We start from the raw sequence: 57,671 nt of genomic DNA on the forward strand, positions 1-57,671 counted from the left end.
GCACTTTGTGCGTCAATATAAGACGGCGAAGCCGTGATATTTCTCCCTAGACCCTGGATCCTAGATCCTAGCCCCTAACCACTAACCACTAACCACTGTCTACTGTCTACTTCCTACTTCTTCTTCACTGCATTCCACACCATGTACCCGATGAAGAGCGCTCCTGCGGCGAGCAGTGCAATGGCGAGTTCGGAGTTGTACTTTTCGATGAGGTCCTTCTGCCCGTGGGCGAGGTAGCCGAGGAACGCGAGAACGCAGTTCCAGATGGTGGCACCGAGGAATGTGTACAAAGTAAACGGGAAAAGTTTCATCTTGGCAAGGCCTGCCGGGATAGATATCAACTGGCGTATGACCGTGATGAGTCTGCCTATGAAGGTGGAAATGGAACCGTGCTTGCGAAAGTAGTCTTCGGCCTTCTGGACCTTTGTCGCATCAATGAGCAAGAAGTGCCCTAGGCGGCTGTCGGCGAATTTGTACACAATCGGACGCCCGAAAATCTTAGCAAGGAAATAGTTGATGTAGGCTCCGATGAGCGCCCCGATGCTGCCTGCAAGGACGATGAACGCGATGTTCAGGTTTGAACCGGGCTGCATGGCCTGGTATGCTGCAGGAGGGATGACCAGCTCGGACGGAAACGGGATGAACGAACTTTCGATGGCCATCAAAAGCGCGATGGTCCAGTAGTTCAGGTTGCTGTTGTACCAGTCGATAATCTGCGTGTAAATGTTGGTTTTTTCCGGTTCTCCAGCGAAAGCGATGCTGGCAAGGATCAATACAGGGACGATGATTTTAAATGTTTTCATGGCGTTGTATGGTTTGGGTATAAAGAACGCCGTCAGACTGGCGGCGTTATAAATGAGTTATAAAGGTTTATCTCTTCTTGCCTTTTTTCTTCGGCTTGGGCTTGGACTTTTTAGCCTTTTTGTGCGAAGCCGGCTTTTCATGTTCTTCTTCGGCCGGAGTTTCTTCGATGTACTGCTGCTCTGTCTGCACTTCGATCATCGAAGGACTTTCGGAATTGGCATTCTGAATCGCCTGCTTGGCTTCTTCGACATACCTGCCGTTGGGGAAGCGCTTCAGGTAGATTTCGTAGTCCTTGAGACGGTTGCCTTCCTTGACCAATTCAAAGATGCCAGCTTCTGCTTCTTCGCGGAAGGCACCATCAGGATTGTCGTTCAGGTAACCGAGGTATGCCTTGAAGGTGTTCTGTGCCTGGATTTCGCGGAACTTGTGGTACTCGGAGAGAACCATGAGCTTGTGTTCGATTTCGGCACGGCGCGGGGAATCCGGATAGTACTCGAGGAACATCTGGAGCATTTCAGGATCGTTGGAGGCCATGACCTGATCGAAACGAGAATCTTCTTGCTTCACCTGGTAGTGCTTCAGTTCGACCTTACCCGTATCCAAGGCTGCGTAGAGTTTTTCCTTGGTGGCGAGGTCTGCCGGGTGGCAGAAGGCGAGGAAGCTTTCGAGAACGTCCGAGAACTGAGTCCTGGTGTAGGCTTCGCTCATGTCGGGCAGTTCGCCGTCTTCGTCGAGGAAGAAGCGGTAGTCGCGTTCGATGGCCATGCAGTCCCAATCGCTGAGCGTGTCCTTGACTTCGCTGTTCTTGCGGAGGATGTCGTCACGATCGTGCAATGCGTAGCGCATGCGGCGGTCGCGCCTGCTCTCGCGGCCGAAGTCCAGGGAGAATTCCAGGCCAACGCGTACGGGCCACTTGTAAGAAATCTTGTCCATCGTGATGCCCGAATAGCCAGACGGAATGCTCACGTCGTCGTTGGACCGGGATGTCTTGTCCGTTGCCTTGATGTCCTCGTAGGGGAGGAATTCCTTACGAACGTTGATGCCGACCTTCAGGTCCACGTCTTGGAAAATTTCAGTAATCTTGTATTCGAGAGCTCCCGAGACGAATGCTGTAGGAACGTATTCCGTGTTCTGGTTCGTGTTGCCCAGGTAGTCGTCGTAGAAGGAGAAAAAGTGGAGACCATAGCCGCCGAGAACGCGGATGTCAAAGTCGCCGGCGAGGTTGAAGCTGAAACCGGCAAGAACGGACGGTGCGTAGGTGAGGAAGGAAAGTTCGCGGTCTTGCTTGGGGCCCTTCTTCTTGTCGCCGTTGTCAGTGTAAGTGTAGGCGGGTTCTTTACCGATGGTGCCGAACTGGATGCTGTTGACCTCCAGACCGAGCCAAATGGTGAAGGGAATGTCTGCTTTGGCAAACGGGGTAATTAGGGGGCTCCACAAGTAACCCACAGACAGGGGGAATGTAAAGACTTCTTTGTCAATGGGTTGGTTGAGCAGCTCGGGATCCTTGTCTTCAAATACGAGGAAGGCGGGCTCGGCTTGCAGGTAGAACTGCTGGCGCCAGTTGGAACGCTCAAAGTCGGCAGCGAAGGTCGCGGTCGAGTAAATCAACAATAGGAATACAATTAATCTACGCATTGCTCTAAATCTAGCTTTTCCAAAGGGATAGGGGGATGGTGTTTCTAAAAAAATTGTCCTTTTTGTGGGCAAAATCGCGTTTTTGCTAGAATGTGAGGTATAATCCTATTCCAAATAGGATGATTCCGGCTCCTATGAACGATGCTCCGGCAATGGTCTTGCGGTCTCCGGACTTCGCCAAATCGTGATTTCTGTCCATTTTCTCCTGGAATTTGGATCCGTTCGGGGTCGTGGGCATCTTCAGTTCGTTCTTCAGGTCTTCTGCCTCGCTATAGTCTTTTTGGCCGAGGTAGAGGAACAAAGCTCCGATGATGGCGGGGGCTATGGAACTGCCCATGAGTGTCTGCCCGAGGTGGTAGATTTTGCGGCTGTGGAGCCAATCTTTCTGGGCCTGTAGCTCGTTGAAATCCGTAATCTCCTGAAGTTCAATATTGACGGTTGTTTCGGGGACCGGTGCTAGGTAGAAATTTACGAGGGTGTCTCGATAACCTTCCCTGCGGATGCGGAGGTTGACCAAGCCCGGATCGGTGTAGGTGAACTTGTTCGGGGTGTGAGCGATGGGCTTGCTGTGTTTTGTAATCTCTTCGCTGCTTGTGTAGATTTCGGCTCCGGAAGGCTGCGTCATGATGCGAATTTCCGGAGATATCTTTTTCAATTTCAGCGAGACTTTAACGGTGTCGCCCGGGATGGGGCGTACGACAGCCTGGGCGCCCCACAGGTGTTCGACCTTCCAGTAGGCATTCAAGACAATTTTTCCGGTGTCGAGAGTCACGAAAGTACATGGCGTCTTGCACAAGGCGTTCTTTTCGGATCTCGAGAGCATTGCTCCTTCGGGATCGGTTTCCACGTGGATATAGCTTTTGGTGCTTGTCTGCTGGATCTTGATGCCACGCGCTTCCTGGACGAGGTTGCGGATCTTGTTGGATACGACGGCGTCGGAGAATGCGTGAGTCCCGGAAATGTTTGTCTTGGCGATGCTGATAGTCGGCAGGGAATCTTCAAAGAGAACGCGTTTCAGTTGTACTTCTAGCGAGTCCGGGGACTTTCCTTTGGATATCTTGCCGAAGAGGATTTCCTTTATGCCTTGCTTGGAATAGTTGTCCTGGAGGCATGCGTTGTCGTTGCACCCCTCAAAAGGATTTTCCTTGTTGTAGGTGTAGGTGCTGTCGGCTTCGCTCAACAACGTTGCTGTGAGGTTGGAAAACAGTTCGACCTTTTGTGGCTCGAAGCCTTCGGCCTCAAAGCCGACGAATATTTTCGTGTTCGAAACGGCAGGAGCAACGGTGGAAGAATCGGCCGGTGTCGCAGTGGAATCGGCGGAATCTGCGACGGCAACTGTGCTTGCACTGTCCGGAGAGGCTACAGTTGAATCACTTGCTGCTGTTGCTGGCGCACTGGCTTGGCTTTGTTCTGAGGAATCGGCTTTTGCGGTGTTGCTTGTCGGATTCAAGAGATCGTTGCCTTGCTTGTCTACGATGCTTTTGAAGTGGCTCTTGGGTATGCGCACGATGGTGAACTGGTCTTTGATGTAGCCGCCAAGATTGACGGTATCTCTTTCGATGCCTAGAAATTGCGCTTTTTGCGTTGTTCCAGAAATGAGTTCCACCTGTGCCTCAATCCCCTTGGATTCGGCTGCATGGAGTAGAGCTGTTAAAAGTAGGAGCGGAATGTAGAAACCCTTTTTCATATTTCTCCTAGAATGAAAGAATTAATCCTGCGGAAAAGACGACGACTCCCACGCCTAGAGTGGTGCCGCCGATGGTCTTTGCCGTTTTGGCCTTGCTTTGGTTGTCTTTGAAACTATCTTGTTTCTTTTGATAGTTGTCGCCATTGTGGATAACACTGTTCTGGATGGCGTCGCGGTCGTCCCTTGCGTCTTGAATGTATTTTTGCGTGACGATGGCTGCGACTGCGCTGGTGACCAGTGGTACGAACGAGGCCCAGATGAGTTTACGTCCCAAAGCTTTTCTGTTCCTGTGAGCGACCACCTTATGCTGCATGTCGGCAAGTTCTTCGTCGTAGCTCTGACGCAACGACACGATGAGATAAGACGTGTCTTTTTCAGGGAGAGAAACGTTGATGGTTGTGTCGGCGTAGCCAATTTGGAATAAGGTGACCTTTACGCTTGTGTCTTTGGACGACAATTTTATGAAACTCGGACTGATATAGTCTGGCGTCGCAGAAAAGTCAATATTAGACCGATTGACGAAAATGTCTGTCGTTGTGGGGTTTGTTGAAATTTGCAGGTAACGATCCTGAGCCTTGGGCGGGGTTGTCGATGCAGCGCTTTGTGGTGCGTTGTCGGCAAATGAGTTCCCACAGAGAACAATGACGAGGAAAATCAAGAATTTAATCATCATTCCAGTTCCTCCGCATTCATGTAAGGGCCATCGAGATACAGCATGTCATTTTTCGGAGTGACATTCCAGAATACAGGCGGGCTTTGGTTCCCGGCGTTGTCGCTAACTCTAATGTAGACGCGCATCTGTTTGTAACTGGGGACGGATACGCTGAGAATCGGTTCCACATAATCGTATGTTGTCTCAAAGATGTCGTCGAAATGGACGTTAATCCTTGAACGGGAAATTCCGCTCCCTTTGTCTAAGAGAGAGAATGTGATGTCTGTTCCCTCTACGAATTCTGTCTTGGTTGGCCATACTGTTGGAGGAATGTTGTCGTCGAAAAATACGGAATCCATAGTGATGACGCTATATTCGGGAATGTCTACAGTGAACGCGTCTGCCTTGTATTCGCTGAAATAAGCTTCTTCCATGTACACGGTGAGGCCTGTCTGAGCGGGGAGCTTTATGGATTCGGTCGATACAATGCTGGAACGATTGATTTGCTTCAACGTATCTCCCTTGCTATTGACGATGGTTATCCTTGTGTCGGGAGGCAACTGGTTGCGGAAATGCTTGTAGGCGATAGGAATGTTGAGTATAGAGGAATCGGTATTGATGAGCTTCGTGGAGAACTTGAAAATATCAGAAGTGTCCATTTCTTGAACTCCACTGAAATTCATCACGGTCATGATGACTCCCCAGTAGAACGTTATGGATGTGTCTGTCGGGTTGATGCCGTATTCTGCCAACACGTCTTCGTCGGGGAGAAGATGACCCGTGATGGAAATCTTTTCGTCGCAAGGAACGGTCTTTAGGGATTTTTTCCAAAGTTCGCCCAACTTGTTAGAACCGTAGACGTCGCATATTGTGGTTTCCCACGGGTCAATTCCCGTTATATCCCACCGGAGGCGGATGTCCTCTTCGGAGAACGGCTCTGCCTGGTTGTACCCGTTGCGAGGGCTAGTCAGTGCAATGCTTGATGGCGTGTCCACAAAAATATGGGTTGTGTCTATCAAGGTGTCGCCGAAACGGGTTATCGTTTGCAGAATGCAATCGTATTGGCCTGATTTTTGGAACGTGTGACGGAAATTGGGAATGTTAATCTTTTTCCCGTCCAATATCCAGAGAACGCTCTGGTAATACGATGCGGCAATGTCTGCGTCCAGGACATCTTTATTCAAGCGGAATATGGCCTGGATCTTGATCGGCTCGTTGACGCCGATGTAAACCTCTTTGCGCGTGGTGTAAAATGAGTGGACGGTTACCTCTGGGACGATATAGATGTTCTGCTCAAAGACGTTTTCGTCTGCTTGTTCAAAACGGACGTCGTTCCCGCATGAAGTCAGGGCTAATGCGCACAGTGCCAGGGCGACGGCGAGGGCTTGGTAGAATAACCTATTCATCTTCGCCTCCTGCTGTGCTGGTCGTGTCGGTGCTGTTGTTCGATTTTTCAAGTGAATCAATGTTGTCTTGCGGCAGGACTATGGCATAGGCTTTTGTTTCCCAAACAGGAGACACCCCGCCATAAGAGTCTGTTGCCTCGACCCACCAGTAAAGGGGGCCTTCCGGGAGGTCTCTTAAAAGGGTCTGGGTCCCTTGGATGTAATCGGATCTGTAGTAGAACTGCGTTGTGTCTGTGATGGTGTCGGACCCGACGAGGACGTTGAGCCTGTACCAGATATGGTCATTTTCTGGGTCTTCGGCTTCATGCCATTTAAATATAGCGGAGTTGGTTATATACGATTCGCAGGGAGTTATGCAGTGGGATTCGTAACTCATGAAGGGAGGCTCGTTTATTGTAATCTTCCACGTTCTGGTCTGGCTTATCCCGTTGGTGTAGACGATGCTCATGGATACGTTTTGCTCATTTCGGGCGAACGATTCTCCGCTCGCTTCAATTTCAAGGGATGTCCTGCCCTCTGCCCTTATGCTTATGGTCCCCTTCACGTCCCCATTGGGGTTGATTTTGTATAGGGTGGGAATGAAACTGTTTGGGTTGTGGTCTTTAAAGAAAAGGGTGATCGGAGCTTGCCTTGATATGATTGTGTCGTGATTGGTCTCGAACCAGAAAACGCTTGGCCGCAGGACGAATGATTTCGAGGTGGTGTTGCCGCTGCCGTCTTTCGCTAAGACGGTGACGAATTGCGGTATCCACGAACGGTCGCTTTCGATGGTGTGGACAGTCAAGGTGTTACCTGCTTGAAAATATTGGGTAATCTTACGACTGCCGATATAGACTACAGCATCGGAGAGAACGTTTTCGGAGCTCCCATCCGTAATGATGAAACTGAGTGAATCCGCAAAATCAAGGGTGTCTTTTCCACTGGTGGACTGGATTGTCGGGGGGGTCAGGTCTTGCATGAACAAATGGCCGTCGATGGAGGAAATTTGCCCTGCTAGGACCGTGGTACTCACGGTGTCGGAGACAAAATCAACGGCCTTTTCACTCCTGGCAAAAATATTGTATTTCCCAGGTTGTAGCGGCTTGATTTCGAAAAATCCTGTTGATGGAGTCTTTTCAAAAGATTGCTTGATCTTGGTTTCCTTGTTGTGTGCGTCAAGGATGATGAACTCAATGTCTGTGTACAGGTTCTCGTTGGACATTTTCAACGTTCCCGATATTGCGCCTTCGTCTCCGATTCCGCTTGTGGCGAAGGTGCTGCTGATAGTGGTTGCAGACGGAACATTGTATTCATTATAGGCTTGGACTGTCCAACGGTATTGCGACAACGGTTTGAGTTCCCGGTTCATGTTGAAATACGGAGTGTTGATAATCGTGTCGATGAGGTCGGGCTCGCCTTTTTCTTCGTCAATAAGGTTGGTGAGTCTGAAGTGGTAATATAGGGAGCAGATAGAATCTATGTCGTAGGCATTCCAGGCAAACTGGATTTCGTCCCGTGGTGGAATGCTTTGCGATTGGTCGGCGGGGATGAATTTGTTGTTGTCTAGAATTGGCGGTGAGGAAATCCACAAGTGCAGGGTGTCGCTCAGCGTATCCCCGAAATAGGTGATGAGGATAAATACGATTTCGTGAGGGCCGGGGAAGGGGATGGCGTCGTGAATGTTGAATTCGGAGGCGTAATACTTGTTGTCCAGAAGCCAGTAGCTGTCGCGAATCCGGATGGATTTTGATGGTAGCACGTTTGCAATGAACAACATGGAGTCGCCATGGATAATTGTATCTGATTTGACCCTTGCTGCCGTAGAATCAAAGGACTTGGCCATGTAGACGTTGACTGCAATTGAATTTGTGTTGTTTGCGTCAAAGACGAGGTTGTCCGAATCGGTACATGCGTCAAAGAAGATTGATGCGATGGCAAGGGTGAAGGCAAGTGAGAATATTTTCAAACGGTTAGTCATTCTTCCTCACTCTACTTGGATTTCACGTAGAATTTGATGACAGCCGATGAATCGGTGTCACCATATTTGTCCGTTACTATGACTTGGAACGTGTGTTTGCCTTCCTCAAATCCGGATTGTCGGATGCTGTTGAATTCACCTACGACGTAGGGAACTTTGTCTATTAGGATAGTGTGCGAGAATTCCTCGTTGTCGTTGTCATGGGAATTCCACTCAAACAGGAAGGATGTCTTTTGGTTGCCGTAAAGCGTGTCTGATTGCTGGGGCCTGGTAATCTGGTCGATTTCTGGTGGCGTGTTGGTGATGATGTTGAAATGCGTAACGAGCGTATTCCCTTCGGTGTCTATTGCAATCAGTTTGTTGGGGATTATGCCAATGGTTGCGTTTTTTCGAATTTTAAAGGTATCGCCGGTCCCAAGGAGGATGTCGTCGTTTTCTTCGTTGACCCTGATCCACTTAAAATGCAGTTTTGGGGCGAGCGCAGCCGGGAGAATGTTGACGAGAATTTCGGCGGAATCTTGTGGATGAATCTTTAGCAAGGTAGAGTCAATTTTGCCATCTTGCTTTACGTAGATGGAAATGACGTTTACGCTCGAGCCCTCGTTGGGTTTGCTTGGAATTTCGAAACACGCGGAAAGCGCAATGCCAGCAGATAGCACCGCCAAAGATGAAAGAATGCTTGATATACGAATTCTGTTAAATAACATCGTATATAAATGTAACTATATTCTTAAACATGAGTACCGAAAATTTTGAATATAAAAACGCAATGGCACGTCTAGAGGAGATTTTATCAAAAATCGACAATTCCGAAATGGAAATAGACGAATTGGCCGGGCAGGTGCAAGAGGCTACGGAACTGCTGCGCAAGTGTCGCCAGATCCTGCTTGCGACCGAGAAAAACGTGCAGGAGGCATTGGCGAGCCTGGACGGTGAAGCGGATGAATAGTACAGAAAAACTGCCGCAGGGGCAGGATGTTCCCGCCATCGAGGTGAACGGACTTACGGTCCGGTTTCCGGTCCGTGGGGGTGTGTTGGGCAAGGTCAGAGATTACTTTACTGCAGTAGACAACGTTTCTTTTGTTCTGCCACAAGGTAAAATCCTGAGTATTGTGGGTGAATCCGGCTGTGGAAAGTCTACGCTTGTGAAATCGCTTGTCGGACTGGTCCCGGCGGTGTTTGTTGACTATAAATTGTTCGGTGCTCCGGTTGTCGACGGAAAATTTTCTGGGGTGAAAAGAATTTGCGACCTGGTCCAGATGGTGTTCCAGGACCCCTTCAGCAGTTTGAACCCGAGACAGACTGTGGTTGAAATCTTGACGGCCCCGCTTGTGGCGAGAGGCGTGTCGTTTGACGAGGCTCAAGGCCGTGCGAGGCGCCTCCTGGACCGCGTGTCTATCCCGAATGGGGCGCTTGACAAGTTCCCGCACGAGTTTTCTGGTGGGCAACGCCAGAGGCTTTGCATTGCCCGTAGCTTGATGGTCGAACCGAAGGTGTTGCTTTGCGACGAGGTCACGAGCGCACTGGACGTGTCGGTGCAGGCGCAGATATTGCATTTGCTTGACGATTTGCGCAACGACCTCGGCTTGAGCATCTTGTTCATCAGTCATGACATGCAGGTGGTGCGCGCACTGAGCGACGAAGTCCTGGTCATGTATTTCGGGAAGGTCGTGGAACGCGGGGACGCCGATATTGTCCTCACAAATCCGCAGCACGAGTACACCAAGAAACTGCTTGCGAGCGTGCCCACCATCAGAAGGGGCTGATTGTAGCGACTGTTCAATAGCGGCTATGACTAGCCGCAGTTTGCACTTACACCTTCACGTGGAAGTAGTCGATTTCGGGGTGGCTGATGTAGAGGCCGCTCACGGAGGCCTGCGGGTACATGGCGCCGTTCTCGGTGAGGCTGATGCCTACGCTGCCGAAGTCGATGAGACGCGCAACGTTGAAGATTTCCTTGATGTTCGGGAGCACGGGGTAGCCGACGGCCGGGCGGATGCCTTTCCAGCCGTTGTTGTGGGCGAGTTCCTGGCTCAGGTATTCGGCGCCGGCTTCGGCGAGGCGATCGGCGACGGTCTGCATCAGGAGCACGTCGTAGTCGCTGCCACCTTGTTCGGCTTTCAGCTTTTCAAGGCGCTTGACGAAGGCGTCGCTCACGGTGACGGCGAAGGCACCCACGATGTCGCGGAATACGTCCTTACCGGCGGGAGCGGCGAAGACGCTTGCGGTGTTCGCATTTGCTGGCGCAACGTAGTCGCAAAGCGCGAGACATGTGCCTTCGGGATTTTGCTGGCGTGCCGTGGCGACTTCGACAAGGTCCACGTCGGTGCCGGTACGGCCCGTGTTGAAAATTACCGACTTTTCCGTACCGGCTGCAGGGTAGAACGCCTGCACGGCACGCAGTGCATATTCGGGCTTTGTGAGCGACTTGATGAGCGCTTCGGCGTCGGCCTTGAGCTTCTTGGCTTCTTCCTCTTCGGGCTTGATTTTCCAAGTGAAGAAGAAGTATTCCCAGCTGATAAGCGGGATGACTTTTTCGAGCGGAATCGGCGGGAGCTTGCTTTCGCCCATGAACGGAGGCTCGACAGGCTGGTACTTGGTCCAGTCGCAAAGGTAGCGGCGTTCTTCAGGCGTCTTTTCGGCTGCGGCCATGGCGCTTGCGGCTTCAGTCTGGATGCCGTTCTGCTTGTCGCGAATGCGCTGCTGCTCTTCGCGGTTTTCCTGGATGGTCTGTTCGCTTGTCGCGGGGTCCAAGAGCTTTTGCACAAGGCCTGGGTTGCTCGCGGCATCGCGCACGTGAAATACGGGGCCGTCGTAGCACGGGGCAATCTTTACGGCGGTGTGCGTGGGCGAGGTCGTTGCGCCGCCGACAATAATCGGAATGCGCTGGCCTGCGTCTTGCATGGCCTTTGCCACGGTACACATTTCTTCGAGCGAGGGCGTAATCAGTCCGGAGAGGCTCAAGATGTCGGCCTTGTTCTCGATGACAGCCTTCACGATGACGTCTTCGGGAACCATCACGCCGAGGTCCACCATTTCATAGCCGTTACAGGCCATAATCACGGAGACGATGTTCTTGCCGATGTCGTGCACGTCGCCTTTCACGGTCGCAATCACGATCTTGCCGCGGCTCGATGCGTTGGCATCCTTGCCCGCTTCGATGTAAGGCTGCAAAATTTCCACGGCCTTCTTCATGGTGCGTGCAGTCTTCACCACCTGCGGCAAGAACATCTTGCCTTCGCCGAAGCGGCGGCCGACTTCGTTCATGCCGTCCATGAGCGGGCCTGAAATAATTCCCACCGGGCTATCGCCGCGGTTGATGAGTTCCATCAGGTCGGGCTGAAGCGTTGTGGAAGTTCCCTTGAGGAGCGCTTCTTGCAAACGTTCTTCGGGTGTCGTGGGCTTGGCGTCAGCGGCGGCGTTCGTGTTGTCGTCAGAAGAGCTGCTGGCACCTGTGCTCATGGCGAAAATCGCCTTCGGGTCGTACTTGGTGCCCGCTTCCTTGGCGGCAGCGGCGGCTGCGGTCATGCGGCTTGCAATTTCGATGAGCGCTTCGCTCGCATCCGGTTCCGTATTGTAGATGACTTCGGTAATGGCCATGCGGAGTTCCAGCGGAATCGTCTTGTATTCGATAATCGCGCTGGGGTTCATGATGGCCATGCCCATGCCGTTCGGAATTGCGTAATGCAGGAACGTGGTGTGCATCGCTTCGCGCAGGTAGTTGTTGCCGCGGAAAGCGAAGGAAAGGTTCGAGAGACCGCCCGAAATGCGCACGCCGGGCAGGTTGTCCATAATCCAGCGGACGGCGCGGATAAAGTCGATGGCGTAGGCGTTGTGTTCGGCCATGCCCGTAGCGACTGTCAAAACGTTCGGATCGTAAATGATGTCGGAGGGGTCGAAGCCGAGCTTTTTGACCATGATGTCGTAAGCGCGGGCGGCAATCTCCACACGGCGCTCGTAGTTGGTGGCCTGGCCTTCTTCGTCAAAGAGCATCACGATGACGGCACCGCCGAGGCGCTTGATGGTGAGCGCATGTTCGATAAATGCTTGTTCGCCCATCTTCAAGGAGATGGAATTCACAATGCACTTGCCCTGGGCGCACTTGAGGCCTGCTTCAATCACTTCGAAGCGGGAAGAGTCCACCATGATGGGCACGCGACTGATGGCCGGGTCCGATGCGAGCAAGTTCAGGAAGGTCTGCATTTCGGTGGTAGCGTCGAGCAAGCCATCGTCCATGTTCACGTCGATCACGTCGGCGCCGTCTTCCACTTGCTTGCGGGCGATATCGAGTGCTTCTTCGTAATTTTTTTCGTTGATAAGGCGGAGGAACTTCTTGGAACCTGCCACGTTGCAGCGTTCGCCCACCTTTACAAAATCTTCGGCGTTGCAGCTGTCGGCACCGTTGCTCGGGCGCACCTGTTCCTTGAACAGCGGTTCCAAACCGGCGAGGCGGAGCAGCGGGCTCGTGGCGTACTTGGGCGCGGGCTTGCGGCGTTCGTAATCGGCGGGCAGGGCATCGAGCATCTTGCGCATGGCGGCGATGTGTTCCGGAGTCGTACCGCAGCAACCGCCAATCATGTTCACGAGCTTGTCGTCCAGGTACACGCCCATGAGGCGCACCATGTCTTCGGGCGTGTCGTCGTAACCGCCGAACTGGTTCGGGAGGCCCGCATTCGGGTGACAAGAAATGTAGCAGGGAGCGACCTTGCCCATGCGGCGCAAGTACGGCACCATGCCGTCGGCACCGAGACCGCAGTTCAAACCGATAGAAAGCGGATGCATGTGCATCACGCTCACGGCGAATGCTTCGACTGTCTGGCCCGAAAGCGTACGGCCCGAGGCGTCGCTCACCGTCATCGAGAACATGACTTCTATGGGCTTTAAGTCAGCAGCCGCGGGCCCTTCGGCAAGCTCAGGGACCTTGGCTGCGGCCTTGCGAGCTTCCATCACCTTGGTGAATGCGCTTGCGGCGGCCTTTGCATTCAAGGTGTCAAAAATCGTTTCAATCAGAATCGCATCAACGCCTTCTTCCACCAGCACTTGGATCTGTTCCAGGTAGGCATCTTCCAGCTCGTCAAATGTAATGCTACGGCTCGCGGGGTCGTTCACGTCTTCGCTCATCGAGAGCATCTTGCTCGTGGGACCTACGTCGCCCAGAATGTACACCTGGCGTCCGTACTTCTTGAACCCTTCTTCGGCGGCCTGCTTCGCGATTTTCACGGCGGCGCGGTTCATTTCGGCAATGCGGTGTTCTTGGTGGTATTCGTGCTGGCTTACGCGCTGGCTCGAGAAAGTATTTGTGGTGAGGCAATCCACGCCTGCATCCACGTAACGGCGCTGGATATCGAGGATGATTTCCGGCTTCTCGATGGAGAGCATGTCGTTGTTCGCGCCCTTGATGCCGTAAGTCTGGATAACAGAACCCATACCTCCGTCCAGCAGCATCATTTTACTTTCGAAAGCTTCGCGTAGCGTCATCTTGTTTGCCTAGTGGGATTAGTCCCGGATTCTTTCTGTTTGAGCGTTATGCGGAAAAATTCTTTCCGAGAATGGCGGAAACATTCCGGAGAATGCCTTCGGCCACGTCGGGCTTGTTCATGGAGTACACGTGTACGTTCGTGATGCCGTTGGCGTACAGGTCAATAATCTGGTCGGTTGCGTAGATGATGCCCGCCTGTTTCATTGCGTCGGGGTCGCTGCCGAACTTGTCGACGAGCGACTTGAAGCGCTGCGGCATGAACGAACCGGAAAGCTTGATAGCGCGTTCCACCTGGTTTGCGTTCGTGATGGGCATGATGCCGGGGAGCACGGGGCAAGTGACACCCGCATCGCGCAACTTGTAGAGGAAACTGAAGAAGAGGTTGTTGTCGAACACCATCTGCGTGGTGAGAAAATCTGCGCCAGCGTCAACTTTTTCTTTGAGGTGCTTGATATCTTCGGCCTGGTTTGCGCTTTCGGGGTGCTTCTCGGGGTAGCATGCTGCACCGATACAGAAGTCGGAATCACTTTCCTTGAGTTCGCGGATGAGTTCTACGGCGTAATGGTAGTCGCATTTGTCGCGGCCGTTCGCGATGAGTTCCGGAGTCAAGTCGCCGCGGAGCGCCATCACGTTCTTGATGCCCGCAGTCTTCATGTCTTCGATGCGCTGGTGAATGGTTTCTTTGCTGCTCGAAACGCAGGTGAGGTGGGCCAACATCGGGATGCCGAATTTCGACTTGAGGTTCTTTGCAATTTCGAGCGTGTACTGGCTAACACCGCCGCCTGCACCGTAGGTGACACTCATGAAGGCGGGGCCAAGGGCCGCAATGGATTCGGTGGCGGCTTTCACGCTTTCGAAGCTCGTTTCCTTCTTGGGCGGGAACACTTCGAACGAAAGACTCATCTTGTCTTGCTTCAGGATATCGACAATTTTCATATCACCTCGCGGGTTCTAAACTCTTATGTGAGAGGCCGGACTGCCAGCCTTGGTTTATGCAAATATTCTAATACATGCATAAATATAGTAAATTCCTATTAGAATCGTAGTCCTATTGAGCTCTTTTATTGTGTTTTTTTCTTTTTTTGAGGCGTCTTGTTCTTTTAATATATCATAAAACATCGTGAAATGACAAATTGCTATTATTTTGTCGTATGTCCAGTTTTCCCCCAAAAAAAATGATTTCGCAAAAAAAGAATTTTTCCCGCAAAAAAGGGATGTGCGCTTTGTCGCGCCCCTCTTTGGCTCCAGTGCAGTTGCGTATTATAAAGATGGTGCAGGGGGGTAATGGCATGGCCCATTTGCCGGATGGCCGGGTATGTTTTGTGCAGGGAGCCCTGCCGGGAGAATTGTGCGAAGTTGAACTGACTTTCCAGAAAAAGGACTTTACGCGGGGGCGTGTTGTTAGCGTCGTTGAACCGAGTCCCGATCGCGTGGTGCCCAAGTGCCCGCTTTACGGCAAGTGTGGCGGTTGCAGCCTGCAGCATCTGGAGAGTTCCAAGCAAACTGAATATATGGAACAGGTGGAACGCGAAAATTTCAGGCGACTTGCCCATGCCGAATTGCCGGAGGATTTCGTTATCCATACCGGGAATCCGTGGGGCTACCGCAATCGTGCGCGTGTGGTTCCACAGTTTGTTCGTGATGGTGGTTGCGGCGGTTTTGCCTTCCGCGAGCAAGAAAGCAATGCCTTGATTCCTTTTGAAAATTGCCCTGTGCTGACTCCTGCTTTGAACGAATTTTTGCAGGGACCCGCCCGGAAGCTTTTTGCATCGGGAGTGTTGTCGCACCCTGGGCGCTTTGCTCGGCCCGACGAAGTTTCGCTGAACGTGTTCGACAACGGCAAGGGCGAGGTGAGCTACTTTTATCGAGGCATGTCTCGCGAAGAATTTCAAAAGAATGCCGTGAGTGTCGTTGAAATTGAAGGCCGCAAGATAGAAGCGGACGCTTCGGTGTTTTTCCAGAGTAACTTGGGCCTGTTGCCGGAACTGGTGAAGTCCGTGCGCCATGCCGTTGACGAGGGCTTGTCGAATGGGAATGCCTGTAACGATTGGCTTATAGACTTGTTCAGTGGTGTCGGCTTTTTTGCCGCTCTTTTGCAAGACAAGTTTAAACGCATCACGACCGTGGAACGCGACGAGGGCTGCCTCAAACACGCTGAAAAGAATTTGTCTGTAATTAGCCCGGCAACAACTACTGTCGAGAATGTTTCGGCCCCAGCGGAAGAATGGCTTGCCCGCCATGTCGTGGATATTCCGGCTACGCTCATTGTGGACCCGCCACGTACGGGGTTGCCGGGGGAGGCGCTAGATGCCATCGTGCGGAGTTCTGTCAAGCGGTTGATTTACGTGTCGTGCGATCCGGTGACGCTGGCTCGCGACTATGCGAAATTGGCGACGGCAGGGTTCAAGTTGGACCATGCGGAGGGGTTCGCCTTTTACCCCCAGACACCGCATCTGGAAATGTTATTTATCCTTTCTAGGTAGCGCTCTTTGTCCATCCGTTTTTAAGCAAGAACGCTATAGCATGACTGCATTTAAGAATAAAAAATGTTGAAATAAACGATGAAAAAAATTTTTTAATTCTTTTTTCCTAAAAAAAGGTCTTTTTTCATGGAAAAGCGGGTGTAAACCGCTTTTTTACATGGCTTTTTGCTACTTTACATATAGTTTCATTAGGGATGGTTTGAGGTGACAGGAGCTTCAAAAATGAAAAGAACTTTAGTTGCAATTTTGGTGTCGGCGGTACTGGCCTTGGCGGCCACGGGTGCCGAAGACAAAAACTGGGCTGTTGGCGGATGGCTACAGGCCGGAAACCCGGGTGAACATGCCGGTATTGATGTAGAAAATCGTCTGGGCAAGGACATCACGCTTGACCTTTACCTGCATTTCTGTTTCTATACGGGCGATAATGCTTTGGGTGGCTATGTGGGCTACTACTGGAACTACTACCTGAATGTGCCCAAAGAACTGGGCCGTATGGGCTTCTATGTTGGCCCTACCGGCGGTATTGGCTGGTGGGATGTCGACAAGGGCGGCAACTGGGAAGAAACGGGGCTTGCCATTCGCCTTGGTGTGGTCGGCGGTTACCAGTGGGAATTCCCGGTTGTTCCGTTGCAGCTTTATTTGGAGTTGAGCCCTGTGGGTGAAGTCCACTTTATGTGGTGGGATTATGACGGGAAAGACGATGATGACAGCTATGACGACGACGATACCAAATGGAAATTGCCGGACGTCTACTTCAGAATCGGTCTCCGTTTCTGGTTCTAAAGGACTTAAACTGGAGAAAAAAACATGAACTCTACAAACAAAAAAACAATCGTGATGGGATTGGCCCTGGCCGCAGGTATGCTCTTTACCGGCTGCTCGACGGAGGACCCACATGTTGTATGTGGCCGTGAATGGAATCCCGCTCATCAGGTAGTCGCAGATACAGGAGCCGAGTTTGCCATGAACGACCAGCTGTTTGTACAGTTCCGCTATGGCAAGAACTTTGATTTCCCGAAACTCACGACTACGGTCTATCACGGGACTATCGCCAAGAGGGGCGAAAAAATCTGGGACCACGAGGTGGCTGTGACCGAGAAGATGGGGGCTTATACCCTTGTCGGGCGTGCCCACCGTGGCGGTTACATGGATGCTCGCGAGCTGGCTCGTGTCCACGAACCGGGGCCGGTTGTGTTTGAGTTCAGCGCTAACGGCAAAGTCCTCGCTGCAAAAGAAATCAACCTGACCCACAACAGGTTGCAGAAAGAACAATAAAAATCTATGGGGAATTATCCCCTTTACGTTGCGTTTATGAAAAAAGAACTGTTAATCGGTGCTTGTGCTCTTGTTGTCGCTGCTTGCGGTGACGATATGGTCGAAGTGAATTATAAAATTGATTCGCCTGTTGAAATGGAATTGTTCTGCGAAGGATATTTTTCCACATACGATCTCGAAGGGCAGGAACGTGTCGGGACAATTACAGGCGCGTTCAACAACATCACTTACGAGTCCAAGGGCGATACGGTGCTGGTCAACAGGGATTACGTTATCAATCGTTCTCGTGGTTACCTCAAGAACTTCATGCCGTCGGAATTGGTCTGGCGTATCAAGAACGTGAAGATGTCCGCTGTCGATCGCGATGTGCTTTCGATAGAGGGGCTAGAGGATGGCTACGACACTCTGCTTGCCGAAACGCCGATGCCGTCGCGCTGGCGTACGCAGTTGCTCAATCCCGATTACAAGCCGCACTTGAAACGCCTTGAAAAGCATCGCTGGGAAATGTCCCACTTGCTCAAGGGCCCTGTGCCCACTAAGGGCAACGTGACCGAGCTCCTCAAGGAACGCGGACGCTTGAACTTCGCCCTTATCGGCATTGATTCCGTGGTGATGGACGGGTACCACAAGCTCGACAAGCGCAAGTGCTTGGGCTACAAGATTTACTTGCACGAAACGGAAAGTTTCCCGTATTACATCTGGGAACAGCATGTGGGTAGCAACATCGTGCCCGACAAGTACAAAGCTTACCAGAAGGGGCTCAAGGGTGAATACGATACCGAGTTCTGGGTTACCTTGGACCCCACGAACGGCGTCCCGTGCCAGGAACGCGAGGTGAAAGTCGGCAAACATACGATGGTGAACCCCGCTACAAACGATACTGCGACTTTCAAGAGCCAAGTCACTCTAGAACGCCTTTACAATATCAGGAAACCGGCTGAAGAATGATGAAACGCTTTTTGCTTACAGCCTTTGCGGCCGGGTCTATGTTATTTTCTGCTTGTTCCCTTTCGGGAGGTTCTGCTGCACAGACCATGACCATGGACCGTGCCCGCGCTTATGAGGGCATGTACAAGGCTTACATGGAAGCTGAAGAACGTTATTTGAACCTCCTGTTCAACATCGAGCGCATGCCCGACGAAGAAGAACTTTGGTCGATGAAGCGCGATCAGATGATGGAACTGGTGCAGTTGAGAGAAATGATGCTGAACGCCCGCACAGAACTGGACAACGCTGTTCAGGAGTGGGAAAAGTACCTGATCGAAATGAAGGATGAGGCCAAGCAAGATAAGGCTGGGCGGCCCAATCCGAACTTTACAGGGAAGGATGCTTTAAGAACGAGCCCCGGGCAACTCCTTCCCGGTGAAATCCATTCATCTAAGAGGGATGGATTCCAGTAATTTTATTGCCAAGTGTTCGCGAATCCCATGCCGATGTTCAGCTTGATGCGAGTCGGTGCAACGGATTCAGGAATGATAGGCGTATCTATCGGATTCAGTTTGCGGCTGGTGCTGCGATCCCCGTTCTCGCCTTCTCCGATGCGGCTCAGACCACGTGCCAGCGTCAGCGAAATGTCTAGCGGAACGTTGTAGAAAATCTTGTTGCTCATGCGGAAACTAAATCCGACGGAACGGTCCCAGAAGTCGTGGTCCTTGAACTTGTCCATGTCGAACCACTTGTTGTTCCAAGCAGAACCGATTTGTGCGAACAGGTCGACATAGAAATCACGAGTCTCGAAAATCCAGAAGGACTTGCGCCAGTCGTCGTAGATGGGCTGCAACAGGTGGAGTTCCGCCATGGCGGTTTTTGTACCGGCGAGCGTGTAGCTCTCGGAACTGCGCAGGTACGGGTAACCTTCCAAGAAAATGGGGTTGTAGTAGTAGGAATCCAGCGTGTCTTGCTTGGCGTCGGTGCTCCATTTGGCGATGACGGTTGTTTTACCCCCCGCGGCGACGCGTGTGCCGATAACTGGGAGTTGCAGGCTCCCGTAAAGGTTCAACCCGACTTCGTTTATATTGAAGTTCCTGTATCTGGGTTTGGCAAATCCGCTTTCGGTCACGTAGAAACTTTCGGAGAATGTTCCAGGGCGGTAGAGGTCGCTGTTGGTGTATTGGTAGTAGGCAAACACCCCGTTGCCCTGCCCGCTGATTCCGGTGCCTTCTTCGTCTTCGTGGTCGCCGTACAGGCCGAACCCGAGAATGGCGCTAATTTGTTTTTGGTAGGTCCAGGTGAAACTGTCATCGTATTCATCCAGGTCGTAGAAGTTGAAGTCGGACCAGCCGTAGCTCAGTGCGAATTGCAACGTGTCGATGGACTTGAATATGCTGTAACCGGCAAGCCCCGTGATGCTCTGGAGCGACATGGCGTAGTTGCTGTACGAGAGCGAGTCGCCGTTGTTTGAGCGAACATCATCGTTGCGGACAGTATCTTTGCTTGTGAAGTTTGCGTAGGAGTAGGCGAGGCCGAGGTCAAGCGGTGTGCTGGCGTTCTGCCACGAGGCGAAGAATTCCTTTTCTTGACGCGGGTTGAGCCCATCGCCGTTGATGTAGTCGTAACCATTCCCGAGTTCAAGCAACAAGCCAAGCTGGATGGTGTTTTTCTTGAGCGGGTCGGTAAGGATCATGGCTAGCCCCGCCTTGGTCTTGAGTTCGCCTTCGCCAAATACGGTCAGGTCGGGGGCGTTCTCGCTGAACATGAGCATCGGGACAAACAAGGGCTGGAAGGGAATGGGCTTGTAGTTTTTCTCGGCGCCGGCGAATTCGCGGTTCTCGAGTTCCAGAGGCTTCTGGATGCGCTTGGGCAAACTCCCGTGCAAAACAATGGGAGCGTCCTTCGATGTAGAGTCTTTGACTGCGACTTTCACTGTGTCGCGGACTTCAATCTTTATAGTGCTGTCGCGTGTAGCGACGGTGGCTTGCGGGACGCACTTGGCCGAGTCGGCTTGCGTAGAATCTTTGACTTCGGGGCAGGTGCTCCAGGTGGTGTCGGCCACTTTCACGACGCTGTCGCGGAACGTGACGACGATGCTGTCTTTGGTCGCGGCGGGTGCGCTTGCAGCGCTATTCTTGTAGGCAATCTTGTACAGGGAGAACCCGTCTTTGTCGTACTGTGTGAAGAATATCGTGTCGCCAGAAAGAACCGGAGTGAATGCACCGCCCACGACGTTGGTGAGGGGGCGTTCTGCATTTGTGGAAAGCGATTTTTCGAACAGGTTGAAGATGCCGTTCCTGTTGCTTGCGAAGATGATCTTGTCGTTGTCGAGCCATTCGACGTCACGTTCGTCGTAATCGGCGTTGCTCACAATCTTGTGATTCTTGCCGTCGCTGTCGATGATGGCGATTCCGCGGGTCGTGTCGTCGAAGAAACTGAAGGCGATGCGCTTGCCGTCGGGGCTGAACTTGGGACTGTAGATGTTGTAGTAACGGTATTTTGCATCGGGAACGAATAGGTCGATAGGATCTTCGGCGACGTATTCGTCAAAGTCTTTCGGGAAGGGAGCCTTGCTCAACACGAACCGGGTGCTTGCGTTTTCGCGCCTTGCGAAGGCGACCATAGTCCCCTGCTTGTCAATTGCGGGGTAGACGGCGTCAGTGAGGTAGGTGAGCGAAACTTGGTTCTTGTTCGTGTCGCTGACGACAACATCGAAATGGGCGTGCCCGTTCTTGTCGCGGTTCTGGTAGCTGATGTAGGCGAGGATGGGGCCGCGGAGGCTGTCTTCGTAAACATCTATGCCTTTGTCGAACCAAGCCTTCTTTGCCTTGAAACCAGACTTCGCATATTCCGTGATGTCGATGGTCGTGCTTTCGTTTTCGATGGTGGCTTCCCCGATTTTCACGCCGTCAACGACCTCGGCGGTGTCTCTCGTCTCTCGTCTCTCGTCTCTCGTCTCATCACCAAGCGGCATCTTGAAAATACCGCCGTCGAACCAGTCCCCGCCGAAGTTCGAAATACCGTAAACGTATTTGCCTGCGACAACCGGGAAGTCCTGCCAGAAGGCGTCCTCCGTGAGCTTTGTACCTTCGACGAGCGTGCCAAGGGAATCCTTCTGGGCTTGGTACTGTTCCGTGATTTCCTTTTTCCAGGCATCGTAGAGTTCCTGTTCGCTGATGCCGAGAACCTTTTCGATAGCGGCGTCAAGTGTGACCCTGTGGAAACGCGACAATTCCGACCAGATTTTCGGTACGGCCGATTCTCCATAGTGCTTGCTGATGTAGCGCACCAAGGAGAAACCCTGGTTGTACGGCCCGAGCTCGGCGTAAAATGAATTCGACGAGAAGTCGTGCATGTATTCCAGCGAGAGCAGGTCGTCGTTCAGTGCGGCAACGCGGAGGAGCATGTCGCGGTGCGTGTCCCAAGAGTCAAAGCCCATGCGGCTCGATTCGTATTGCGCAGTACCTTCGGCAAGCCAGAGCGGTTGCAACGTGAACGGGAAAAGCGAGAGGAAATCTGTAGTGGTGCGTTCGTTGTAGTAGTCCGAATATCCGGCTTGGAATCCGTAGATGTTCGGGAGAATCTTGCTACCGCTTTCGATGCTGACCAAGTGGCTGAACTCGTGCGTGACAACGTCGGAAATCCAGCCGTGGCTGCTGCGGACCTTGAAATCCCAGTTGGTGAGCCAAAGGTGGATGCCGTTTTCGCTGGGGACTGCGCTGCCGTTGCTGTAGAGGGCGTTGTTCAAAGTGACGCTTACTCGGCCCGGCAAATCGATACGGTAACGGCTGACGACCGAGTCGTAGACGGCTTCGGCGTATGCCGAAACGGCGGCCGCGTGTTCACTGTATTCTGTCGGATAGATGTACTGGAAGTGTTCCGTGCCGGCTGTTTTCCACTGGACATCACTTTGGTTCCCGTAAAAACCGATAGCCTGAGCCCCGGTTGGAACCAGGGGGATGAAACACATTGTACAAAGGAGGCCAGAGGCTAAAAAGTTCGGGATAGTTCTGTGACGTTCGTTTAAGGGCATCGTAAAGTTCAGTCCTGATTAAAAATACGGCCATAATCTAGAAAAAAGAAGGGGGCTAAAAGTAGAAATTGACGATAATTACTAATTTGGAAGTGAACCCTTATGCGTTTTTATACGGAATCTTACCACGAATCCACCCAATATGCTCCCCGATTGTCGGGGGACCCGCTTTCGCTGCATTGGGAAAACGAGCCGATTCCGGACAAACGCTACCCTGGGTGTGAACGCATCGCCATGCCGAGGCACATGTTGCCACCTTTGCCCGCTGCGACATTTGACGGGCTCGATTCCATAAATATCTATGTGGTTCTCCGGAAGTACGGTGTGCCCGATGGAGTTTTTTACTGCGATGTGGCCCGCCATCAGCTGGTGCGGATTGGGGCGGGTGCCGAAATGGAAACACTTGCGAATAGCTTTACGGATAGCGAGTTTATTCGGAATGTCCCCATGCTCTTTTTGTATGCCGGCTCCGTTAGCCGGACTGTGTGGAGACTCAAGGAGGCCGCTTATCGCGAAATAGAGAAGGATGCGGGGGCCGTTATCGGCAACCAAATGCTGTTCTCGAATGGTCGTGGCTTCAGGACAACGGTTTTAGGTGGCTTTGTTGACGATTCCGTTGCGAACGTACTTAAGTTGGCTTCGACAGAAATTCCCTTGTCTGCGTTGGCCGTGTATCCAGATTCGCTGAACGTGAACGCCCTTTCTTTGGACGAAGGTGCCGGGCGCTTTTCGTATTCGAACCGCAATGAATCTTTGGAAAAAGTTTATGCCGTGGAATCGGCGGGGGCGGGCAACCGGTACGCTTCGCGTTTTATGCTCCAGAACCGCTGCGAGTGCATTGACGATTTGTCGCGCTGCATCCGTGTGTGCCGCTTGCAGGCGCAGTCCTTGCCGGGCGATGAATTCCCGCTGACCCCGGCGAAGTTCACGAACGATTATTACTACAGAGAAGCGGAACTGCTCCCGCAAAAGCCTTTGCGGATAACCCCCTTCAAACCGTATAATCTGGATTTGGATGATTTTTCGAGTATCTTGCGCTGGCTGGAACTCGGGCAAATTGATATGTTCGGTGCAGGCTTGCTCAAGATATGGGTGGTCGTGTTCAACGTCATGTTCGTGTATCCAGGTGTTTATAGGTACGTCCCGATACAAAAGTCCATTTACATGCAGTCATCGCAAGTGTCCGACAAAAAGTTCGCCCGTTGCCACTCCGCCCCGGAGCAGGCCCAGAACGCGACGTTTGCGATAATTCTGACTGCCGACTTGAACGAGTGCTGCAACATTCTCGGGGATCGCGCTTACCGTTACCTGAATATGAATGCGGGTTACATTGCCGAGTCCGTTCACGTTTCTTCACGTATTTTGAACAAAGTCTCCCATGCGGAGCATTTCTATTTCGAAAAAGAACTGAAGACGCTGTGTAATATTCCCGAAAGCGAAAGCATCCTTTCTGAAATCGTTGTCGGAAGGGAAGAGACCTGATAAAAACGTTTCCATGATGCAAAAAGCCCTGTCTTTGGGACAGGGCGGTGAATATGCAAATTACAGATTGCGAATTTTCTTTTCTGAAAGGCCCGTGAACTCGATGATTTTCTCCATCGGCATGTTCGCGTCGCGCATTTTCTTCGCGATTTCCAGCTTTGTTGTATACTCAGCCACGGCTCGGTCAAAGTCGCTCATGTCCACTGTCATAAGATACCTCGAACTGAAATTACATAATTTCACCTCGTTTTGCAATAGCTTGAATACGGGATCGTTTGCAAATTCGCTGAAATCGGCATCACGGTTCAAGGTGTCGATGGCCCGGAGCCACTGGGCTAGGCGACTACTGTTTCGTGTAAGTTAATGCTTTTTTACTTGCGTTGTGAGAGTGCAAGGGCTTATATTTGTATGTAGATTTTAAAATGTTTATTAGGGAAGGAGAAAATGAAAAAAATTTCACTATTGTTTTTGATGGCGCTTTTTGCCATTTCTTGCTCGAAGGACGAATCTCGTTCCGAGAAAAAAGTGGACTTGTCGAATGTGGACGGAATGCAATCCGTTGAAGCGAGTCTCCCTGCGGAAAATGAAAATACTGTGCAAAATCAGGCGGAAGGCAAGGGTGTCCCTCCGAAGCCGGGTAAGCTCTATGCGCCTCCGAAACCAGCAACTAAAGGGCTCTATGACTTTAGCGAATGTAAAGCCAAGTATCCCGAAGGAAGTGAAGCGTACAAGGATTGCGTCAAGGCGAAGTATCCAAATTTGAAATTTGCGGGAGAAGAAAAGGTTGATCCTGATGTTGAAATGAAAATAGAAAAGGAAATGGAAAAAGAAGCGTTTAAAAATTTGAAAAAAGAGCAGAATAGATACAACGATTCATTAGCGCGATTGGGTGAAAGAACTGGCCCAAGGCAACCGGGCCCAGAGGGTGTTTTGAGAAATCTTATGATTAAGTGTAAGGAAAGAGGAGATTGCCCTCATGAATAAGTTGTTTTTGATTCTTATCGCGTTCATGTGGACGCTTCCTAGAGCGATTGTATTTTGTGACGATTTGGATCCCTATATAGAAAGTGGCTACAATAAAAATGAAGTAATATCTGCTATAGCAATAGACCGAGAAAGTCATTATGAAAGTGAATGCCTTGCGGAAGGTGATGCTGGTTCTCATTTTACATATTCATGGGAATTTGCTTCAACTTGTAGTGGGATGAGTGGCTCAAAAAATGGGTATGTTAAATCGACAGCAACATGCAATATTTGTACCGGACAATGGGCTCATGATGAACTTGAAGAAAATGAAAATGCTTGTCGTGAAGATTGTCGTACAAGTAATTATGTCTGTCGACCTCCGTCGTTTCCAGAACAGTGGGGTGGTGACATTGTAAAGAAAAATTCTAACGGAGGTGCTTGCGGTGACCTTCTTCCTAATTGCTCCGAATCCAGTTCATCTGAAAGCGTAGAATCCTCCTCTTCCGAGGAACCGGAATCTTCCTCAAGTGAGGGTGATGATTCGTCCTCTAGTTTTGAGGAACCCTCTTCCAGCGAAGATGTATCGTCTTCTTCTATGTATGGGCGGTATGATTTAGTTTATAGCTATGACGGTCTTTGTAATAGGAATGAACACATGGGTGTATATGGTTTTTATTATATATCGTATGGTACAGGAAAGCATTATATGCGAAAACCGGGCTTCGTTGGTCCCAAAAAGTTTCTATTCACGTGTTCTGGTGGCACAATGGAAATTAGGACGAATATACCCCAGGTATTCTCAAATTTTTTGCATATTGAATGTTATAATCCGAAAACCGAAGAAATGAGATTTTTAAATGTTCCTGACATTCCTGTCATGTATACATGCCCTGATGTGGAAAAATCTAGTATTGAAGGTTGCCCAACAGCAGAATCAGTTTACGGCGACGAACGAGTGATTACTCTGTCAGAGGATTTATACACTATCTATTATAGGACTCTGTCTGCGAACTTATACGATATCTATTATGCCTCTTCTGTATCGGGCGCGAGAATAGAAACTATGGGAGATGCCTACTACTTGCAAGATGATTATGCTAGACCTGGTTTTGATAGTTCTTATTATGATTGGTTTCCGTCAAATTATTCTAGGGTGGACTTATTCAATGAGCCGGAAGTGTTCGTTCTTTCAACGAATGCAAAAGAGCTGTGAAGACGAAGGTTGACTTCTTTTCAATGATAAAGGAAAAAGGTGGTAGTGTGAAGCAAGAAGAAAACCCATGGGATTTATATAGCCCATATGTTTTTTGGAATTTGCAGGTGGATATATCTGGTGAATATTACCGATCTCTAGGAATTTCGTCATATGAAGACTATTGCCGGTTCTATGAGGGTGAAAATGCTGTGTTTTATCAGTCGGATTCTCTGCTTTATGAGAAATATTACGATGAGGAAACTTCTCAAATCAGTAAAAAATATTTAACCCTTTATTATTGCGCTCCTCCGAAATCTTCCAGTTCCTCTGCAGAGGAGTCGTCCAGTTCAGAATCTTCGTCCTCTTTTGAAAAAAGCAGTAGTAGCGAGGAGTCGTCTAGTTCAGAACTGCCTTCTTCGTCTTCATTAAGTTCTAGCAGTGAAGAATCTAGTTCATCGTCCGAAGAGATTATTGTTGAAAGTAGTTCTGTTATGCCAGTTGATGAACCATTTGTTGCCGGAGCCGACCAGGTATATACTCCCGACCAGATTTTCAGTTCGGGACTTCAGAACATGGAACCGGGCGTCTGCTATTCTCTGAATCCTGACCGAGGCACTATTTACGGCTGGAACATCAGCTACAATGCAAGCGATTCATGGTGGTGGCGCAAAGTGGACTGTGAAACAGGCAAAAAGCCGGTCGAGAAAGGGATTGGCTTTTGCGCTGCGTTTCCGGGTTCTAAACCAGACAAAGTTTCTGCCTGTTATGCGCACAATGGGTCTTGTTATGTGTGCGATAACAGCAAGGACTACATAGATTGCAATGCAGATTGGCTATGGAATTACAATTTCCCCACTCACAGTTGGTTTAAACAGGTTGATTGCTACGACCCGTTTGAAGGGGAAAAAACAGAAGTTTGCTATGAAATTATTTTAGATGATGATGGGCTTTCTCTTTTAAAACAGCGGTCAGATGATGTTGAAACTGTTTATGTACCGTTCAATGATAACGATAAGGTGAATTTTATTAATAAAATTTATAATTATGACGCACTAGGCCGCATTGTAGCAAAAAACAAAATGAGCAAATACGGATCTTATTATACAAAGGTAGACATGTTTGTTTCTGAACACAATCAATTTTACCATGCGCTAAAAAAAGATAACGTTTGTAACGGCTATGTCAAAGGCGTTCCCTATATTACCTGGTGTGAAATAAACAAGGATTCGAACGGTGATTTTGAAGTTGTATACATTGAGGTTTCGATGCATATTAAATCTGATTCAATTCATAAAGAATGTGATGATGAACGTTTAATAGCTCATGAGACAGAACACAAAAAAATTTGGGATGATGAGAAAAATAATGTAAGAGATTCACTAGCGGTAACTATTCCTAAAAATTTAAAAACTAAAGATGAGTGTAATTTTAAAGCAGAAAAAGCGTGGCCTTATGTGAGAGATGCTTTATTTAATATGTATACAAGGCATAATAATTGGGACGATAAGGATACTAATAACGTTAGTCATGAACGGATCAATATTAGCGATAAAATGCGAAAACATAAAAATTCTTTCTATAATAGGTGCAAATAATTTTTTGATTTTATGAAAAATTACGATTTTTCCTTTCTGATTGCATGCTCTTTCATTTTTGCATCCGCTTGTCACGGCAATGGGATTGCTGAATTTTGTGCGCAATTTAATAAAGATTCTAATGAATACAGCCTTCATTTGGTAAAGAACTTAAATTTGAAACCGGACTCTAATTGGGTGTTTCCTGATAGTGTTTTATGTGATGTATATAACGGAGAACCAATTTGGGAAATAGAATATAGTCTTAATGTTCCACATGATTCTTCAGAAGTAGAACTTTTCGGTGGTTGTGTGGCTTTAGACGCAACTCCATCAAGCAACACTCTTTGTTTGAAACCTAAAGTAGTCATAATAAATCTTAATCCCGTAGATCGTGATGTACTTCATATTCATAAAAAGAATGCGGAAGAATCACTGTCATTTTATTATGGAAAAAAATTTAAAGGTTATTGGAGTGCAAGACTTTCAGGAACATCCTACGTATATGGAAAACAATTTGAAGCTGTTATAACTGGGCCCTGCAATATGAAGAAAAAAATTATAGCAGATTATTGTGTTGATCAATTTCATAGGCTTGTTTTAGAACAAGAGTATGATTACATCCCTCGCTATATTTTTGCTCCAGCAACCGAATGCCATTTCTGTAACAAAAATTACAGAGAAAAAATTTCCGCAAGCATAGCTTTCAAAAAAAGCAAATTTACTCCTATTGAAGAAATGCTGTATAAAAGTTGTGAGGATTATTCTTTGAAAGAGTCGTTTCCGTTGCCCCAAAGCATAAAAAAAGAAAAATCGCTTTACGGCAAGACATTTCTAATGAGAATAGAAGCCGAAATTCAAAGTGATAATACGCATCGCAAAGATTATTATGATGTAAACGTTCGTGTAAGTGGTCCTTGCAAGGAATAGGCATTTTATGGCGTGCGAAAAATAAGTAATCGTTGTCTTGATAAAAACAGGGAAAGTGAATGCTTGCTTTTAGACAATTGAGCAATAGATGGGTGATTTATAAACTTTGCATCTTTATCGCATGTGCGTTCGCATTTTGCAATGCTGCCGATTATCTAGATGAAAAATCTGATGATGATCCTATCTTTGCCGATTTTTGCTTTTATAAGGATTCAATTTCTTGGATTCATGGAGAGGATAGTGTTTACGTTCTAACTTATTATAAAATGAAGAACGAAATCACAATTTCAATCAATTTTAAGAGTACTACAGATTATTCATTTTTTTGGGTAAGTCTTCCGGATCTTGATAGAAATAAAATTATCATAAATCCTGTTCGAGGTACACAAGGAAGTGGCGCTGGATTTTATCGAGGTCGAAAATATTCAGATAATAGGACCGTATCTCCTTATGACCTAATTGACTTTTATATACTTCCAAAAGACTCCTTGTTCGTAAAATCGCTTCTTGGGACAAAGAACCGGTTGGAATGGGATTACCATCTTGATATGGGCAAACAGAAACAAAAAATATCTGGAGATAACATCATTTACATTTCCGGTTTCTGTACCGAGGAACAGTTGAAAATTATCAGAAAACGGAAAAAAGCTAACGGCAACTAATCTGCGATATTTTTTACTGAGAGCTTAGTTTAAGTGGATGCTAGTTAAACAAATGAAAAGAATAGCATTATTTATTTTTCTCATTTTCTATTGCCCTTTGCTAGCGGAGCCATTAGGTTTTGTTGTAGATTTTTGCTCTTTTCCTAGGGAAGATCGTTGCACGGATCAAAGAGAAATGCGTCAGATTGGATTGAAACTTGCTAATTTTGCGAAAATAGAACCACAAGTTGAACGTTTGTCTGAGTTCACTGTTGACTGTTCTCAACAATTTAGCACTTCTTTCATGTGGTCCGTTAGTCTAGAGTATCCCGATTTTCAGGAAATGGGTTGTCAATCATTCGGTGGAGGCATCTTATCTGATAATTGTCAGTCTACTAAGATTTTGAAATTAGTGAAAACTTCTGCATTAAAAAATTTAATAGTGTATTGTGATGAGAAAAAGATAGAGAACGAACTTGTGAACGCGAAAGATCGATTGTTTAGAATCAAGGCGAACATTTCGACAACTCGGTTTCAGCAGTCGCGAAAACCTTCAGAAAATGTGAGTGATTATCCTAAGGATTTAAACGGCTCTATTGAATTTAAGGGACATTATATAGGTGAATGTGATTCTACGGAATTGGTTGATGAATAAAAGAAGAGCATTAAGGAAGGCGAGATGAAAATATTCACATTCATTTTGATTTTACTTTTACCGGCGAGTATCTGGGCCGTTAGCTGGGCACAAACATTGTCGTCAAAAGAAGATATTGCGGAATTTTGCTTTCAAGTTGCAAAAGATGGTTCCCTTGATTTAAAAATCAAGCGCAATATAGACATTGAGTTGCCATTGCTTGAAGTTGATAAATTTGTAGTATGTGAAGACAAATGGCACCCACAAATGGACTTGGATGAAGTCTATGAAGTCGATTTCCCTGAAGAATGGAATTGCAATACCCTTGTCCCTCTTTGGTATATTAGAACATGCAAAGAACTTCAAGATTATTTTAGCAACAAGAAAATAACTAAACTGTCGCAAAATGTTTCTCATAATTGTGAAATCAGTGAAAAACAGATTGATGGGCGAATGCTTGAAGCGAGGTTTATTCTTGAAATAAAGAAAAATCCGGTGAGGATATTCTCAGAGATTCATTCATATAAATTCGAAAAACTATTTAGGGCGAAAGTAAGTGGTCGTTGTTCTGATGGAAAACAAGGAAAGTGAAAACTTGTTTGTTACGGTCTAGGAGGGTATAGTGATTATTACACATGTCCAACGGATTAGTTTATGGTTTGTTGCTCTTTTGGCTTTTGCCAATGCGCAAGAACCAATGTCTTCTTCATCAGAAGATGTATTTGGTGAATATTGTTTTGCTAAAGAAAAGTCTAAAGAGGGGACTATATGGAAATGGAAAAAATATAAGGGTAATCAGTCTTATCTATTTTCTTATATTCCATGTGTTTATAAGTATAAATATTCTTTTTCCCCTGACGATGGCATTGCAAATGGCGGATTATTTGGGCAAATGAGTAATAATTCAAACTATAATGAGAAAAAAGCATCAGGATGTTTAAAGGAAAATTTTGACAGAGAATATATTTCTTTGGATGAGATACAAAAGTCAACAGAGGCAGAACAATCTAAATTAACCAAAATCAAAAATACTTATTATGATCTAGATTGGGAAATCACCTACGACTCGAATTACGTTCGGCTTCATCATTCCGGTTCCACCAAAGTCTATATTTCCGGCTTCTGCACCGAGGAACAGTTGAAACTGATTAAAGAACGGCAAAAGAAAAATTAAGTTCTTTTTTAATTATTTGCGTTGCAATTTTTTATAGCAATATAGGCGCGACAAATGCCGTGAAGACGCCGGCGACGCCGATGGATAGGCTGCTCATGGCTCCCTGGATTTCGCCCATGGTCATTGCGGTGGATGTGCCAAGTGCGTGACTCGCTGTCCCGATGCCGACACCTTGCGCTACGGGATCTTTTATACGGCAGTACTTGCAGACGATTGGCGCCGTGACGGCTCCGGTGATCCCCGTGACGGTGATGGCGATGATGGTGATGCTCGGAATGCCGCCGATTTGTTCGGAAACGACGGAGCCCATCGGGATGGTGATGGATTTGGGAACGATGGAGAGCATCAGGGTTTCGCTCAAGTGAAAGAGCTTGCTTGTCGCAATGACGCAGAGAATGCTCGTGAGGCTACCGACACAGATTCCGGTGAGGATGGGAAGCCAATGCTTTTTAAGATGTTGAATTTGTTTGTAAAGCGGTACGGCAAGCACGACGGTGACGGGGCCGAGGAAAAACGAGATGTAGTCGCCGCCGACTTTGTACGTGTCGTAGCTGATGCCTGTCGCGCAGAGAAATCCGATGATGAGGACGTTTGCAATCAACAGCGGGTTGACCAGCGTGTGGCTGAATTTCTTATGGATTGCGACTCCACATTCAAATGCGATGAGGGTAAGGAGTATGCCGAAAAGTGGTGTGGACATGGCGGATTCTCCTTACCTTGTTTTCTCTTGCGGTTTACGCTTTCGCGAGAGAATCTGTACAGTCCAGCCGGTGGCGGCCATCGTGACGATGGTGAGCGCAATGCAAAGGATGAGTAGAAGCGGCCACTGGCTTAGGACTTCGTCACCCGCGACCATGATGCCGATACTTGGCGGCAAGAAGAAAAAGGGGAGCCTTTTGAGGAAGAAATCGCTGGTTTCCTTGATGTGGTCGACCTTGATGACTTTGAAGCAGAGCAACAGCAGCAAGATGAGCATCCCGAGGATGTTCCCGGGAATGGGGATTCCTGCATGCCGATGCAGAAGGTCGCCTGCGAGGCAGATTCCCAATATGACAATCAATTGAACGAGAATGGGCATGGCGCAAATTTAGCAATTATCCGTTTGGAGCCGTGCATTTCCTATATTTCGTTTCATGAAGATTGTTTTTATGGGTACGCCGGATTTTGCGGCACATTTCTTGGAGCATCTTGTTGCATCCGATAACGAAGTTCTTGCTGTTGTGACTCAGCCGGATAGGCCGGCCGGTCGTGGGCGCGTGTTGACAGCCCCTCCTGTGAAGGTGGCCGCCCAGAATCACGGGCTGCCGGTGTTGCAGCCGTTGGACTTGCATTCCCCGGAATTCGAGGCGGATCTCCGCAAGTTCGATGCCGACCTTTTTGTCGTTGTCGCTTACTCCATCTTGCCGAAGAACATTCTCGGCGTGGCGCGCTTTGGCGCTGTGAACGTTCACGGCAGTTTGCTCCCGAAGTATCGCGGTGCGGCTCCTGTCCAAAGGGCTATTGCCGATGGGCTTGCCGAAACGGGCGTGACGGTTTTCCGCCTGGACGAGAAAATGGACCATGGCCCAATTCTTGCGCAGCGTATGGTGGTTATCGACCATCAGGATACGACGGCGTCTTTGCTCGAAAAGATGGTTGCTCCCGGCTGCGAAGCTTTGGACGATGCGATTGCCCAATTGAACAATGGCTGCGAAAAGGATTTGACGCAGGACCATGCGCAGGCTTCCGGTGCTCCGAAAATCAAGAAGGAAGAAGGCCTGATCGATTTCTCGTTGCCGGCAAAGGTGATTCACAATCGCATCCGTGCGTTCAATCCGTGGCCGGGCGGTTACGGCAAACTCGGTGGACGCATGGTGTACCTCCGCAAGACCGACACTCCTGAAAACGGCCCGAAACTTGTTCCGGGAGAAGTCGCATTTGACGGTAAACGTTTCTTTGTTGGGACTGGCGACGGTGTGCTTGAAGTGCTTGAAATCCAGGCCGAGGGCAAGAAGCCGATGCCCGTTGCCGACTTCATGCGTGGAATCCAGAAGCGTGAGGAACTTGCATTTTGCTGACGGAACGTGAAGAGGCTTATCGAGTCCTGTTGCTTTGGCAGAAGGACGGCGCGTTTATCAAGGAAAGCGGGCTTTCCCCGTTTGCCATGGAGATTGCGCTCGGCGTGTGCCGTAGGCACTTGTATCTGGAATATTTTATCAAGACGCTGACCAAGAGGATGCCCGCACTCGAGGTGAGGATTGTCCTCGAGATGGGGCTGTTCCAGCTTTTCTTCATGGATGTGCCCGACTATGCGGCCATCAACTCGAGTGTTGAACTTGCCCGTTCCGCTAACCTCGGGAATGGTGCTGCAAGTCTTGTGAATGCTGTGCTCAGGGCTGCCCGCAAAGCGGGTGCTCCTGAACTTCCTCCGCAGCGCGTGCGTCGAGTCTCGATAGAAAATTCGGTGCCCGAATGGATTGTGCGCCGTTGGTTCGATATTTACGGTGGCGACGAAGCCGAAGCGATGGCCCGCGCCACTCTGGAACGCCCGACCGAATGGCTCCGCGTGAATTTGCAGAAGGCGAGCGCTCCCGTGATTGTGCAGCGCTTGGGAATTCCGGGGGCTTCGATCCTTTACGACCGCTTTGTCGAACTGCCGCATGATGCGGGTGTCAAGGCGATTCTTGCCTCTCCCGAATTTGTCGAAGGAAAAATCAGTTTCCAAAACCCGTCTGCTTACGAGGTCGTGAAACTTCTGGATGCAAAGCCGGGAATGAGTGTGTGGGATGCCTGTGCGGCCCCCGGCGGGAAGACTGCACTCCTTGCCGAAATGGATCCTTCGCTCGACATCCTTGCAACGGATTCTTCGGAACACCGCCTCGAAAAGATGAAGGACTTGATGGACCGCCTCGGCCTTACAAACGTCAAAATTGATTGCGCTGACGCCATCTCGCCTTCTTTCGTTCCTCATACCTCAAAGGGAGCCGAAGGCGACCGACCTCACAGCTCATACCTATTTGACCGTATCCTTCTCGACGTTCCGTGCAGCAACATGGGCGTTGTCGCGCGCCGTCCGGAATCGGTGTATCGCCTTACGCAGGAATCGCTCAAGGAATTGGCCGGTTTGCAGCTCCGCATTTTGGAAAGCGCGGCCCGTTTCTTGAAACCTGGTGGCCGTCTCGTGTATGCCACGTGCAGCCCGGATCCTATGGAAACGACTCAAGTCGTCTCGAAATTCCTCAAGGGACATCCTGAATTTGCGAAGGTGGGCGAGCCGGTACTCCCCGGAAAGAAAGATGCCCGTTTCGATGGGTTCTTTGCTCAAGCGCTTGAAAAGGTCGGGGAGGGCTAATGCGTTTAGTGCGGCTCTTGGCGATTCTTCTTGTTTTTGCCGTGTGTAGTTTTGCTGCGGAGACTCCTGCGCAGGATTCCGCTGCCTTGTCTCCATCGGACATTGCTTTCTCCCATGTGTCTATTTCTATTCAAGGTGGTGAAATTTACCCGTGGGGCGATTTGCTTGATGCTGTTGAAAACTCCGCTTATGTGGGCGTGGGGCTCCGCTATTCTTATTGGGAAAATTTTGATGGGATTTTGCATTTCGATTATACGTATTTCAAAAGTCGTATAAAAGAAGTCCCGTATCCCGGTGTCCATCAGGCGATGGGTCGCCTCGGCTTGGATTGGCATGGTCGCTGGATTAGCCCGGTCATGGTTGGTGCAGGATTCACTTGCAACTGGAACCGCTCCGATGGCGGTGACGATAAAGACTATGATTTGCCTGGCGGGACGCTTGTCGATAACGAGACCGAGTTCGGTTATTTTATCCATTTAAATGTGCCGTTCTTGAAATACGAACGTTTGCGAATCGGCTTTGACATGCTTTGGGAAGAACTTTGGACGTTGCCGAAACGTTCGGATATGCTGTCTGCCGGATTTTATGCTGAATGGAGGTTGTGGTAATGTACGTATCGACCTCGCATAAAATCGTTTTTAAATTTTTTGCGCTTGTGCTGTTTGCTGCCTTGCCTGCGTTTGCTTTGATTGAACCTGAAACAGAGGGGATGGATGCCGTTACCCGTGACGACGGTACATTCTTGGTGGGTGCACCGACGTATAGCTTTGATCGCGAAAATGGTGCAGGTGGCATCCATTCCGAAAGCGAACTCTGGACTCCCGAAAAATTGAGAATGCGTCTGCTGTTCAATCGTTTGTCTGGAACGCCGAACTGGACTCCGCGTGAACCGGCTTTGTGGTTACGGACGGGCAATGAACTGGGCGACATGATTTATCAGGATGCCCTTTACAAAAAAGAAGACCGCCCGAGTAACAGAACTCCGATTCTAGAAGGTGGTTTCCGTTCTCCCGCGTTTATGGGTTTGTGGGCTACTGCGCGACTCTTTCAGGTGGATGTTTATTCTGACGAATCCATGAAGGTGCGTAAAAAGCAGGTAAACGATGAATTCTCTTGGTTTGGCGAAAACTGGCCCATGTTCAGTACGGCTTACGGCGGGCTGGGTTATACCGGTCATGGTTTAGATGCTTCTGTAATTGCGGGCGAGGAATATCTGTGGGTGTTCGGGGAAAGTTCTCGCTGGATTCCGGTGCATTATTCTCCGAGGGTCGAAGCGCGTGCCGATTTCATGGACATCTCGCTTACGCTTGCTTACGAAAATGCTGAATATCAGAATCACAAGAAAAAAGAGACGGGAACCCGCACAGAATGGAATGGCTCCGTCTACTACCATTGTGGCAAACTTTGTAAGGATGGAATGTTCTGGTTCGGTACAGGTTTGCAATTCCGTACCGTGGAAGACGATGGCACTGTCTATACCGGGTTAGAAGATGACTTTGTCGTGTGGCCATTTGCCCAGTTGCGCGTGATGCCGCTGAATGCGTTGACTTTGGAAGTGATGTTTGGCGTGAACAATCGCGATTGGCTCTTGCAAGATAGCGTGGAGTACAAGGTTGATCCCCTGCCTCGTCTGGGATTGATTTTTGGCGAAAAGAATATCGCCGGAACGCGTTTAAACCCGATTGCCGATACGGAAGAATATTTTGACGGGGATACGATTAGCCTCGCTGCCGATGGCAGTATGCAGGTGCATGAACTTTATGTGCGTGCCGAAGATTCTCTGTCGGTGTTCCGCCTGGGGGCGCGTGTCGCGGGCTGGATTGAATATGGTGCCGAAACTTTCGATACGACGGGCTTCGTGAAAGCTGAGAACCTCATCTACCGTCATGGCGATGTGGACCGTATTCACGAATGGATTCAGGGCCTCTCAGGTGAAGTCTGGCTTGGCCTAGATTATGGCAAGATGTTCAGTTTTACAGCGCTCGGCGGTTATGAACACATCTGGGGACCGAGCCGTGAATTCGAGGTTTCTCCGGTTGAATATTATGCTGCGTTCGAAGGGGATTGGCTCTTGAACGGGACTTTCCGCATTGCCCATTCCTTGCGCTACCGCAGCGATGCGCGTTGGAACTTGCGCTCCTCCGACCCGATGGTTTTTAAGGGTGACTGGTATTGGGACGCCACATTTGAACAGCGCTTCCCGAAGTACGGAATTTTCTTGACCGGGACTTTGTTGCATGTCCTTACGGACGATGCGATACAGACTCCGAACGGGAGCTACGACCGGTTACGCTTTGTCTGCACGGTCCGCAAGACGTTCTAGTGCCTTCAAACTGAAACTGTTGGCGAACGTTTCTGAGGCTTTTGCTTTGGGAACCCAAGAATACGTGCTGGGAAGTTTTTGAGATTTGCTGGATTTCTTCAGCAAGACATGCAACACGTCGCATTCCATTTTGTGGACGGTGATATTGTGGCGGAAGCTTCCGCAATCGGTAATGCTTTCGACATCGTCTGCGTTGATGTAAGCCTCCGCTTTGGCCGGGAGGCCTGCGGTCGCTGTTTTGGCGCTTTCAAAATGGGGGAGTGATAGCTGCCCTTCGAGGAACGCTTGCCCGCTGCTGACCGCAAGAATTTTCCCGTCGGTGCTTTCGATGACAAGGACTGTGCCGTGCCAGTCTTTCTGGAGGCGCCTCCGGGTCGGCGGAAACTCGGCGACCCGGCCGTTCCTGTAGGAACGGCATGTGCCCGCGAGCGGGCACGAGGCGCATTGCGGATTCCGCGGCTTGCAGGTAGTGCGTCCCAACTCCATGAGGGCTTCGTTGTGCATGTAGCCTTTGGGTGCGTCCGCCCATTTTTTTGCATAGTCCCAGTACGTTTCGCTTTCTTTCTTGCTCGTGGGCAAGAAGGCGAGTTCGTATAGCCTGCTGAAGATCCTGACCAAGTTCCCGTCCAGGATGGCTTCGCGTTTGTGGAATGCAAGGCTTAGGATAGCTCCTGCCGTATATGCGCCGATACCGGGGAGAGCTTCGAGCCCCTTGCGTGTTTCCGGGAATTTGCCCCCCGCGTTGGCGATGAGTTTTGCGGTCTTGAGGATGTTCCTGGCGCGGCTGTAATAGCCAAGCCCTTGCCAGTAGCGGAACGCTTCGGCTTCGTCGGCTTTGGCTAATGCCTCGACCGTCGGGAAACGCTCCATCCAGCGGACAAAATAATCCCGCACGGTGGATACCTGCGTCTGTTGCAGCATGGTCTCGCTGATCCAGACAGCATAAGGGTCGCGTTTAGAATCTAAATCGGCATTGCGCCAAGGAAGCCCTGTCGCATTTTTCCTGAACCAGGTGCGTAGGGCTTCTTCTGGGGCGGCCTTTGAAACCTTAGATGCCGTAGGCTTCCTTCTTGAGCTGGCGGAAGTACTTGAACTGAGCCTTGGCTGCATTTTCGAGAGTGTAGATGCGGCTCTTGTCAAATACGCGCTTGCTCATGGCTTCGTATTCGTCCGGGTGGTTTTTCTTGAGGTCGTAGCACTTCTCGAGGGCTTCGAGCCAAGCTTCCTTGTCGAGCGGACGGATGAACCCGCAGGATTCTTCCTTGACAATGCTCTTGGGCCCGCCGAAATCGCTGACCACAGCGGGAGTGCCGCTGGCCATCGCTTCTACGACCACATTGCCGAAGGTGTCTGTTGTACTCGGGAACACGAGGTAGTCTGCGTCGGCGTACAGGCCGGCGAGCATTTCTCCGCCCTGTTCTCCGGCAAATAGGACTTCCGGATTATCCTTGTAGATGACCTTGAGTTCTTCGAGGTACCAGCCGTAGCCCACGAACATGAGTTGCACGTCGTCGTGGCGTTTTGCGAATTCTTTCCAGACTTCGTTCAAGAAGGGGATGTTCTTTTCTTTGGAAATGCGGCCGCAGAACAGGAAGCGTACGGCTTTTTTCTCGCCGAATTTTTCCCAGGTGCCCTTGTTTGCCCAACTCGGATTGAACTGGTCGAGCGGGAGGCCGCGGGGGAGCATCACGATCTTGTCTGCCGGGACCTTCAGTTGCTTCTTGAGAATTTCCACGTAGTCGTCGCAGGGGCTGATGACCGGGCGGGACATGGCGTAGAAAATGCGCATGAGCCAAAGGACGTACACATGCATCCACTTGGCCTTCACGAGGGTCTTCGTGTAGGTGGGCACGTCGGTGCGGTAGTGACTGAGTACTTTCACTCCAGCAAAGAAGGCGCAGAAGCGAACCAGCCAAGCGCCAGGGCTCGGGGTTTCAAGTTCAATGATGTCGACCGGGTAGCGCTTCAGTAGTCTAAGTACGGGGCCGATGCGCATGATGTCAAGTTCGCTGTTTGCATAGCCGAGCAGCTCCATACTGAATATGCGCGGCAGCAAAAAGCAGTAGCCGTTCTCGACCACGCCGCAGGGCCTTGTGTTGAAGGCAATGCCGGCAAGGCTAGCCTTCATACCGTGGGCGCGCATGTAGGGAACGATATGACGCAGGTTGTTCGCAATGCCGTTTGTTTCGTCGAGCAGGTCGCTGTAGAAGATGACGCTCACGTCGTCGGGATCGCGTTTCTTGCGTTCCTTGTTCATGTACCAGCGAAGTTTGAGCAACTTGGGAATGTTCAAGATGCATGTGCCGAACACGATGGGCGGAATCCAGCATGTGCGGATGTTTCCGGGGGGCTTGTGCTTCATTCCCCAGTATTTGCGGAATGTGCTGGTGACCGTCCTGCCGAATATGGGCGGGCGAGTGTCCACCACGTCGGTCTTAGCGTTGACCTTTGTTGAACGCAATACAGTCGTCATATTTGACTCCTTTCCCACCGAAAATGTCCAAGGCACTTCCGATAGTGAGGTCTACTTTGTCTTTTGAAATTTCTTTGCAGTGTTTCAGGTCGTCGAGGTTCTTGGCTCCACCGGCGTAGGTGACCGGAATCGGGCTGAACTCGGCTAGGAATCGGATGAGTTCGTCGTCCATTCCCTGCTGCTTGCCTTCCACGTCTGCGGCGTGGATTAAAAATTCATCGCAAAAGCCGGAGAGGCTTTGGAGCGTCTGCTCCGATATCTCTACATTCGTGAGCGTCTGCCAGCGGTTTATGGCGACGTTCCAGCTGGGGCGTTCTCCGCGGGAGGTGCTTTTGCAACTCAAGTCCAAGACGAGTCGCGAGCGCCCGATTGTGTTTGTCAGCAGGCGCAACCGTTCGTTGTCCAGTTCGCCGTTGGGGAATATCCAGCTCGTGACGATCACGTGGCTTGCTCCGGCGTCGAGGTATTCCTTCGCGTTGACGGCCGTGATGCCGCCTCCGACTTGAAGGCCGCCTTCGTAGGCTGCAAGGGCCGCCTTGGCTGCGGCTTCGTTGCCCTTGCCGAGCATGATGACATGGCCACCCTTGACTCCGTCGCGCTTGTACATCTCGGCGAATGATGCTGCGGACATGTCTGTTTCGAAATTCGTCTTGAGGCCGCTCCCGCTATCGGAAAGCGAACTGCCTACAATCTGCTTTACCTTGCCATCGTGGAGGTCTATGCACGGTCTAAACTTCGTCATCAGTCTTTACCTCCCGTTATGCACCAGTCTACGGTTTTGCCGTTGGTTGCTGTGCTTTTCCCGCGGTAGAACAGAATTTCACCTACAGCTATTTTGAAAGCCTTCTTGGCGAGCCATCCCTCGACTTTATCTAGGATGCTTGCTTTTTGGTAAGTCTTTGTTGCGGGGAATCCAAAGGATTCGCTGTCTTCGTTCCAAGAAAACTTGAGGTCTCCCTTGGGGAATTTTTCGCCCTTGTATTCCTTGCCGGCGTCGGTAATCGACTTTGCCGTCAGCGTATTTATCTTGTTCCCGTTCTTGTGGATGGCGTAACCGAATGTCTTACCGTCAGGCGTGATGTTGATGCGGCCTGCGTACAGGGCACCGCTTGCTGCCGGGTTGAAATTTATGGTGCGGTCGACAATCTTCGTGGCCTGCACGGTTTGCCAGGTTTGGTCCATGTAGGCGTAGCCTTTTACGTCCAGGGTGTCTTCGTTGTAGGCTATCTTGCCGGTAAAACGCCCGTAGGGAATGTGGACATATTGCCCGAACCGCTCTTTGCCGATTTTCCAGACTCCATCCCCGATAACCATGCCGGGTTCTGCGGAGTCGAAGGTGACATCGAGCAGGTATTTGCCGTTCTTGTCGGCACTGAAGAGAACGCGATGGCCTTTGCCCGGCTTGTTCTGCATCAGGTATTCGCCCTTGATGTCGATGGTCGAGGTGGCCTTGTCTTTTTTGAGCCTTTCCGGGGGATACTGCCTGCCGATGGTGTAGGTTTTGCCCTTGAAATTCCAGAAGGTCATGTCGCAGCCGATTTTTCTCCCTGAGCCAGGGACGACCATGAGCGTGTAATTGACGAAAGCGCGGGTCCCGTTGTCAAAGACGAACTGGTAAGACCATGTTTCGTTGAAATCTTCGGTCAGGGTGGGGTGGGGCATGAAATCGTCGGTAGAGGTCGGCCTGGATTGCCCTGCAGGGGCGGTAACGTCCATGGCGAAACACGCCTGGGCAAATACAATAGCCAAGAAAAGCGAAATCCTCTTTCCAAAAAAACTCATCAACTACAAAAATAAAAAAGTGAGCGGACAAAAACATTCCGTTTATCCGCTCACATTGTTATTTATCGTTTTTTTAGAGGCGAAGGTCTTTGCCGTAGCCCATTTTGAGCTCCGTACGGCGACGGACGACCATCTCGTTAAATAGGTCTGTCAGGCTGTCCTCTATGGTAATCATGGGTTTCCAACCGATGCTCGAAATTTTTGTCGGGTCGCCAATCAAGAGCGGAATGTCGTTGGTGCGCTCGAAAATCGGGTCGAACCGGAAATCGACGCTGACACCGGCGATGTCTACCAGCATTTCGACGAGTTCACGGAACGTGTACGATTTTCCACAGCAAATGTTGTACACTTCCCCGGAGGGGGCGGTGTCCAGGATTTGGATCATTCCGCGGGCAACATCGCGTACGTCGACCACGTCGCGGCTGATGTCGAGGCTGCCACTGTACACGACCGGCTCGGCTCCGTAATACTTGATTTTTACGAGCTGGTAGGTAATGGAGGGAATGGCAAAACGGCGGCTATGGTGCGGCCCTGTGAAGTGGAACGGACGCACGAATACGATGTGGAGCCCGTGGGCGTTGCGGAACTGGTTCCCAAGCAGTTCCATGCAGGCCTTGGATGTCGCATAAGGCGTAAGCGGGTTGGGAAGGTCGGTCTCTTTATGCAGATAAGTTAACTGCTGGTCTGTCCGGCCATAAATTTCGCTACTGCTCAAGAGCATGATTTTTGCTCTGGGGACGATTTGGCGAGCGGCTTCCAAGAGCGTCTGCGTGCCGAGCAGGTTGATGTTTAATGTTTCGTAAGGCTTCTTGTAGCTGAGCCCTACCGAGGACTGGCTTGCCAGATGGTAGATGTGCGTGGGCTGTACTGCCTGCATCATCTCGAGAACTTCTTTGAAGTTGAGTAGATTGCCCGTAAGGTATTCCACTCCGTCGACTTTTTGCCAAGGTTGCGGCTGTTCGTCGCTAAAGCTAAAAAGTTCGCATGTTCCGTTTAGGCTGGACAATATGTGGAAGCCGAGGGCTCCTGTTCCGCCTGTGACTAAAATACTCATACACTGCAACTCCCCTGGATTGCTTTCCAGGATTTTTCGACAATCGCTTTGTCGATGTTGACCACCTTTTCGACGGTCCCAATTTTTGTGGGTAAAATATAAACTCGTTTGCCCTTGGAGGCTTTTTTGTCGATGGACATGGCTTCCCATGCGGCTTCGGTATCGATAGCGAATTGTTTCGGGAATCCAAGAGCGTCCAAAAGGGCATTTTGCCTTGCTTCGGCGGCGCCATCCAGCTTGCCCAGCAATACGGCGGCCCTTGCCGCGACGCGCATGCCGAGGCTGACGGCGATGCCGTGGCTGAACTTTTCGTAGTGGGTCAGTTTTTCGATAGCGTGGCCGAAGGTGTGGCCGTAATTCAGGATGGCTCTCAGCCCGTTTTCCTTTTCGTCGATGCCGACGACTTCTGCCTTGATTTGGCAACTGCGGAAAATCAGGTGTTTGAGCGTTTCGAAATCGTGAGCCTTTATCTGGTCTACGTTATTTTCCATGTAGGCAAAGAAATCTTCGTCGTAAATCACGCCGTATTTGACGATTTCGGCAAGGCCTGCCAAATATTCGTTTTCGGGCAGCGTGCTCAAGACGGCAATATCGCAGACAACGGCTTTGGGCTGGTAGAATGCCCCGATCATGTTCTTGCCTTCGGGGTGGTTCACGGCGACTTTACCGCCCACGGAACTGTCGACCATCGAAAGGAGCGTTGTCGGGAATTGGATAAACGGGATGCCGCGCTGGTAGGTAGCTGCACCGAAACCGGCCATGTCGCCCACGACGCCACCGCTCATTTGCAAAAGGCAACTCTTGCGTGTGTAGCCCCTGTGCAGCATAAAACTGAACAGTTGGTTCAGGTTGTGCAAAGTCTTGTTGCGCTCGCCGGCCTGGAACTTGAAAATGGGGCAGTGTCTGGCTTGCCCGCGCAGTTCGGCGAGCTTCTGGTGCTGGGCCTTCGCGATAGAAGTGTCCGTGCAGATGAGGAATTCGTATTCGTCCGAAAGGTGGAGGCCTTCGAGCATGGCACCTGCTGCGGGGATGATGTTCCTGCCGATAAAGATGGGGTAGCGCCCGCCTTCGCTGGGGTAGACATCCAGTGCGTGGTTTTCCCAGAAGCGCAGCATGTGCAGGATATGCTCGATGACAAGCCCTTCACTGCTTTCGTTGGAACTTTCAACGCTGAAGTCGGCACAGGCGTAGTTCTTTTCCCTTTCCTTGAGCATCACCTTGATTTTTGCAAGGCGTTCCTCGTCGCCCAGGTTCGCGAGCAGCGGGCGGGTGTTCTTGCGTCCGATGCGCTCCGAAAGGACTTCGGGTTTGGCCCACAGGCGAATGATTGTGCCGTTTTCGCGGATAATCTTGAGGTTTTCAGGTTGTGTGAGCGCCCCGCCACCAAGGGATATTACGTGCGGATTGTTGCTTTCGACAATCTCGGCGATAACATCGTGCTCCAGTTTGCGGAATGCGGCTTCGCCGTCCTGTTCAAAAATTTCGTTGATGGACTTTCCTGCGCGTTCCACAATGACGTTGTCCGTGTCGATAAACGGGCGACCCAGACGTTCGGCCAGGGATCGGCCGGTACGGCTCTTGCCGCTGGCCATGAATCCGGTGAAGAATAAATGCTTTTTCATCTTAATCCTGTAATCCCTTGCGCATGATGTTCACGAGGAAACTTGTTGTTTGGTTTGCGGTCTCTGCGGGAAACCACTTTTTGAAACTTTCGAGGCCCTGGTGGACCAGCATGCCCTCGCCGGTGACAACCTTGCATCCCTTGGCTTCGGCCATTTGCAAAAGTTTTGTACGCGGAGGCGTGTAGACGATGTCGCAGACCACTTGGCTACTGTGCAGGCATTCTGCCGGGAGCGGGCTTTCGTCGATGTTGGGGCTCATGCCCACCGATGTCGCGTTGATAATGATCTTGTTGTTGGCAGACACGTCGGCAAATTCGGAGAAGGTGACCACTTGGACTCCATCGCCAAGCCCCTTGGCCAGCGCTTGGCCCTTTTCTCTGCTGCGACAGACGATGGTGAGCTTGTTATGCTGTTCTATGAGTGTGTAGGCGATGGCTTTGGCGGCACCGCCGTTCCCGAGCAGGGCGACTGTCGTGTTGCTTGGTTCTACGCCTTGTTCTTCTAAGTTACGAATGCAGCCGTACGGGTCGGTTGTCGTTCCGCAAAGGGTGCCACCGACAATTCCGTCTTTCCAGTAGAGCGTGTTCACGCTGCCCGTGAAGCGGCTAATCGGGGAGAGTTCGTCGACGAGTCGAGGTTCCCCCGTCTCTGCATCGACGAATTGAGTCTTGTACGGTATGGTAACGTTTGCGCCGCGAAACTTCATGGCGCGGAAGCCTTTTATGGCGTCTGCGAAATTTTCTGGTTCGGGGGCGTAGGGTAAATAAGCCGCATTGATGCCGAGAGCGCCAAATAAGGCGTTGTGCATGGCGGGCGATTTGCTGTGAGCGACCGGGTGCCCGAAGATGCAAAGCGTTTCAGTCTTTCCGTTTATGAAAGCCAATATATCCTCACTATGTCTTTCCCACCTGGGGAAAAACTCTAAATAAATCCATTACAAAGATATATTATTCTTGAATGAAGAGGATACCCCTAACCACTAACCACCAACCACTAACCACTATTCATTGACCACTAGCCACAATTTCTATATTTGGGGGCGATGAAATTACCCGTAGTTTGCATTATCGGACGTCCGAACGTAGGGAAGTCCTCCTTGTTTAACCGCATCCTTGGCCGCAGGGCCGCCGTGGTGAGCGACCGCGACGGTGTGACCCGCGACCGCCATTACCAGAATGCGAACTACAAGGGCCATGAGTTTGTCGTCGTGGATACCGGCGGATTCCTGCCGGATGATTCCATCGACGTCCTTGCGGATAGTGTCCGTAAGCAGATTTTTAATGCCGTAAACGAATCGGACCTGGTTCTTTTCATGGTGGATGTCCGCGTGGGCATCACCAAGCTCGACCAGCAGTTCGCCCGCCTTGTCCGCAAGCTCGACAAGAAGGTCATCCTGGTCGCGAACAAGAGCGAAAACCAGCGTGACCGTCAGGAAAGCTATGAATTCTTGAAGCTCGGCTTTGGCCAGCCCCGCACTATCAGTGCGCTGACGGGTTACGCCTGCCTGAGCCTTTTGGACGAGGTCATCGCCGTGCTGCCGACGCCTGTGCTCGGCGAACGCCGCGAAGAACGCCCCATCCGCTTTGCCATCCTTGGCCGCCCGAATGCCGGCAAGAGCACTCTGCTGAATTGCCTCATGCGCGAGGAACGCGCTGTGGTTTCCGATATTCCCGGAACGACCCGCGACTCCATCGATTGCGATTTCGTGGTGGACGGGCAGAAGTTCGTGGTGACCGATACGGCCGGGCTCCGCAAGAAGGCCAAGGTCGAAGACGAGGTGGAAACGTTCAGCAACATGCGCACGCTCGAAAGTATCCGCCGTTCCGACGTGTCTGTGCTGATGGTGGATTGCACCCGTGGCATGGAAATCCAGGATTACCGCATCATTACCGAAATCCGCAAGGCGGGCAAGGGTCTTGTGGTCGTCTTGAACAAGTGGGACATCCTTCCGAACAAGAACGACAAGTCCTTCGACCACATGGTGAAAGATTTCCTTGAACGCGAGCCGATGCTCGAATACGTGCCCATCATTTCGATAAGCGCCAAGGAAGGTCAGCGCGTGAACCGCGTCATTCAGGCCATCCAGACGGTCTATGCCAACTGCCGCCGCGTGCTGGGCCGCGACCGCGTTGCCGAAAGTTTTGCGAATTTCTTGCAGGAAAAGGCTCCCCCGAGCCACAATGCCCGCGTAGTTGCGCTGACCCGCGCCTGCCAGATTATGGTGGAGCCGCCCGTCATCGCTATCGAGACCCGTACCCCGGAACTGGTGGACGAGTCGTACAAGCGTTACTTGCTCAAGAAGTTTTATGAGGAATTCCAGCTGCAGGGCGCTCCCCTCCGCTTGAATTTCGACCAGAAGTTAACCCTCAGAAAGGATGAAGAACTTGCACAGTTTACTGAGTCTTCCAATAGCGTACTTGCTGGGGTCGATCCCCAGCGCGATCTGGATAGCAAAACTCGCAAAAGGCCGCGCGTTCGACATTAGGGACTACGGCTCCAAGAATGCGGGGCTCACTAATACGTTCCGCGTGTTGGGCTGGAAGCCGGCACTTCCTGTGGTGTTCTTGGATTTGGTCAAGGGTTTCCTGGGCCCTTGGATTGCCATGAAGTTGTGCGAAATGCAGGTGGCCGCCGGTGGCGCTGACTATTCGCACTGGGTTCCGCTGGTGGCGGGCATTCTCGTGATTCTCGGGCACAGCTTCACGTGCTTTGCCGGGTTCCGTGGTGGCAAGGGCGTGCTTGCCGCGCTAGGCGTGTTCCTGGCTCTTTGCCCGATCACAGCCCTCACTTGCTTTGGCGTGTGGGTCGTGCTGACGGCCTCGACGAAGTACGTTTCTGTCGGGAGTATCGGTGCTTGTATAGCTCTTGCCGTCATTTCGACGCTCGGCTATTTTGAAATGCCGTTCCCGCCGGAAAAGATTAACGAAGGCCTTTGGATTACGTGCCTTCTTGTGGCCGTTTTCGTGATTGTGAAGCACAAATCCAACATCAAGCGCCTTTTGAACGGCACCGAGAATGGATTTGGCAGCAAAAGGAAAACCCCGAAGGCGTAAATATTGTAGATTGTATAAAAACAGTGATTAGTAAACAGTGGTTAGTAGACAGTAGATTGCCAATTGCGACGAAGTCGCCCTAACCACTAGTCACTAACCACTAACCACTTTTTAGGAACGATATTATGAAAGTAACTGTACTTGGAACTGGTGGATGGGGCCTGACTCTTGGTCAGGTGGTTTATGAGAATAAGTGCGATGTCTCCTTCTGGACGAACTCGCAGGCCGAAGTCGATCTGCTTTCGACGGAGCACCAGTACAAGGACAAACTCCCTGGCGTGATTTTCCCGGCGGATTTCAAGTACACGACCGACATGAACGCGGCTCTTGAAGGCTGCGACATGGTGCTTATCGTGGTGCCGTCCCAGTTCATGGGCGGTGTCGCCAAAAATTTGGGCAAGTGGACCCCGGCCAAGGGCAAGGAGCCCGTGGTCGTGTGCGCGACGAAGGGCATTCTCGAAGGCACGAACCAGCTGATGAGCGAAGTGCTCCTCGAAAACGTGCCTTGGCTTACCGACGACAAGATGGTCGCTTTCAGCGGTCCGTCTCATGCCGAGGAAGTTAGCCGTCATATCCTTACGGCCATCGTGGCGGCAAGCGTGAACGAGGAATCTGCAAAATTCGTGCAGAAGGTGATGAGCTGCTCTTACCTGCGCGTTTATAGTTCTACCGACATCGTGGGTGTGGAACTCTGCGGTTCTGTGAAGAACGTGATTGCGATTGCTTCTGGCGTGCTCTACGGCCTCGAGGCGAGCGGCAAGTACAAGATTGGCGATAATTCCCGTGCCGCTATTTTGACTCGCGGCCAGGCCGAAATGTGCCGTCTGGGCAAAGCGCTCGGTGCAAATCCCGAAACGTTTGCTGGCCTTGCCGGTATGGGCGACCTTATCGTGACCTGCCTTTCGCAGCATAGCCGTAACCGCTACGTGGGCGAACACATCGGCAAGGGCGAAACCATCGAACAAGTTCTCGCTGGCATGAAGATGGTGGCTGAAGGCGTGCCCACCTGCAAGAGCACCAAGGCACTTGCCGACAAGCTCGGTGTCGAGATGCCTATCGTGAATGCCGTCCATGCGCTCCTCTTCGAGGGCAAGAATGTGGACGACGTTATCAAGGCCATGTGGGGCCGCGAACTCAAGGAAGAAGTCTGGGGATAGTGAGAGTGAGTAGGAAGTAGACTGTAGGAAGTAGACAGTAAACTGTCCTACCTCCTACCTCCTACTGCCATCACCACTGCGCCTTGCGATGCTTGGAACAGCAGGGGCAAGTAGCTGAGCAACGTCGATGCGAGAACGATGTCGGCTGGGATGCCGAGCAACCCGGTGTATAGGCTTACCTGCACGTTTTCGCGAATGCCAATTCCGTTGATTGAAATGGGGAGCATGGTAAAGGTCACCATGATGGTGGTGAAAACCGTAATGACAGCGATGTCCACATCGACTCCTACTGCGCGGAAATAGGCATAGTGGATGATGATGGTGACAATTTGAAGCCAAATGGAATCTAACCCCGATAGGAGGAACGCCTTGGGGTATTTCCTGTAGATGGCGAAAGCTTGTTGCAGTTTGAGCAGGAATGGAACCTTGTTTGATACGATTTCGGGTATCTTTATCTTGTCTGAAAACAGGCCACCGAAGATGATTCCTGTGGCAATAATTGCGATAATGCTTACGGTAATCGTGTACGATTTGGGGATGTTGTATTGAATCATCACGAAGGGAAACGCGATGAAAAAGCTAAGGAACATGGCGAGAAGCCCCATGACACGCGAAATGGCTATGGCGGCTACAGAATTTGCCGTGTCCCCGAATTTACGGCCAAAAGCGATTGTTTTGACGGCATCCCCTCCAAAACCGCTAGGAAGAAGGTTGTTGAAAAAGTATCCTAGTGCAATATATGCGTAAAATGTCCGAAATTTGACTTTTTCCCCTTTTTCGAGCAGGAGCCCGCGCCAGCGGTTGGCTTGAATTGCCATTAGAATGACTGTCAAGAATAAAATAAGGAGCAACCAGGGGAGTGTAGTGGCTTTCCAGTGGCTAATGGCGTCAAAAAACGGGATTTTCATGAATATGTAGGTGATTCCACCGACTGTAACAGCAATTTTTACTGCTGTGAACAGCATTTTTACCCATTTTTTTTGGTTGACGTCTTGCATGGACCTAATATAATATATATATTCACAGTTGGGGAGCTCATTAAGGTAAAGGAGCGAATTTATGAGAAAACAAACTGCGATTTTTGCTATAGCTTCTGTTGCAATAGCTGGATTGTTTGGTTGCTCTTCAGAGACGGAAAGTTCTACATCGCCTCTGGCTACAACGGTAAAAACACAACTGCCAGGCGAGGTCCTTTCGGACGATGTTCTTTCGGACGAAGTCCTGTCTGACGAAATTCTTTCGGTAAACAAACTTGAAGCAAAGGCCCATTTGGCTAAGTTTAGGCGTTCTGTGGTTGATTCCAGGCGCTTTAAGGCTTCAACGTCCGAAGAAACCGAAAATGCAACTATTGAAATTGACTCTTCGCTTCAAAATGGAAATTTTGCGGTTGATGCAGATGTGACGGTCGAAGATGATTCGACTTACACGGTTGCTTCTGCTGGTGTCGAAGACGATGCCTTTGCATGGATTATCCAAGTTGAAGAAGGTGCGGTCGTTTACTCCTGGCGCGAAGACGCAGGCAAGGAATGGCACAAGTTCAAAACCGAAAAGTTCTGCAAAAAGAACGGCGTCAACAATGTCCGTGTGGAACGTGCCGAAACGATGGTCGTTGTATTTGTGAACGGTGAAATTGTCGCTGCTTTCGATGATGAAGTCAAGGGCTCCTTCAAGGTTAAAGGTACGCTCACGATTGGTTTCGACACGAAAGAAGAGGGCAAATGCCATTGCGAAAACGGCCACGTGGAACAGATTGGCGTAGAAACCGTTGACGAAATGGATGAAGAACTCGTCATCGATACCACCGACATTGTTGTTGAACCCCAGGTGGTGGATTCCACGGAAAAGCCTGCTGACGAGTGGATCGCAGAATGGAATTTCAATGATTCCGCTGCTGTCGGCTTGGATGCAACCGGTAACGGCCATGATGCTGCCATTGGCGAAGGCTCTGTGCCGTCTGTAGATGGTATTGCCAGCTTTAACGGACGTTCTGGATTTATGGTGGATCTTGCCGAAGATCTCAATATCAATGAGTTTGTCGTTGAAGCCCGTGTGAAGCCGACCCAGTTCGGGACGATGCAGAACATTATCGTTGCCGAGCCTCCTGGAAGGGGCGTCGATGGCTGGCAGCTTCGCATTGACGAAGGTGTCTTGACGGTTCATCTGCGTGATACCGACAAGGATGGCGATGACTGGAGCATTTTCCCGGGCAAGAGAATGGCTCTTGGCGAGTGGAGCGAAATTCGCCTCGAACGCAATGCCGACAGTGTCAAGCTGTTCCAGGATGGCGAACTTACGGTTGCCGTTGCTTATGTGGGTGACTTGACGCAGATGAGCTACGATTGGAGCATCGGTTACGATGGTATGCAGCAGGCCTTCCATAACCGCTATTTCATTGGCGAAATGGATTACGTCCGCTTTGGCAAGTTCACTAGCTTTAGCGCTGGCTCTGTGGCCGCTAGCTCTGAAAGACTGTTGGCGGCTTGGGAATTCAATGAACCCACGTTTGTCGGGCTCGACCGCATGGCGAACAATTCTACGCATTACGTTGTCGGTTCCGCTGGTATTACCGATACTGCCGTTATTCTTGATGGTAATTCCGGCTTGCAGGTTCCGCTTTCTAAGGTGTTCATGCGCAATACCTTTGCCGTTGAAGCTCGCGTAAAGCCGACTCAGTTCGGCGGCATGCAGAATATCGTGGTGGCCGAACCTCCCGGACGCTATGGCGACGGCTGGATTGTCCGCCTGGATTCTGGTGCCTTGACGGTGCATTTCCGTGACGAAGAAGTTGACGATACGACTTGGAACGTCCTGAAGGGTGCAAAGCTTGATCTGGATGAATGGACTACAATCCGTGTCGAACGTACTGCCGATTCGATCAAGGTGTTCCAGGATGGCAATCTCACTGCGAGTGCCGCTGCTGTAGGCGACGTTTCTCAGTTGGGCTATAACATTGGCATCGGATACGATGCGATGAAGCAGGCTATTAACGATCGCTACTTTGTCGGCGAAATCGACTATATCCGCTACTATGGCCTGTAACATCCGGCTAAGCGTTTAAGCTATATTTAAGGGACCTTATCGGTCCCTTTTATTTTTGAGTGATTATGAAAATTGATGTCGGTATAATCAATTATAATGGCGGTGCTGAACTGACAGCATGCGTCAAGAGTCTATTGGTGCAGTCGGAACCTGTACGTGTTTTTGTTTTTGACAATGCTTCAATGGACGATTCCATTCATACTTTAAGGGCCCAGGGACTTGATTGCAAAATAATCGAAAGCGGCAAAAATTTGGGCTATGCGGGCGCCTGTAACGGGCTCCTTGAAAATATGGATGCCGACATTCAGGTGCTTTGCAACATGGATTTGGAATTTGATCCCGCATGGGCTTCGAATTTGCTGAAGTGTTTTGAACGCCACCCAGAAGCGGGCTCTGTTGCAAGCCTTGTCATGGAAAAGAGCGGTGTCGTGAATGCGGTAGGGGTCCAGTTTGGGCCAGACCTTTTTGCGAAAAACGAGGCGAGTGGTTTGAATATCGCCGAAGCGGATGTGCGCGAAAAAGAGGTGTTCGGTTGCTATGGTGCCGTGATGAGTTTCAGGAAAGAGGCTGCCGTGGCTGCGGGCAAGATGGATGCGAGTTTCTTTTTGTTCTTTGAAGAGACGGAATGGTATTTCCGCCATAACCTGGCCGGTTTCAAGACGGTCTTTTGCCCCGATGCGAAAGTCTATCACGAACGTTCCATGACGACGGTGCGCTATTCTCCGCGGAAACTGTTCTATTCGGAACGGAATCGCTTGCGTACGGCAGTTCGCCTGTTGCCTTGGAGTGATGTGTTCAAGTTGCCGTTCCTCGGATTCGTTCGTTACCTAAAAATGGCAAAGGGAGGTGTCCCAGGCCAATCCGGTGACGGGAAAAAACTTTCGAAAGTTTCTATATGCACGGCTCTATTCAAAGCGTGGTTCCAGGCCTTCGTGATGTTGCCAAAGGAATTATTGATTCGCATGAAATACCGTCGTCAATTTGGTAAAGTCAGCGCAGTCGTCAGCAATATACTTAAGACGTATCCCGTTGATAAGTAAGGGGTTAGGCGCAAGGCACGAGCAGTGAGCGATGAGTCTTTGAGAGACTAGAGAATAGAGACTAGGGGCTAGTGAAAAGAATCACGCACTTCGTGCGTCAATATAAGACGGCGAAGCCGTGATATTTCTCCCTAGATACTAGCCTCTAGACCCTAATCACTTCCTACTGTCTATTTCCTACTTCCTCGCGCCTCAAAGCGACCGAAGGTCGCGACCCCATACCTCAAAGGCGCAACGCGCCGACCTCATACCCCCTAGCCCCTAGATTCTAGTCCCTAGCCCCTAACTACTATTTACTAAATTGCAGTCATGCCCTTTGTTCACCTGCAAGTCCATTCTGAATTTTCTGTTTTGCAGTCGTCTGCGCGTCTAGACGACATTCTTGCCGCCGCCGCTGCCGACAATGCACCTGCTGTCGCCCTCACTGACCATGGTGCTATGTTTGGCATCCTGGAAATCCAGACCCGTGGCAAGGACTTGAACAAAAAACGCAAGGAACAGGGGCTCCCGCCGGTAAAGACGATTTACGGTTGCCATGTCTACATTGATTCCTCGAGTGCAAGCCAGAAGGATCCGACGACTTTTGAACGATTGACGCTGCTTGTCGAAAACGAAAAGGGTTATTACAATCTGCTGCGCATCGTGAGCTACCGCTACGAAGAGAGCGAACGTTGGGCGGAAATTCCCTCGGTGCCTTTGGAGGTGGTAAAGCAGTTCAAGGAAGGCTTGATTGCCATTGCTGGCGATTTCTTTAGCCGTTACGGGCAGAACGTGGCTGCGGGCCGCAACGCTATGGCGCGCGAATACATGGATTCCCTGGACAAGATTTTCGACCGCGAACATCTGTATTTGTCTGTATGCGACAACGGGGTTCCCCAGCAAAAGCTGGTTAACGATTTCAATGTGCAACTGGCTCAGGAAATGGGGCGCGAGGTTGTGGCCGTGGCTGATGTCCATTACATCAAGTCCGAAGATGCCATGGCCCACAAGGTGTTGCGTTGCATCTCGCTCAAGTCCACCCTGAACGATTTCACGGATAAGCGTTTTCCCACAGACCAGTTCTATTTCCGCAGCGAAGAGGAAATGGTCAAACTGTTCGGTCACATCCCGGGTGCCATCGAGAATACGGTGAAGATTGCGGAACGTTGCAATTTTACCGTGAAGACGGGTATCGGCGACGAGTTCTGGCCGCGATTCAAGATTCCCGACGAGTTTCTCGCTTCTGAGGAATACCAGACAATCAAGGGGTACATGAAGGCCGAATACGATGCCGAGTACCCGGTCATCCGCGAACGCGAACTGAAGGGCGTCATCAAGGACAAAAAGAAAAAGGTCACGGAGCAATATTGTGCCGAGAAGGGTATTGAACCCGATGCGCTTACCGACGAAGACAAGGCGGAAATTGAACGACTCTCTTCGCCGGAATTTTTCAACGACGACGACAACAAGGCTTGGGACAAGAATACGCATCGTTGGTGTAAACCGGGTGGCGATGCGGATATATATATAACGCACCTTTGTAACGAGCGCCTCAAGTGGCGTTTCCCCGACGAAGATTTCAAGTTCCCCGCGCACGAGACCGATGTGGCCAAGCGCATGTACAAGGAACTGAACTGTATCCGCAACATGAACGTGGCGGGCTACCTCCTGATTGTGTGGGACTTTATCAACTGGTCCCGCGAACATGGAATTCCGGTGGGGCCGGGACGTGGTTCTGCGGCAGGCTCGCTTGTCACTTACATTATCGGCATTACCGACATTGACCCGCTCAAGTTCGATTTGCTCTTTGAACGTTTCTTGAACCCGGAACGCGTGAGCATGCCGGATATCGATACCGACATCGCAGATAGGGACCGTGGCCGCGTCATCCAGTACGTGACGGACAAGTACGGCCGCGATTGCGTGGGCCAGATTATTACTTATGGCATGCTCAAGTCGAAGGCGGTGATTACTGACGTGGCCCGCGTGCTGGGGCTCCCGCCTGCAGAGGCGAAAATCATCACCAAGCTGTTCCCGCAGCGCACGCTGAACTTTAGCCTCAAACAGGCTTGGACCGGCAAAGACAAGAAGGGCAACAATCTCGAAGACGGTTATAGCCCTGAACCTTTGCAGGCGATGATTAACAGCCGTGCGAGCTACCAGAACCTTTGGAATATCGCGCTTACGCTCGAAGATTTGCCGCGCCAGACGGGCGTGCACGCTTGCGGCGTGGTGATTACGCCGACCCCGATTTATAACTTGGCTCCGCTTTACCGAGCCGCTCCCGCTGATACGCCGGTGGTGATGTACGACAAGCATTACGCCGAAGACATCGGGCTTTTGAAAATGGACTTCCTTGGCCTCATCAACTTGTCCATCATCCAGGACACGGTGAACATGGTCAAGAAGAATCGCAAGATTGACCTGGACATGGGCCATATTCCGCTCGATGACAAGAAAACCTTTGACCTGCTCGGCAAGGGCATGACGACTACGGTGTTCCAGTTCGAATCGCCGGGTATGCAGAAGTATCTGCGCGAACTGAAACCGACGCGAATCTTTGACTTGATCGCTATGAACGCCTTGTACCGTCCGGGGCCCATTGAACAGATTCCGCACTTCATTGCGCGTAAGAACGGCAAAGAAGAAATCGACTGTTACCATCCTGACCTGGAACAGGTTTTGGGCGAAACGTACGGCGTGATTGTGTACCAGGAACAGGTGATGAAGCTGGCCCAGATTCTGGGCGGCTACACGCTGGGCGGCGCTGACAATATTCGCCGTATCATGGCCAAAAAGATGCCCGAGAAGATGGCAAAGCTCGAACCGGAATTTTTCGAGAAGTGCCTTGCGAAGGGCTACGACCGTGCCATGATCCAGAAGGTCTGGGATGCGGTGCTCCCGTTCTGCGGTTACGCATTCAACAAGAGCCATGCGGCGGCCTACGCATACGTGGCTTACCAGACGGCTTATTTGAAGGCTAATTACGGCCCCGAATACATGGCCGCTTCGATGACATCGAAGATGGGCAAGACAGAAGACATTGTGACCATCATCCAGGAATGCAAACGCTTGGGAATCGAGGTCGTGTCGCCGAACATCAACTCCTCGTACGGCGTGTTCACGGCGAACGAGGATGGACGGATTTTGTACGGGCTTGCCGGTATCCGTAATGTGGGCCTCGCCGTTGTCGAAGACGTGGTGGCCGAGCGCGACCGTCGCGGCAAGTACAAGGATATTTTTGACTTCTGCAAGCGCGTCGTGGAATACCAGGGCATGCAGAAGGAAAAACGTCCACCGCTCAACAAGAAGGTGATGGAATGCCTTATCATGGCGGGCGCCTTGGACGATTTGCCGGGGAGCCGCGCCGTGCAGTTTGCGACTGTGGACCGTGCGCTCGAAGTGGCTGCCCACTGCCAAGAAGACAAGGCCAAGGGGCAGGTTTCGCTGTTCGACTTGGGCGGCCCCGAGACTATCCAGAATATGGCGGAGACGCTCGAAGAAGCGGAAGAATGGACTGCGATGGAAATGCTCAACAAGGAACGCGATGTGCTGGGCCTGTTCCTTTCGGGGCACCCGCTCGACGAGTTCCGCCCGGAGCTTTCCGGCTTTACCACGTGTAGCCTTGCCGAGGATGAACTGAAAAAGAAAATTGGCCACGGTGTTTGCGTTGGCGGTGTCGTCACGATGATGCGCTCTATCGAAACAAAGAAGGGCGATACCATCGGTGTCGGCAAAATCCAGGATTTCCACGGCGACATCGAACTGTTCTTCAAGAAGGACATTTGGCAAGACCTCCGCGACAGCGTCTCGGAAGACGACCGCGTGCTTGTCCAGGGCCAGCTGGAGCAGAAGCGGGACCGCGAAAAGAACCTCACCGATGAATTCCAGGTGATTGTCGACAAGGTGGTGCAGCTCGACCGCGTCCGCGAAAGCATGGTGAAGTACGTGCATATAACGCTCTATTCCATGATGCTTACGGATGATTTCCTTGCGAAAATGGAAGAAGGCCTTGCGCGCTTCGAACCGTTTGTCGAAGGGACCGGCTGCGAAATCGTTTGCCATATCGAAACGGAATCGCGCTATGAACACGCCCTGACGCTGAAAAAGTCCAAGGTGGAATACAGCCCAGAATTGCTGAAGTGGCTCAAGCAAGATTTGGGCGTCGTCAAGTTCTGGGTTTCGAACAAGGTCCGGTAGGTTTTATGGATGCCCCCGGTGGAAAGCCTTTTGTCCTTTTTTGTGCGGGCGAGGATTCCGGGGATATCCTGGGAGAATCGTTTGTCCGTGAGGCTGTAGAGGCCGACTGGGGCGCTTTTGGAGCGGGCGGCCGCCGCATGGAAAGTGCAGGGCTTAATCCGCTCGTCAATTTTGAACACCTCCCTGTATCTGGTTTTGGCGACGTATTGGCAAGTTGCGGAACTTTGCGCAAGGATTTCGAAGTGCTCCGCTCTGCCCTTTGCAGTCCGCAATGCCTTGCGTTTGTGGCTATTGATTATCCCGGATTCAACATGAAACTGGTGCGCCTAGCAAAACGACTGGGGAAGCCCATGCTGTATGTCGCGCCGCCGCAAATTTGGGCCTGGAAACCTGGTCGGGCGAAACAACTCCGTGGGATTCCTCTGGCTGTCTTTTTTGATTTCGAGGTCGATGCCTACCGCAAGCATGGCTGTGAGGCTCGGCTGATGCGGCATCCCTTGGCTCTTGCACCGCAACTTGCAAGGCAACCGGCTAACAGTGCGGGCGAAGTGCTCCTTTTGCCGGGGAGCCGTCTTGCTCAGGCAAGGCGGAATATCCGCACTTTCCTGAAACCGGCTTTAGACTCGGCGTATCATATAGGCGGGGGTAAAAGCGTGACGATTCTTGCCGCGAGGGAATCGCTGTGTCGCCCGTTTACAGAAATAGTCGACAATCTTGCCCTAAAAAAAACGCCGTGTGAAGTGAAAATAGAAGTGATTCCCGCCAGTACGGAGGAACGGCTCGAGCGGTATTCGCGGGCTTCGCTCGCCTTGGTTTGCCCTGGAACGGCTACGCTTGAGGTGGCTTTGGCGGCGACTCCGATGGTCATTTGCACGAAGCCAGATTTGTTGACCTATGCGCTTGGGAAGATACTCGTCCGTTCCAAAAACTTTGGCCTCCCGAACCTGATTGCTGGAGAGCCTTTTTACGAAGAATTTATTGCACCGCCTTTTGCGAATTCAAACGATGTGGCAAAGCGCGTCCTAGACGCATGCCAAAAGGCTGTATTACAACCATTAGACGTTGTTATACGGACGATAAGGTCGAAACTTTCTGGGGGCATCGCTGCCCGCGAGTTAATGCTTGAATTTCTTGGACAGTTCGTCGAGGGAAAGTCGCATTAACGTCGGTGTGCCGTAGGGCGATTTGAGCGGGTCGTCCATTGTCATGAGCTGGCTTACGAGCATCGCCATTTCTTCGGGCTTGAGCTTGTCGCCTGCTTGGTAAGCGTTCGTCTTGGCCCAAGACTTCGCGATGGTGTCCTGAATTTTGACCATGTCGTTGCGGTCCCCGCCGCTGACACTATCCAAAAATTCGTGGACGGCCTTGGTTGCCCTAGAAAGCGATAGCGCACTCGGGATGGCGCGGATTTGGAATGTGTCGCCACCGAAATGCTCGATGTAGAACCCAAGGTGCTTGAGGTCTGCCTCTACGGAATGGAAAAGTTCCTGCTCCAATTTCGAGAACTCGATGAGTTCGGGGAACAGGAGCTCCTGGCTTTCCAGTGCCGCTCCCGAAGCAAGAGTCTCCAGTGCTTGCTCGTAGAGAATGCGTGAATGCGCTGCATGCTGATCGATGATGAGCAGGCCTTCGGCATCTTCGCCTGCGATGTAGGTGTTTGCCACCTGGAAAAATGTGGGCG

49 protein-coding genes (1 of these 49 running past the window's edge) are annotated in these 57,671 nt (G+C 50.8%); 27 read left to right on the plus strand and 22 right to left on the minus strand.

What is annotated here, in order from left to right:
* Positions 1-113: 113 nt before the first annotated feature.
* The 7 genes from Q0Y46_RS00005 to Q0Y46_RS00035 all read right to left on the minus strand — a co-directional run bounded on the left by Q0Y46_RS00005 (position 114) and on the right by Q0Y46_RS00035 (position 8,848).
* On the minus strand, positions 114-803 hold the full coding sequence (locus Q0Y46_RS00005) for a DedA family protein (RefSeq protein WP_295678302.1): 690 nt from the start codon (positions 801-803) through the stop codon (positions 114-116).
* A gap of 67 nt (positions 804-870) precedes the next feature.
* The gene (locus tag Q0Y46_RS00010) at positions 871-2,439 is read right to left on the minus strand and encodes a hypothetical protein (protein ID WP_295678304.1); all 1,569 of its coding nucleotides are present in this window, start codon (positions 2,437-2,439) and stop codon (positions 871-873) included.
* An 85-nt stretch (positions 2,440-2,524) separates the two neighbouring features.
* On the minus strand, positions 2,525-4,126 hold the full coding sequence (locus tag Q0Y46_RS00015) for a hypothetical protein (RefSeq protein WP_297943470.1): 1,602 nt from the start codon (positions 4,124-4,126) through the stop codon (positions 2,525-2,527).
* 7 nt (positions 4,127-4,133) lie between these two features.
* Complete coding sequence (locus tag Q0Y46_RS00020) at positions 4,134-4,799, minus strand: hypothetical protein (RefSeq protein ID WP_295678306.1); 666 nt, start codon at positions 4,797-4,799, stop codon at positions 4,134-4,136.
* Positions 4,796-6,184: a hypothetical protein gene (locus Q0Y46_RS00025; RefSeq protein WP_295678308.1), complete on the minus strand. Its 1,389-nt coding sequence runs from the start codon at positions 6,182-6,184 to the stop codon at positions 4,796-4,798. The genes Q0Y46_RS00020 and Q0Y46_RS00025 overlap by 4 nt, the downstream gene beginning before the upstream one ends.
* The gene (locus tag Q0Y46_RS00030) at positions 6,177-8,141 is read right to left on the minus strand and encodes a hypothetical protein (protein ID WP_295678309.1); all 1,965 of its coding nucleotides are present in this window, start codon (positions 8,139-8,141) and stop codon (positions 6,177-6,179) included. The genes Q0Y46_RS00025 and Q0Y46_RS00030 overlap by 8 nt, the downstream gene beginning before the upstream one ends.
* Before the next feature lie 11 nt (positions 8,142-8,152).
* On the minus strand, positions 8,153-8,848 hold the full coding sequence (locus Q0Y46_RS00035) for a hypothetical protein (RefSeq protein WP_295678310.1): 696 nt from the start codon (positions 8,846-8,848) through the stop codon (positions 8,153-8,155).
* 29 nt (positions 8,849-8,877) lie between these two features.
* Here Q0Y46_RS00035 and xseB point away from each other — a divergent pair, with 29 nt between their 5' ends.
* Together xseB and Q0Y46_RS00045 are read left to right on the plus strand one after the other, a co-directional pair.
* Positions 8,878-9,090: an exodeoxyribonuclease VII small subunit gene (gene xseB, locus Q0Y46_RS00040; RefSeq protein WP_295678312.1), complete on the plus strand. Its 213-nt coding sequence runs from the start codon at positions 8,878-8,880 to the stop codon at positions 9,088-9,090.
* Positions 9,083-9,907 (plus strand): ATP-binding cassette domain-containing protein, encoded by an 825-nt coding sequence (locus Q0Y46_RS00045; RefSeq protein WP_297943477.1) that lies wholly within the window; start codon positions 9,083-9,085, stop codon positions 9,905-9,907. Before xseB ends, Q0Y46_RS00045 begins: the two co-directional genes overlap by 8 nt.
* 46 nt (positions 9,908-9,953) lie before the next feature.
* Here the strand turns inward: Q0Y46_RS00045 and metH are convergent, their stop codons facing one another.
* A complete protein-coding gene (gene metH, locus Q0Y46_RS00050; RefSeq protein WP_297943480.1) occupies positions 9,954-13,619 on the minus strand; it encodes a methionine synthase in 3,666 nt (1,221 codons plus the stop codon).
* A gap of 46 nt (positions 13,620-13,665) precedes the next feature.
* Positions 13,666-14,556, minus strand: a complete 891-nt coding sequence (metF, locus tag Q0Y46_RS00055; protein WP_295678315.1) for a methylenetetrahydrofolate reductase [NAD(P)H] — start codon at positions 14,554-14,556, stop codon at positions 13,666-13,668.
* Between the two features lie 353 nt (positions 14,557-14,909).
* Between metF and Q0Y46_RS00060 the strand changes: the two genes are divergently transcribed.
* The 5 genes from Q0Y46_RS00060 to Q0Y46_RS00080 all read left to right on the plus strand — a co-directional run bounded on the left by Q0Y46_RS00060 (position 14,910) and on the right by Q0Y46_RS00080 (position 18,778).
* A complete protein-coding gene (locus Q0Y46_RS00060; RefSeq protein WP_297943483.1) occupies positions 14,910-16,103 on the plus strand; it encodes a class I SAM-dependent RNA methyltransferase in 1,194 nt (397 codons plus the stop codon).
* A gap of 222 nt (positions 16,104-16,325) precedes the next feature.
* Entirely contained in the window at positions 16,326-16,886 is a 561-nt protein-coding gene (locus Q0Y46_RS00065; protein WP_295678318.1) for a hypothetical protein, read from the plus strand.
* 24 nt (positions 16,887-16,910) lie between these two features.
* Entirely contained in the window at positions 16,911-17,378 is a 468-nt protein-coding gene (locus Q0Y46_RS00070; RefSeq protein WP_297943486.1) for a hypothetical protein, read from the plus strand.
* 36 nt (positions 17,379-17,414) lie between these two features.
* Positions 17,415-18,326, plus strand: coding sequence for a hypothetical protein (locus tag Q0Y46_RS00075; RefSeq protein WP_295678320.1), 912 nt, complete (start codon positions 17,415-17,417; stop codon positions 18,324-18,326).
* Positions 18,323-18,778: a hypothetical protein gene (locus Q0Y46_RS00080; protein ID WP_297943489.1), complete on the plus strand. Its 456-nt coding sequence runs from the start codon at positions 18,323-18,325 to the stop codon at positions 18,776-18,778. The genes Q0Y46_RS00075 and Q0Y46_RS00080 overlap by 4 nt, the downstream gene beginning before the upstream one ends.
* A gap of 2 nt (positions 18,779-18,780) precedes the next feature.
* Here Q0Y46_RS00080 and Q0Y46_RS00085 read toward each other — a convergent pair whose 3' ends face one another.
* Positions 18,781-22,278, minus strand: coding sequence for a hypothetical protein (locus tag Q0Y46_RS00085; RefSeq protein WP_297943492.1), 3,498 nt, complete (start codon positions 22,276-22,278; stop codon positions 18,781-18,783).
* A gap of 165 nt (positions 22,279-22,443) precedes the next feature.
* Between Q0Y46_RS00085 and Q0Y46_RS00090 the strand changes: the two genes are divergently transcribed.
* Positions 22,444-23,823 carry a nitroreductase family protein gene (locus Q0Y46_RS00090; RefSeq protein ID WP_297943494.1) on the plus strand — a complete coding sequence of 460 codons (1,380 nt, stop codon included), beginning with the start codon at positions 22,444-22,446 and terminating at the stop codon, positions 23,821-23,823.
* 60 nt (positions 23,824-23,883) lie between these two features.
* Here the strand turns inward: Q0Y46_RS00090 and Q0Y46_RS00095 are convergent, their stop codons facing one another.
* Positions 23,884-24,132 carry a hypothetical protein gene (locus Q0Y46_RS00095; protein WP_297943497.1) on the minus strand — a complete coding sequence of 83 codons (249 nt, stop codon included), beginning with the start codon at positions 24,130-24,132 and terminating at the stop codon, positions 23,884-23,886.
* 135 nt (positions 24,133-24,267) lie between these two features.
* Here Q0Y46_RS00095 and Q0Y46_RS00100 point away from each other — a divergent pair, with 135 nt between their 5' ends.
* From Q0Y46_RS00100 to Q0Y46_RS00135, 8 genes are read left to right on the plus strand one after another with little or no spacing between them, the layout of a single operon-like run.
* Positions 24,268-24,807: a hypothetical protein gene (locus Q0Y46_RS00100; protein WP_297943500.1), complete on the plus strand. Its 540-nt coding sequence runs from the start codon at positions 24,268-24,270 to the stop codon at positions 24,805-24,807.
* On the plus strand, positions 24,800-26,002 hold the full coding sequence (locus tag Q0Y46_RS00105) for a hypothetical protein (protein WP_297943503.1): 1,203 nt from the start codon (positions 24,800-24,802) through the stop codon (positions 26,000-26,002). Before Q0Y46_RS00100 ends, Q0Y46_RS00105 begins: the two co-directional genes overlap by 8 nt.
* Positions 26,003-26,049: 47 nt before the next feature.
* The gene (locus Q0Y46_RS00110; RefSeq protein WP_297943506.1) at positions 26,050-27,579 is read left to right on the plus strand and encodes a hypothetical protein; all 1,530 of its coding nucleotides are present in this window, start codon (positions 26,050-26,052) and stop codon (positions 27,577-27,579) included.
* A gap of 12 nt (positions 27,580-27,591) precedes the next feature.
* Positions 27,592-28,488 (plus strand): hypothetical protein, encoded by an 897-nt coding sequence (locus Q0Y46_RS00115; RefSeq protein WP_297943508.1) that lies wholly within the window; start codon positions 27,592-27,594, stop codon positions 28,486-28,488.
* A gap of 59 nt (positions 28,489-28,547) precedes the next feature.
* Positions 28,548-29,150, plus strand: a complete 603-nt coding sequence (locus Q0Y46_RS00120; RefSeq protein ID WP_297943511.1) for a hypothetical protein — start codon at positions 28,548-28,550, stop codon at positions 29,148-29,150.
* Positions 29,151-29,202: 52 nt separating this feature from the next.
* The gene (locus tag Q0Y46_RS00125; RefSeq protein WP_297943514.1) at positions 29,203-29,784 is read left to right on the plus strand and encodes a hypothetical protein; all 582 of its coding nucleotides are present in this window, start codon (positions 29,203-29,205) and stop codon (positions 29,782-29,784) included.
* Positions 29,785-29,808: 24 nt separating this feature from the next.
* Positions 29,809-30,354: a hypothetical protein gene (locus tag Q0Y46_RS00130; RefSeq protein ID WP_297943517.1), complete on the plus strand. Its 546-nt coding sequence runs from the start codon at positions 29,809-29,811 to the stop codon at positions 30,352-30,354.
* 31 nt (positions 30,355-30,385) lie between these two features.
* Positions 30,386-30,937: a hypothetical protein gene (locus Q0Y46_RS00135; RefSeq protein ID WP_297943520.1), complete on the plus strand. Its 552-nt coding sequence runs from the start codon at positions 30,386-30,388 to the stop codon at positions 30,935-30,937.
* Positions 30,938-30,968: 31 nt separating this feature from the next.
* Here Q0Y46_RS00135 and Q0Y46_RS00140 read toward each other — a convergent pair whose 3' ends face one another.
* Positions 30,969-31,637: an LrgB family protein gene (locus tag Q0Y46_RS00140; protein ID WP_290956597.1), complete on the minus strand. Its 669-nt coding sequence runs from the start codon at positions 31,635-31,637 to the stop codon at positions 30,969-30,971.
* A 12-nt stretch (positions 31,638-31,649) separates the two neighbouring features.
* Positions 31,650-32,015 carry a CidA/LrgA family protein gene (locus Q0Y46_RS00145; protein WP_297943525.1) on the minus strand — a complete coding sequence of 122 codons (366 nt, stop codon included), beginning with the start codon at positions 32,013-32,015 and terminating at the stop codon, positions 31,650-31,652.
* A 55-nt stretch (positions 32,016-32,070) separates the two neighbouring features.
* Here Q0Y46_RS00145 and fmt point away from each other — a divergent pair, with 55 nt between their 5' ends.
* Genes fmt through Q0Y46_RS00165 form a run of 4 tightly spaced genes read left to right on the plus strand, consistent with a single transcriptional unit; the run spans position 32,071 to position 36,591 of the window.
* A complete protein-coding gene (fmt, locus tag Q0Y46_RS00150) occupies positions 32,071-32,994 on the plus strand; it encodes a methionyl-tRNA formyltransferase (RefSeq protein WP_297943527.1) in 924 nt (307 codons plus the stop codon).
* Complete coding sequence (locus tag Q0Y46_RS00155; RefSeq protein ID WP_297943530.1) at positions 32,988-34,268, plus strand: transcription antitermination factor NusB; 1,281 nt, start codon at positions 32,988-32,990, stop codon at positions 34,266-34,268. Before fmt ends, Q0Y46_RS00155 begins: the two co-directional genes overlap by 7 nt.
* Entirely contained in the window at positions 34,268-34,876 is a 609-nt protein-coding gene (locus Q0Y46_RS00160; protein ID WP_295678344.1) for a hypothetical protein, read from the plus strand. Before Q0Y46_RS00155 ends, Q0Y46_RS00160 begins: the two co-directional genes overlap by 1 nt.
* Positions 34,876-36,591: a hypothetical protein gene (locus tag Q0Y46_RS00165; RefSeq protein ID WP_297943533.1), complete on the plus strand. Its 1,716-nt coding sequence runs from the start codon at positions 34,876-34,878 to the stop codon at positions 36,589-36,591. The genes Q0Y46_RS00160 and Q0Y46_RS00165 overlap by 1 nt, the downstream gene beginning before the upstream one ends.
* On the opposite strand, the gene Q0Y46_RS00170 is transcribed toward Q0Y46_RS00165, so the two are convergent.
* The 7 genes from Q0Y46_RS00170 to aroE form a co-directional block, all read right to left on the minus strand.
* Positions 36,556-37,701: an A/G-specific adenine glycosylase gene (locus tag Q0Y46_RS00170; RefSeq protein WP_297943536.1), complete on the minus strand. Its 1,146-nt coding sequence runs from the start codon at positions 37,699-37,701 to the stop codon at positions 36,556-36,558. The genes Q0Y46_RS00165 and Q0Y46_RS00170 overlap by 36 nt on opposite strands.
* Positions 37,640-39,064, minus strand: coding sequence for a glycosyltransferase (locus tag Q0Y46_RS00175; RefSeq protein ID WP_295678349.1), 1,425 nt, complete (start codon positions 39,062-39,064; stop codon positions 37,640-37,642). Before Q0Y46_RS00175 ends, Q0Y46_RS00170 begins: the two co-directional genes overlap by 62 nt.
* The gene (gene hisA, locus Q0Y46_RS00180) at positions 39,027-39,806 is read right to left on the minus strand and encodes a phosphoribosylformimino-5-aminoimidazole carboxamide ribotide isomerase (protein WP_295678351.1); all 780 of its coding nucleotides are present in this window, start codon (positions 39,804-39,806) and stop codon (positions 39,027-39,029) included. The genes Q0Y46_RS00175 and hisA overlap by 38 nt, the downstream gene beginning before the upstream one ends.
* Complete coding sequence (locus tag Q0Y46_RS00185) at positions 39,806-40,813, minus strand: hypothetical protein (protein ID WP_297943540.1); 1,008 nt, start codon at positions 40,811-40,813, stop codon at positions 39,806-39,808. Before Q0Y46_RS00185 ends, hisA begins: the two co-directional genes overlap by 1 nt.
* A 106-nt stretch (positions 40,814-40,919) precedes the next feature.
* Positions 40,920-41,900: a GDP-mannose 4,6-dehydratase gene (locus Q0Y46_RS00190; protein ID WP_297943543.1), complete on the minus strand. Its 981-nt coding sequence runs from the start codon at positions 41,898-41,900 to the stop codon at positions 40,920-40,922.
* Positions 41,897-43,522 (minus strand): 3-dehydroquinate synthase, encoded by a 1,626-nt coding sequence (gene aroB, locus Q0Y46_RS00195; RefSeq protein WP_297943546.1) that lies wholly within the window; start codon positions 43,520-43,522, stop codon positions 41,897-41,899. Before aroB ends, Q0Y46_RS00190 begins: the two co-directional genes overlap by 4 nt.
* Before the next feature lies 1 nt (position 43,523).
* Positions 43,524-44,405 carry a shikimate dehydrogenase gene (gene aroE / locus Q0Y46_RS00200; protein WP_297943549.1) on the minus strand — a complete coding sequence of 294 codons (882 nt, stop codon included), beginning with the start codon at positions 44,403-44,405 and terminating at the stop codon, positions 43,524-43,526.
* Positions 44,406-44,564: 159 nt separating this feature from the next.
* Here aroE and der point away from each other — a divergent pair, with 159 nt between their 5' ends.
* From der to Q0Y46_RS00215, 3 genes are all read left to right on the plus strand, one after another.
* On the plus strand, positions 44,565-46,007 hold the full coding sequence (gene der, locus Q0Y46_RS00205) for a ribosome biogenesis GTPase Der (RefSeq protein ID WP_297943552.1): 1,443 nt from the start codon (positions 44,565-44,567) through the stop codon (positions 46,005-46,007).
* A complete protein-coding gene (plsY, locus tag Q0Y46_RS00210; protein WP_295678362.1) occupies positions 45,940-46,575 on the plus strand; it encodes a glycerol-3-phosphate 1-O-acyltransferase PlsY in 636 nt (211 codons plus the stop codon). Before der ends, plsY begins: the two co-directional genes overlap by 68 nt.
* 125 nt (positions 46,576-46,700) lie before the next feature.
* The gene (locus tag Q0Y46_RS00215) at positions 46,701-47,732 is read left to right on the plus strand and encodes an NAD(P)H-dependent glycerol-3-phosphate dehydrogenase (protein WP_297943554.1); all 1,032 of its coding nucleotides are present in this window, start codon (positions 46,701-46,703) and stop codon (positions 47,730-47,732) included.
* A gap of 47 nt (positions 47,733-47,779) precedes the next feature.
* Here the strand turns inward: Q0Y46_RS00215 and Q0Y46_RS00220 are convergent, their stop codons facing one another.
* Positions 47,780-48,730 carry a lysylphosphatidylglycerol synthase transmembrane domain-containing protein gene (locus Q0Y46_RS00220; protein ID WP_295678366.1) on the minus strand — a complete coding sequence of 317 codons (951 nt, stop codon included), beginning with the start codon at positions 48,728-48,730 and terminating at the stop codon, positions 47,780-47,782.
* 61 nt (positions 48,731-48,791) lie between these two features.
* Between Q0Y46_RS00220 and Q0Y46_RS00225 the strand changes: the two genes are divergently transcribed.
* From Q0Y46_RS00225 to Q0Y46_RS00240, 4 genes are all read left to right on the plus strand, one after another.
* Complete coding sequence (locus Q0Y46_RS00225) at positions 48,792-50,771, plus strand: LamG-like jellyroll fold domain-containing protein (RefSeq protein ID WP_297943557.1); 1,980 nt, start codon at positions 48,792-48,794, stop codon at positions 50,769-50,771.
* Between the two features lie 65 nt (positions 50,772-50,836).
* The gene (locus Q0Y46_RS00230) at positions 50,837-51,811 is read left to right on the plus strand and encodes a glycosyltransferase family 2 protein (protein ID WP_295678370.1); all 975 of its coding nucleotides are present in this window, start codon (positions 50,837-50,839) and stop codon (positions 51,809-51,811) included.
* Positions 51,812-52,120: 309 nt separating this feature from the next.
* On the plus strand, positions 52,121-55,990 hold the full coding sequence (gene dnaE / locus Q0Y46_RS00235; protein ID WP_297943559.1) for a DNA polymerase III subunit alpha: 3,870 nt from the start codon (positions 52,121-52,123) through the stop codon (positions 55,988-55,990).
* A 5-nt stretch (positions 55,991-55,995) separates the two neighbouring features.
* Positions 55,996-57,153, plus strand: a complete 1,158-nt coding sequence (locus Q0Y46_RS00240) for a lipid-A-disaccharide synthase (RefSeq protein WP_297943562.1) — start codon at positions 55,996-55,998, stop codon at positions 57,151-57,153.
* Here the strand turns inward: Q0Y46_RS00240 and mutL are convergent.
* A protein-coding gene (mutL, locus tag Q0Y46_RS00245) for a DNA mismatch repair endonuclease MutL (RefSeq protein WP_297943565.1) crosses the window boundary here: on the minus strand, positions 57,106-57,671 show its final stretch. It continues 1,279 nt past the right edge of the window; 566 of the gene's 1,845 nt are visible here — the last part of the coding sequence; the start codon falls outside the window, past its right edge; its stop codon occupies positions 57,106-57,108. The genes Q0Y46_RS00240 and mutL overlap by 48 nt on opposite strands.

It is taken from the genome of uncultured Fibrobacter sp. (assembly GCF_947305105.1).
Lineage (GTDB): Bacteria > Fibrobacterota > Fibrobacteria > Fibrobacterales > Fibrobacteraceae > Fibrobacter.

What these genes read in the sequence shown, in the direction of transcription:
- Q0Y46_RS00005 (WP_295678302.1), bottom strand. Translation starts at nt 803, where the DNA reads ATGAAAACATTTAAAATCATCGTCCCTGTATTGATCCTTGCCAGCATC.
- Q0Y46_RS00010 (WP_295678304.1), bottom strand. Translation starts at nt 2,439, where the DNA reads ATGCGTAGATTAATTGTATTCCTATTGTTGATTTACTCGACCGCGACC.
- Q0Y46_RS00015 (WP_297943470.1), bottom strand. Translation starts at nt 4,126, where the DNA reads ATGAAAAAGGGTTTCTACATTCCGCTCCTACTTTTAACAGCTCTACTC.
- Q0Y46_RS00020 (WP_295678306.1), bottom strand. Translation starts at nt 4,799, where the DNA reads ATGATGATTAAATTCTTGATTTTCCTCGTCATTGTTCTCTGTGGGAAC.
- Q0Y46_RS00025 (WP_295678308.1), bottom strand. Translation starts at nt 6,184, where the DNA reads ATGAATAGGTTATTCTACCAAGCCCTCGCCGTCGCCCTGGCACTGTGC.
- Q0Y46_RS00030 (WP_295678309.1), bottom strand. Translation starts at nt 8,141, where the DNA reads ATGACTAACCGTTTGAAAATATTCTCACTTGCCTTCACCCTTGCCATC.
- Q0Y46_RS00035 (WP_295678310.1), bottom strand. Translation starts at nt 8,848, where the DNA reads ATGTTATTTAACAGAATTCGTATATCAAGCATTCTTTCATCTTTGGCG.
- xseB (WP_295678312.1), top strand. Translation starts at nt 8,878, where the DNA reads ATGAGTACCGAAAATTTTGAATATAAAAACGCAATGGCACGTCTAGAG.
- Q0Y46_RS00045 (WP_297943477.1), top strand. Translation starts at nt 9,083, where the DNA reads ATGAATAGTACAGAAAAACTGCCGCAGGGGCAGGATGTTCCCGCCATC.
- metH (WP_297943480.1), bottom strand. Translation starts at nt 13,619, where the DNA reads ATGACGCTACGCGAAGCTTTCGAAAGTAAAATGATGCTGCTGGACGGA.
- metF (WP_295678315.1), bottom strand. Translation starts at nt 14,556, where the DNA reads ATGAAAATTGTCGATATCCTGAAGCAAGACAAGATGAGTCTTTCGTTC.
- Q0Y46_RS00060 (WP_297943483.1), top strand. Translation starts at nt 14,910, where the DNA reads ATGGCCCATTTGCCGGATGGCCGGGTATGTTTTGTGCAGGGAGCCCTG.
- Q0Y46_RS00065 (WP_295678318.1), top strand. Translation starts at nt 16,326, where the DNA reads ATGAAAAGAACTTTAGTTGCAATTTTGGTGTCGGCGGTACTGGCCTTG.
- Q0Y46_RS00070 (WP_297943486.1), top strand. Translation starts at nt 16,911, where the DNA reads ATGAACTCTACAAACAAAAAAACAATCGTGATGGGATTGGCCCTGGCC.
- Q0Y46_RS00075 (WP_295678320.1), top strand. Translation starts at nt 17,415, where the DNA reads ATGAAAAAAGAACTGTTAATCGGTGCTTGTGCTCTTGTTGTCGCTGCT.
- Q0Y46_RS00080 (WP_297943489.1), top strand. Translation starts at nt 18,323, where the DNA reads ATGATGAAACGCTTTTTGCTTACAGCCTTTGCGGCCGGGTCTATGTTA.
- Q0Y46_RS00085 (WP_297943492.1), bottom strand. Translation starts at nt 22,278, where the DNA reads ATGTGTTTCATCCCCCTGGTTCCAACCGGGGCTCAGGCTATCGGTTTT.
- Q0Y46_RS00090 (WP_297943494.1), top strand. Translation starts at nt 22,444, where the DNA reads ATGCGTTTTTATACGGAATCTTACCACGAATCCACCCAATATGCTCCC.
- Q0Y46_RS00100 (WP_297943500.1), top strand. Translation starts at nt 24,268, where the DNA reads ATGAAAAAAATTTCACTATTGTTTTTGATGGCGCTTTTTGCCATTTCT.
- Q0Y46_RS00105 (WP_297943503.1), top strand. Translation starts at nt 24,800, where the DNA reads ATGAATAAGTTGTTTTTGATTCTTATCGCGTTCATGTGGACGCTTCCT.
- Q0Y46_RS00115 (WP_297943508.1), top strand. Translation starts at nt 27,592, where the DNA reads ATGAAAAATTACGATTTTTCCTTTCTGATTGCATGCTCTTTCATTTTT.
- Q0Y46_RS00120 (WP_297943511.1), top strand. Translation starts at nt 28,548, where the DNA reads ATGCTTGCTTTTAGACAATTGAGCAATAGATGGGTGATTTATAAACTT.
- Q0Y46_RS00125 (WP_297943514.1), top strand. Translation starts at nt 29,203, where the DNA reads ATGAAAAGAATAGCATTATTTATTTTTCTCATTTTCTATTGCCCTTTG.
- Q0Y46_RS00130 (WP_297943517.1), top strand. Translation starts at nt 29,809, where the DNA reads ATGAAAATATTCACATTCATTTTGATTTTACTTTTACCGGCGAGTATC.
- Q0Y46_RS00140 (WP_290956597.1), bottom strand. Translation starts at nt 31,637, where the DNA reads ATGTCCACACCACTTTTCGGCATACTCCTTACCCTCATCGCATTTGAA.
- Q0Y46_RS00145 (WP_297943525.1), bottom strand. Translation starts at nt 32,015, where the DNA reads ATGCCCATTCTCGTTCAATTGATTGTCATATTGGGAATCTGCCTCGCA.
- fmt (WP_297943527.1), top strand. Translation starts at nt 32,071, where the DNA reads ATGAAGATTGTTTTTATGGGTACGCCGGATTTTGCGGCACATTTCTTG.
- Q0Y46_RS00160 (WP_295678344.1), top strand. Translation starts at nt 34,268, where the DNA reads ATGCGTTTAGTGCGGCTCTTGGCGATTCTTCTTGTTTTTGCCGTGTGT.
- Q0Y46_RS00165 (WP_297943533.1), top strand. Translation starts at nt 34,876, where the DNA reads ATGTACGTATCGACCTCGCATAAAATCGTTTTTAAATTTTTTGCGCTT.
- Q0Y46_RS00170 (WP_297943536.1), bottom strand. Translation starts at nt 37,701, where the DNA reads ATGCAGCCAAGGCTCAGTTCAAGTACTTCCGCCAGCTCAAGAAGGAAG.
- Q0Y46_RS00175 (WP_295678349.1), bottom strand. Translation starts at nt 39,064, where the DNA reads ATGACGACTGTATTGCGTTCAACAAAGGTCAACGCTAAGACCGACGTG.
- hisA (WP_295678351.1), bottom strand. Translation starts at nt 39,806, where the DNA reads ATGACGAAGTTTAGACCGTGCATAGACCTCCACGATGGCAAGGTAAAG.
- Q0Y46_RS00190 (WP_297943543.1), bottom strand. Translation starts at nt 41,900, where the DNA reads ATGAGTATTTTAGTCACAGGCGGAACAGGAGCCCTCGGCTTCCACATA.
- aroB (WP_297943546.1), bottom strand. Translation starts at nt 43,522, where the DNA reads ATGAAAAAGCATTTATTCTTCACCGGATTCATGGCCAGCGGCAAGAGC.
- der (WP_297943552.1), top strand. Translation starts at nt 44,565, where the DNA reads ATGAAATTACCCGTAGTTTGCATTATCGGACGTCCGAACGTAGGGAAG.
- Q0Y46_RS00215 (WP_297943554.1), top strand. Translation starts at nt 46,701, where the DNA reads ATGAAAGTAACTGTACTTGGAACTGGTGGATGGGGCCTGACTCTTGGT.
- Q0Y46_RS00220 (WP_295678366.1), bottom strand. Translation starts at nt 48,730, where the DNA reads ATGCAAGACGTCAACCAAAAAAAATGGGTAAAAATGCTGTTCACAGCA.
- Q0Y46_RS00225 (WP_297943557.1), top strand. Translation starts at nt 48,792, where the DNA reads ATGAGAAAACAAACTGCGATTTTTGCTATAGCTTCTGTTGCAATAGCT.
- Q0Y46_RS00230 (WP_295678370.1), top strand. Translation starts at nt 50,837, where the DNA reads ATGAAAATTGATGTCGGTATAATCAATTATAATGGCGGTGCTGAACTG.
- dnaE (WP_297943559.1), top strand. Translation starts at nt 52,121, where the DNA reads ATGCCCTTTGTTCACCTGCAAGTCCATTCTGAATTTTCTGTTTTGCAG.
- Q0Y46_RS00240 (WP_297943562.1), top strand. Translation starts at nt 55,996, where the DNA reads ATGGATGCCCCCGGTGGAAAGCCTTTTGTCCTTTTTTGTGCGGGCGAG.